Origin of the sequence: Microbacterium sp. NPDC057944, from assembly GCF_042887445.1 — a bacterium.
Lineage (GTDB): Bacteria > Actinomycetota > Actinomycetes > Actinomycetales > Microbacteriaceae > Microbacterium > Microbacterium natoriense.
Window position 1 is genome coordinate 1,592,257 of sequence record NZ_JBHVPJ010000001.1, and the last position, 55,928, is coordinate 1,648,184.

At 69.9% G+C, this 55,928-nt stretch carries 51 protein-coding genes and 1 tRNA gene (2 of these 52 only partly in view); 32 read left to right on the plus strand and 20 right to left on the minus strand.

The annotated features are described in order from the left end of the window. Both ACFVRO_RS07155 and ACFVRO_RS07160 read right to left on the minus strand, forming a co-directional pair. On the minus strand, positions 1-393 hold the beginning of the coding sequence (locus tag ACFVRO_RS07155) for an aldehyde dehydrogenase family protein (protein WP_386950813.1). 984 nt of this gene lie to the left of the window's left edge; 393 of the gene's 1,377 nt are visible here — the first part of the coding sequence; the start codon lies at positions 391-393; the stop codon falls past the left edge of the window. 48 nt (positions 394-441) lie between these two features. Further along, entirely contained in the window at positions 442-1,608 is a 1,167-nt protein-coding gene (locus tag ACFVRO_RS07160) for a PucR family transcriptional regulator (protein WP_386950816.1), read from the minus strand. A gap of 142 nt (positions 1,609-1,750) precedes the next feature. Between ACFVRO_RS07160 and ACFVRO_RS07165 the strand changes: the two genes are divergently transcribed. From ACFVRO_RS07165 to ACFVRO_RS07220, 12 genes are all read left to right on the plus strand, one after another. Then, positions 1,751-3,364 (plus strand): thiamine pyrophosphate-binding protein, encoded by a 1,614-nt coding sequence (locus ACFVRO_RS07165; protein ID WP_386950818.1) that lies wholly within the window; start codon positions 1,751-1,753, stop codon positions 3,362-3,364. Positions 3,365-3,542: 178 nt separating this feature from the next. Beyond that, the gene (locus tag ACFVRO_RS07170; RefSeq protein ID WP_386950821.1) at positions 3,543-4,223 is read left to right on the plus strand and encodes a FadR/GntR family transcriptional regulator; all 681 of its coding nucleotides are present in this window, start codon (positions 3,543-3,545) and stop codon (positions 4,221-4,223) included. A 115-nt stretch (positions 4,224-4,338) separates the two neighbouring features. Then, on the plus strand, positions 4,339-5,388 hold the full coding sequence (locus ACFVRO_RS07175) for a pyridoxal phosphate-dependent aminotransferase (RefSeq protein WP_386950824.1): 1,050 nt from the start codon (positions 4,339-4,341) through the stop codon (positions 5,386-5,388). 185 nt (positions 5,389-5,573) lie between these two features. Further along, the gene (locus ACFVRO_RS07180; RefSeq protein ID WP_105672903.1) at positions 5,574-7,343 is read left to right on the plus strand and encodes an iron ABC transporter permease; all 1,770 of its coding nucleotides are present in this window, start codon (positions 5,574-5,576) and stop codon (positions 7,341-7,343) included. Positions 7,344-7,363: 20 nt separating this feature from the next. Next, complete coding sequence (locus ACFVRO_RS07185) at positions 7,364-8,482, plus strand: ABC transporter substrate-binding protein (protein ID WP_223585873.1); 1,119 nt, start codon at positions 7,364-7,366, stop codon at positions 8,480-8,482. 40 nt (positions 8,483-8,522) lie between these two features. Next, entirely contained in the window at positions 8,523-9,677 is a 1,155-nt protein-coding gene (locus tag ACFVRO_RS07190; RefSeq protein ID WP_386950827.1) for an ABC transporter ATP-binding protein, read from the plus strand. 29 nt (positions 9,678-9,706) lie between these two features. Next, a complete protein-coding gene (locus ACFVRO_RS07195) occupies positions 9,707-10,972 on the plus strand; it encodes an amidohydrolase family protein (protein ID WP_105672900.1) in 1,266 nt (421 codons plus the stop codon). A gap of 1 nt (position 10,973) precedes the next feature. After that, positions 10,974-11,291, plus strand: coding sequence for a hypothetical protein (locus ACFVRO_RS07200; RefSeq protein WP_105672899.1), 318 nt, complete (start codon positions 10,974-10,976; stop codon positions 11,289-11,291). After that, a complete protein-coding gene (locus tag ACFVRO_RS07205) occupies positions 11,288-11,677 on the plus strand; it encodes a Rieske 2Fe-2S domain-containing protein (RefSeq protein WP_105672898.1) in 390 nt (129 codons plus the stop codon). The genes ACFVRO_RS07200 and ACFVRO_RS07205 overlap by 4 nt, the downstream gene beginning before the upstream one ends. A 495-nt stretch (positions 11,678-12,172) precedes the next feature. After that, positions 12,173-12,676, plus strand: coding sequence for an amino-acid N-acetyltransferase (locus ACFVRO_RS07210; protein WP_386950830.1), 504 nt, complete (start codon positions 12,173-12,175; stop codon positions 12,674-12,676). 9 nt (positions 12,677-12,685) lie between these two features. Next, positions 12,686-13,330 carry a hypothetical protein gene (locus tag ACFVRO_RS07215; protein ID WP_386950833.1) on the plus strand — a complete coding sequence of 215 codons (645 nt, stop codon included), beginning with the start codon at positions 12,686-12,688 and terminating at the stop codon, positions 13,328-13,330. 539 nt (positions 13,331-13,869) lie between these two features. After that, entirely contained in the window at positions 13,870-14,280 is a 411-nt protein-coding gene (locus ACFVRO_RS07220) for a dehydrogenase (RefSeq protein ID WP_105672895.1), read from the plus strand. A 216-nt stretch (positions 14,281-14,496) separates the two neighbouring features. Here ACFVRO_RS07220 and radA read toward each other — a convergent pair whose 3' ends face one another. Continuing rightward, positions 14,497-15,864, minus strand: a complete 1,368-nt coding sequence (gene radA / locus ACFVRO_RS07225; protein WP_386950835.1) for a DNA repair protein RadA — start codon at positions 15,862-15,864, stop codon at positions 14,497-14,499. A gap of 396 nt (positions 15,865-16,260) precedes the next feature. Between radA and ACFVRO_RS07230 the strand changes: the two genes are divergently transcribed. The 5 genes from ACFVRO_RS07230 to cydC are packed head-to-tail and all read left to right on the plus strand — an operon-like array spanning position 16,261 to position 22,743. Further along, positions 16,261-16,911, plus strand: coding sequence for a metalloregulator ArsR/SmtB family transcription factor (locus ACFVRO_RS07230; RefSeq protein WP_105672893.1), 651 nt, complete (start codon positions 16,261-16,263; stop codon positions 16,909-16,911). Continuing rightward, positions 16,898-18,313: a cytochrome ubiquinol oxidase subunit I gene (locus ACFVRO_RS07235; RefSeq protein WP_386950837.1), complete on the plus strand. Its 1,416-nt coding sequence runs from the start codon at positions 16,898-16,900 to the stop codon at positions 18,311-18,313. Before ACFVRO_RS07230 ends, ACFVRO_RS07235 begins: the two co-directional genes overlap by 14 nt. Positions 18,314-18,329: 16 nt before the next feature. Continuing rightward, complete coding sequence (cydB, locus tag ACFVRO_RS07240) at positions 18,330-19,352, plus strand: cytochrome d ubiquinol oxidase subunit II (RefSeq protein ID WP_386950839.1); 1,023 nt, start codon at positions 18,330-18,332, stop codon at positions 19,350-19,352. Beyond that, complete coding sequence (cydD, locus tag ACFVRO_RS07245) at positions 19,349-21,091, plus strand: thiol reductant ABC exporter subunit CydD (protein WP_386950842.1); 1,743 nt, start codon at positions 19,349-19,351, stop codon at positions 21,089-21,091. The genes cydB and cydD overlap by 4 nt, the downstream gene beginning before the upstream one ends. Continuing rightward, a complete protein-coding gene (cydC, locus tag ACFVRO_RS07250) occupies positions 21,088-22,743 on the plus strand; it encodes a thiol reductant ABC exporter subunit CydC (protein ID WP_386950845.1) in 1,656 nt (551 codons plus the stop codon). The genes cydD and cydC overlap by 4 nt, the downstream gene beginning before the upstream one ends. Positions 22,744-23,135: 392 nt before the next feature. On the opposite strand, the gene ACFVRO_RS07255 is transcribed toward cydC, so the two are convergent. Continuing rightward, positions 23,136-23,912 (minus strand): hypothetical protein, encoded by a 777-nt coding sequence (locus ACFVRO_RS07255; RefSeq protein WP_386950848.1) that lies wholly within the window; start codon positions 23,910-23,912, stop codon positions 23,136-23,138. Between the two features lie 79 nt (positions 23,913-23,991). On the opposite strand from ACFVRO_RS07255, the gene ACFVRO_RS07260 reads away from it, so the two are divergent. From ACFVRO_RS07260 to ACFVRO_RS07275, 4 genes are all read left to right on the plus strand, one after another. Then, the gene (locus tag ACFVRO_RS07260; RefSeq protein ID WP_386950850.1) at positions 23,992-25,038 is read left to right on the plus strand and encodes a hypothetical protein; all 1,047 of its coding nucleotides are present in this window, start codon (positions 23,992-23,994) and stop codon (positions 25,036-25,038) included. A gap of 176 nt (positions 25,039-25,214) precedes the next feature. Further along, positions 25,215-25,305, plus strand: a tRNA-Ser gene (locus tag ACFVRO_RS07265). Between the two features lie 263 nt (positions 25,306-25,568). Further along, positions 25,569-26,705, plus strand: coding sequence for an epoxide hydrolase family protein (locus tag ACFVRO_RS07270; RefSeq protein WP_386950853.1), 1,137 nt, complete (start codon positions 25,569-25,571; stop codon positions 26,703-26,705). A 107-nt stretch (positions 26,706-26,812) separates the two neighbouring features. Then, positions 26,813-26,995: a KOW motif-containing protein gene (locus ACFVRO_RS07275; RefSeq protein ID WP_386950857.1), complete on the plus strand. Its 183-nt coding sequence runs from the start codon at positions 26,813-26,815 to the stop codon at positions 26,993-26,995. 30 nt (positions 26,996-27,025) lie between these two features. Here the strand turns inward: ACFVRO_RS07275 and ACFVRO_RS07280 are convergent, their stop codons facing one another. Together ACFVRO_RS07280 and ACFVRO_RS07285 are read right to left on the minus strand one after the other, a co-directional pair. Further along, the gene (locus ACFVRO_RS07280; protein ID WP_386950860.1) at positions 27,026-27,901 is read right to left on the minus strand and encodes a Fic family protein; all 876 of its coding nucleotides are present in this window, start codon (positions 27,899-27,901) and stop codon (positions 27,026-27,028) included. 68 nt (positions 27,902-27,969) lie between these two features. After that, positions 27,970-29,178 carry an FAD-dependent oxidoreductase gene (locus ACFVRO_RS07285; RefSeq protein WP_386950863.1) on the minus strand — a complete coding sequence of 403 codons (1,209 nt, stop codon included), beginning with the start codon at positions 29,176-29,178 and terminating at the stop codon, positions 27,970-27,972. Positions 29,179-29,280: 102 nt separating this feature from the next. Here ACFVRO_RS07285 and ACFVRO_RS07290 point away from each other — a divergent pair, with 102 nt between their 5' ends. Next, positions 29,281-29,706: a MarR family winged helix-turn-helix transcriptional regulator gene (locus ACFVRO_RS07290; protein ID WP_386950866.1), complete on the plus strand. Its 426-nt coding sequence runs from the start codon at positions 29,281-29,283 to the stop codon at positions 29,704-29,706. Between the two features lie 184 nt (positions 29,707-29,890). Beyond that, a complete protein-coding gene (locus ACFVRO_RS07295; protein WP_386950867.1) occupies positions 29,891-30,889 on the plus strand; it encodes a magnesium and cobalt transport protein CorA in 999 nt (332 codons plus the stop codon). Positions 30,890-31,010: 121 nt separating this feature from the next. On the opposite strand, the gene ACFVRO_RS07300 is transcribed toward ACFVRO_RS07295, so the two are convergent. Then, entirely contained in the window at positions 31,011-31,586 is a 576-nt protein-coding gene (locus tag ACFVRO_RS07300; protein WP_386950870.1) for a hypothetical protein, read from the minus strand. 411 nt (positions 31,587-31,997) lie between these two features. On the opposite strand from ACFVRO_RS07300, the gene ACFVRO_RS07305 reads away from it, so the two are divergent. From ACFVRO_RS07305 to ACFVRO_RS07320, 4 genes are all read left to right on the plus strand, one after another. Further along, positions 31,998-32,894, plus strand: a complete 897-nt coding sequence (locus ACFVRO_RS07305) for a hypothetical protein (RefSeq protein ID WP_386950872.1) — start codon at positions 31,998-32,000, stop codon at positions 32,892-32,894. A gap of 53 nt (positions 32,895-32,947) precedes the next feature. Continuing rightward, entirely contained in the window at positions 32,948-36,871 is a 3,924-nt protein-coding gene (locus ACFVRO_RS07310; protein ID WP_386950875.1) for a Pls/PosA family non-ribosomal peptide synthetase, read from the plus strand. Further along, positions 36,868-38,226 (plus strand): M1 family metallopeptidase, encoded by a 1,359-nt coding sequence (locus ACFVRO_RS07315; protein ID WP_386950879.1) that lies wholly within the window; start codon positions 36,868-36,870, stop codon positions 38,224-38,226. Before ACFVRO_RS07310 ends, ACFVRO_RS07315 begins: the two co-directional genes overlap by 4 nt. Positions 38,227-38,422: 196 nt before the next feature. Then, positions 38,423-39,439: a PLP-dependent cysteine synthase family protein gene (locus ACFVRO_RS07320; RefSeq protein ID WP_386950882.1), complete on the plus strand. Its 1,017-nt coding sequence runs from the start codon at positions 38,423-38,425 to the stop codon at positions 39,437-39,439. On the opposite strand, the gene ACFVRO_RS07325 is transcribed toward ACFVRO_RS07320, so the two are convergent. From ACFVRO_RS07325 to ACFVRO_RS07350, 6 genes are all read right to left on the minus strand, one after another. After that, entirely contained in the window at positions 39,436-40,329 is an 894-nt protein-coding gene (locus tag ACFVRO_RS07325; protein ID WP_386950883.1) for an endo alpha-1,4 polygalactosaminidase, read from the minus strand. The genes ACFVRO_RS07320 and ACFVRO_RS07325 overlap by 4 nt on opposite strands. Beyond that, positions 40,233-40,925, minus strand: coding sequence for a DUF899 domain-containing protein (locus ACFVRO_RS07330; protein WP_386951614.1), 693 nt, complete (start codon positions 40,923-40,925; stop codon positions 40,233-40,235). Before ACFVRO_RS07330 ends, ACFVRO_RS07325 begins: the two co-directional genes overlap by 97 nt. A gap of 53 nt (positions 40,926-40,978) precedes the next feature. Then, positions 40,979-42,370, minus strand: coding sequence for an MFS transporter (locus tag ACFVRO_RS07335; RefSeq protein ID WP_386950886.1), 1,392 nt, complete (start codon positions 42,368-42,370; stop codon positions 40,979-40,981). 104 nt (positions 42,371-42,474) lie between these two features. Further along, a complete protein-coding gene (locus ACFVRO_RS07340) occupies positions 42,475-42,681 on the minus strand; it encodes a CsbD family protein (protein ID WP_386950888.1) in 207 nt (68 codons plus the stop codon). A gap of 144 nt (positions 42,682-42,825) precedes the next feature. Further along, entirely contained in the window at positions 42,826-43,170 is a 345-nt protein-coding gene (locus ACFVRO_RS07345) for a hypothetical protein (protein WP_386950891.1), read from the minus strand. A 128-nt stretch (positions 43,171-43,298) separates the two neighbouring features. After that, positions 43,299-43,646, minus strand: a complete 348-nt coding sequence (locus tag ACFVRO_RS07350) for a hypothetical protein (RefSeq protein ID WP_386950893.1) — start codon at positions 43,644-43,646, stop codon at positions 43,299-43,301. A gap of 263 nt (positions 43,647-43,909) precedes the next feature. Here ACFVRO_RS07350 and ACFVRO_RS07355 point away from each other — a divergent pair, with 263 nt between their 5' ends. Next, a complete protein-coding gene (locus tag ACFVRO_RS07355; RefSeq protein WP_386950896.1) occupies positions 43,910-44,401 on the plus strand; it encodes an FBP domain-containing protein in 492 nt (163 codons plus the stop codon). A 161-nt stretch (positions 44,402-44,562) separates the two neighbouring features. Here the strand turns inward: ACFVRO_RS07355 and ACFVRO_RS07360 are convergent, their stop codons facing one another. The 7 genes from ACFVRO_RS07360 to ACFVRO_RS07390 all read right to left on the minus strand — a co-directional run bounded on the left by ACFVRO_RS07360 (position 44,563) and on the right by ACFVRO_RS07390 (position 51,595). Further along, a complete protein-coding gene (locus tag ACFVRO_RS07360) occupies positions 44,563-45,381 on the minus strand; it encodes a PaaX family transcriptional regulator C-terminal domain-containing protein (protein ID WP_386950899.1) in 819 nt (272 codons plus the stop codon). Then, positions 45,371-46,594 (minus strand): kynureninase, encoded by a 1,224-nt coding sequence (locus ACFVRO_RS07365; protein WP_386950900.1) that lies wholly within the window; start codon positions 46,592-46,594, stop codon positions 45,371-45,373. Before ACFVRO_RS07365 ends, ACFVRO_RS07360 begins: the two co-directional genes overlap by 11 nt. 1 nt (position 46,595) lies before the next feature. Then, positions 46,596-47,621, minus strand: coding sequence for a hydrolase (locus ACFVRO_RS07370; protein WP_386950902.1), 1,026 nt, complete (start codon positions 47,619-47,621; stop codon positions 46,596-46,598). Then, the gene (locus ACFVRO_RS07375; protein WP_386950904.1) at positions 47,621-48,472 is read right to left on the minus strand and encodes a tryptophan 2,3-dioxygenase; all 852 of its coding nucleotides are present in this window, start codon (positions 48,470-48,472) and stop codon (positions 47,621-47,623) included. Before ACFVRO_RS07375 ends, ACFVRO_RS07370 begins: the two co-directional genes overlap by 1 nt. A gap of 31 nt (positions 48,473-48,503) precedes the next feature. After that, entirely contained in the window at positions 48,504-48,722 is a 219-nt protein-coding gene (locus tag ACFVRO_RS07380; RefSeq protein WP_386950906.1) for a hypothetical protein, read from the minus strand. Between the two features lie 90 nt (positions 48,723-48,812). Continuing rightward, on the minus strand, positions 48,813-50,522 hold the full coding sequence (locus ACFVRO_RS07385; RefSeq protein ID WP_386950908.1) for an amidase: 1,710 nt from the start codon (positions 50,520-50,522) through the stop codon (positions 48,813-48,815). A gap of 50 nt (positions 50,523-50,572) precedes the next feature. Beyond that, positions 50,573-51,595, minus strand: a complete 1,023-nt coding sequence (locus ACFVRO_RS07390; protein ID WP_386950910.1) for an agmatine/peptidylarginine deiminase — start codon at positions 51,593-51,595, stop codon at positions 50,573-50,575. A gap of 78 nt (positions 51,596-51,673) precedes the next feature. Between ACFVRO_RS07390 and ACFVRO_RS07395 the strand changes: the two genes are divergently transcribed. From ACFVRO_RS07395 to ACFVRO_RS07410, 4 genes are all read left to right on the plus strand, one after another. Next, entirely contained in the window at positions 51,674-52,270 is a 597-nt protein-coding gene (locus ACFVRO_RS07395; protein ID WP_341941316.1) for a TetR/AcrR family transcriptional regulator, read from the plus strand. 46 nt (positions 52,271-52,316) lie between these two features. After that, positions 52,317-53,570, plus strand: coding sequence for a diaminopimelate decarboxylase (gene lysA / locus ACFVRO_RS07400; protein ID WP_386950913.1), 1,254 nt, complete (start codon positions 52,317-52,319; stop codon positions 53,568-53,570). Between the two features lie 86 nt (positions 53,571-53,656). Then, positions 53,657-55,114 (plus strand): amino acid permease, encoded by a 1,458-nt coding sequence (locus ACFVRO_RS07405; RefSeq protein ID WP_386950915.1) that lies wholly within the window; start codon positions 53,657-53,659, stop codon positions 55,112-55,114. Further along, a protein-coding gene (locus ACFVRO_RS07410; RefSeq protein WP_386950917.1) for a universal stress protein crosses the window boundary here: on the plus strand, positions 55,111-55,928 show its 5' portion. It continues 106 nt past the right edge of the window; 818 of the gene's 924 nt are visible here — the first part of the coding sequence; the start codon lies at positions 55,111-55,113; its stop codon lies beyond the right edge, outside the window. The genes ACFVRO_RS07405 and ACFVRO_RS07410 overlap by 4 nt, the downstream gene beginning before the upstream one ends.

Consider the following 55,928-nt stretch of genomic DNA (forward strand, 5'->3'; position numbering starts at 1 on the left):
CGAGGCGACGACGCCGAGAGGCACGTAGTGCAGCTCGGCCCCCGCGCCCAGCTGCTGCGGTTCGAGCACGGTGTCCGCCGCGCCGCGGAGCCAGTGCGCCGCGCCGTGCGCCTCTCCGGCTCCGGCGACCTTGCCCTGCTCGTGGGTGATGATCTCGCCGAGCTCGTCGGCGTGCGCGTCGATGTCGTCGGCGGCGAGGCGCATCAGCCGCGCGCGCTCGGCGTGCCCGAGGGCGGCCCAGGCGGGCTGCGCTGCGGATGCCGCGGCGATCGCCGCGTCGAGATCGGCGACGGTCTGCACCGGGGCGTGGCCGACGACCTCGCGGGTGGCGGCGTCGAGGATCGGGCGGCCGAGGGCGGGGTCGGCGCTGACGGTGGTGAGGAGGGCGTTCATGTCTGGTTCCTTCCCCCGGCGGTCGCCGGGTGGGGCGTGCGGATGGGGTCAGCGGAGCCCGGCGAGCGTCGCCACTCGCAGGGCGGTGTGCAGTTCGCGGCGGACGAAGCCGTCGGCGAGATCGACGTCGGCGATGGCGCGGACGCGGTCGAGCCGGTAGTACAGCGTGCTGCGGTGCACGTGCAGCTCCTGGGCGGTGCGCTGCGCGTCGCAGCCGAAGTCGAGGTACGCCTCCAGGGTCTGGGCGAGGTCGGGACCGGACTGCGCGTCGAGGATGCGCTGCACCGGCTCGGGGAGGTCGCCGAGCGCGAGCTTCTCCAGCGGGAGCTGCAGCAGCACCCTGTCGAGTCCGAGGTCGCTCCAGTGCACGACGCGTCCCCTGGTCGGATCGATCGCGGCCCCCCGTGCGGCGATGCGCGCTTCGCGTCGGGAGCGGTGCGCCTCGGCGAGCGGTGCGTGCGCGCCGCCGACCCCGGCGCGAAGGCCGGTGAACGCCGGCTGCGCGAGGAGGGCGGTGAGGCGCTCGTGGTCGATCTCGTAGGGGACGACGAGCACGGCCTCGCCGTCGACCACCGTGCCGACGGCCTTCAGGGTGGGGAAGACGGGGATGCCGGAGAGCGCACGATCGAGCACGAGCCGCAGGGCGGCCGAGCCCGGATCGACGGTCGGCGGCGCCGAGATCGTGATGACGGTGTAGTGCGGCACGGGGGAGATGAGGCCGCCCGTGAGCAGCTCGTCGGCGGCCCTCGTCCGCTGTTCGGCATCGCCGTCGAGGAGGGCGGTGAGGAGTCGGAGCGCGCGGTCCTCGTCTTCCCTGTTGCCGAGAGCCATCGCGGCGAGGGTCACGCCGATGCGGTCGCGGGAGGAGCGGATGACGTCGTCTTCGGCGAGCTCCTCGTCTGGTGTCTCCTCGGGGATCGTCGAGGAGACGTAGCCGACGAGATGTCCGTCGTGCCGCACGGGGGCGACGTGCCTGGTCAGACCGCCGTCCATCGGGGGGATGCGGACGGGGCCGTCGGCGTGGCCGACGCGGTACTCGCGGATCGACTCGCGCGCACGGGAGGAGCCCTTGTGCGCGAGGATGATCGCGAGCCTGGCGTGGTCGACGTCGCGGTCGTGCACGCTGAAGGCGATGACGTTGAAGTCGACGTCGAACACGATGATGGGTCGTCCGAGTCGGTCGGCGTACGCCTGGACCTGTCCTTCGAGATTCATCGTCCACCTCTCCGTGCGCCGCGATGCGCATCTCTTCTGTTCCTCCGCGCCGTGGATCGGATGCCGGAGAACCGGCCGACTTGTCGCACAGCGGAGGTTAGATCTATATTCATTATAGTCAATTACACGAGAGGCGACCAGTATGGCGAAGATGACAGGCGGCGACGCGCTCACCCAGGCTCTGATCAGCGAGGGGACCGACACGGTGTTCGGCATCCCCGGAGTCCAGCTCGACGGCCTCACCGACGGCATGTACCGCCGCCAGGACGAGGTGCACCTGATGGTGCCGCGGCACGAGCAGAGCACCACCTACATGGCAGACGGCTATCACCGCGTCACCGGGCGCCCCGGCGTCGCGATGGTGGTCCCCGGACCCGGCGTCCTCAACGCGGGTGCGGGCATGGCCACCGCCTACGCGTGCTCCTCGCAGGTCATGCTGCTCGCCGGCACCATCCCGTCGACGCTCGTCGGCTCGGGTCTCGGGGCCCTGCATGAGATCCCGAAGCAGAGCGAGACCATCGAGGGGCTCACCAAGTGGACGGCACGGCCGACGCGCGCCGAGGAGATCCCCGAGCTCGTGCACGAGGGCTTCCGGCAGATGCGCACGGGGCGGCCCCGTCCCGTCGCGCTCGAGCTCGGCCCCGACCTCCTGCACGCCGAGATCGACGTCGAGGTGGGGGAGCCGTTCGCCGTCGAGGCGCCGGTCGCACCGGAAGGCGGGGTGGCCGAGATCGCCGCGCTGCTGCGTGCGAGCCGCCGACCGGTCATCCACGTGGGCGGCGGCGTCCGCGGACAGCGCGCCTTCGAGCTGCTGTCGCGCCTCGCCGAGCTGCTCGACGCGCCCGTCGTGATGAGCGAGAACGGCCGCGGAGCCATCGACGCGCGCGACCCGCACGCGCTCCCAGCGTTCTCCCTGTGGGAGCTGCGCGAGTCGGCGGATGCCGTCGTCTCCTTCGGCAGCCGCTTCCTCACCCCGTTCGGTCAGCAGCTGAACATCGGCGAAGCCCGCCTCGCGCTCGTGAACGTCGACCCCGACGATCTGCGCGCTCCGCGTCGCCCCGACATCTCCGTGAACGCCGACGCCACCGCCGTGCTCGCGGCCCTCGTCGAGCGGCTGCAGCCGCAGGAGGGCTGGGGTGCGGAGATCGCCCGCCTCCGTGCGGAGGGTGAGGCCCGCGTCCGCGAGCAGGTCGCTCCGCAGATGGCGTTCGTCGACGCGATCCGCGCCGCACTGCCGGCCGACGGCATCTTCGTGAACGAGCTCACCCAGATCGGCTACGTCTCCACCTACGGCTTCCCGGTGCAGGCGCCGCGCTCCTACGTGTGGCCCGGCTATCAGGGCACGCTCGGCTACGCCATGCCCACGGCGCTGGGCGCCGCGGTCGGCGCGGGCAACCGCCCCGTGGTCGTCGTCACCGGCGACGGCGGCATCGGCTGGTCGCTGCAGGAGTTCGCCACGGCCAAGAAGTACGGCATCCCGCTCATCACGGTGCTGTTCGAGGACAGCAGGTTCGGAAACGTGTGGCGCATCCAGCGCGACACCTACGGGGGGCGCTTCATCGGCTCCGACCTCACGAACCCCGACTTCGAGCTGCTCGCGATGGCGTTCGGCATCGACTTCTCGCTCGCACAGGATGCGGATGCCGTGCAGCGCGCGATCGGCGAGGCGATCCTGAACGGGCGACCCGCCGTGATCAAGGTGCCCGTCGACGTGTTCCCGTCGCCGTGGGGATTCATCCACGAGCGCAAGCACTGACCCATGACGGCGGGGTCCGGTCGCGCCGGTCCCCGCCGTCTCCGGGGTGTCATGGACGCTCCGGAACAGAGGGTGATCAATATAATCGATCGCCGGGTGCGCGCTCCGTCTGCGTGCGTCTACTGTGTAGACACGCGTGCGCTCGGTGCGTCGTCACGGGAAACGAAGGGGGTGCGCGGTGTCGCAGATCACGAATGCCGCCGTCGCGGTGCAGGTCGCCCGCGCGCTGGAGCAGGAGATCACGACGGAGGCCTGGAAGCCCGGTCACTTCATCGGGCGGCGGCAGGAGCTCTCCGCGCGGTTCGGCGTCGCCCCGGCCACCCTGGGCGAGGCCATCCAGCTGCTGCGCTCGCGGGGCATCGTCGACGCCAAGCCCGGCCCCGGCGGCGGCATCTTCGTCGCCGACCGCTCGCCGTTCACCCAGCTCAGCGATCAGCTGCTGCGGCTGCGGGAGAGCACGGCGACCGTGACGAACTGCCTGCGGGTCCTCGACGCGCTGGACAGCACGATCCTGCACGACGCCGTAGAGTTCGCCACGGATGCCGACATCGCCGAGGTGCAGCGCTGCGCCGACGCGCTGAAGGCCGCGTGGGGCACGGCGGAGGCGTCGAACGCAAACTGGGCGCTGCACGCGCGCATCGCGCGCATCACTCCGAACGAGCTGCTCCGGAGCCTCTACACGAACCTCGTCGACTACATCATCGTGGAGGAGCTGGAGGGCGCGACGGCGCCGACCACGCCCGAGCGGCTGCAGACCCATCTCGACTTCGCGACCGCCGTCGCTCGTCGCGATCATGCGCTCGCCTCGTCGGCGGTCGAGCGTCACCGCGGCTCGTCGATGGCGGCCGTCCTGTCCTGAAATTCCGGGCTTCCCGAGCCTGAGATCCGCCCCTGGAGGGTTGACAGGGGAGGTCCGTTTCAATAATGTTCATATTCAATATTGATAATTGCCCTCGCCCCGAGGAGGCGCCCCTATGACTCTCGAGTTCCGCAGCGTGATCGACAAGATGCTGGCCGCTCCCAACCGTCCTGCCCGCGTCTCCCTGCCCCCCATCCGGCTCTCCCAGAACGAGATGCCCTGGGAGCCGGCGCCGGTGATCGTCGACGCCATGGAGAAGGCGGCCCGCTCGACGCACCGCTACCCCGACTACCACCGCACCGCCGCCCGTGCGGCCGTCGCCGACGCCATGGGGCTCGACGTCGAGCGCATCGCGATCGACAACGGCTCCGGGTCGCTGCTGCACGGACTCGCCCGCCTCGTGTGCGAGCCCGGCGTGCACGGCGTCTACTGCTGGCCCTCCTTCGAGGCCTACCCCGCGGCCCTCGCGCTCGCCGGCGCCCAGAGCACCCCCGTGGCCCTCGCCGAGGACGGCGCGATGGACCTCGCGGCGATGGCCGCCGCGATCACGCCCGAGACGCGCATCGCGTACCTCTGCAACCCGAACAACCCCACCGGCGGGTTCGTCGACGCCGACGGCATCCGCTCCTTCCTCCGCGACGTGCCGTCGACCGTCCTCGTCGTGCTCGACGAGGCATACCGCGAGTTCGTCACCGCCGAGCCCCTCGAGGCGACGACCGCTCTGCTCGACGAGTTCCCCAACCTCGTCATCCTGCGCACGCTGTCGAAGTCACACGGACTCGCCGGCATCCGCGCCGGGTACGCGGCCGCCTCCCCTCGCATCGCCGAGGCGCTGCGCCGCACCTCCGTCGGCTTCGCGCTGAACAGCGTCGCCGAGGCTGCGGTCATCGCCGCGTTCAGCCCAGCGGGTGAGGCCGTCGCCGCCGAGCGCATCGCGGTGATCGTCGCGGAGCGGGAGCGGATGCAGGAGGCGCTGCGCGCCGGCGGGGTCTCGTTCCTGCCGAGCCAGTCGAACTTCCTCTTCGTGCACGGCGACGCCGACGAGCTGCTGGAGCGCTTCGAGGCGCATGGTGTGCTCGCCCGGCCCTTCCCGCACGCGGGGGGCGTGCGCGTCACCGTCGGCCTCCCGGCCGAGAACGACGCGGCACTCGCCGCCCTGCTCTGACCCTCGCGGCTCGATGCCGACCCCCGTCCGACACAGTGTCGGAGGCGGGGGAGAGGACTTCGGAGCCGCCGCCGAAGAACCGTCCACCCGACGGTTCGTACGCTGACAGACATCACGAACGCCGCGGTTCGGACCTGAACCGGACCGCGGCGCAGACCCGCACAGTGTGCGCGAAGGGAACGGCAGTGACTGCGACGATCGATTTCGAGCGCGACCGGCGTGCATCGCAGCGCCGGGCGGTCACCGGCGGCACGCTGTGGGCCGTCTTCATCGCCGCGCTCACCCTGATCTTCGTGTTCCCGGTGTCGATGATCGTGATCGGCGCCTTCCGCGACGGACTCCCGTCCGACAACATCCCGTTCACGATCGGCGGCCTCGTCGAGGCGTTCCAGGACCCGACGACCTGGTCGACGATGGGGAACTCCGTGATCCTCGTGCTCGTCTGCGGCACGATCTCGGTCGCCGGCGGCGGGCTGTTCGCCTGGGTCGCCGCGAACACCAACGTCCCCGGCCGCAAGCTCCTCACTCCGCTCATGGCGGTGAACCTCTTCGTGCCGCCGCTGTTCCACACGCTCGGCTGGATCATGCTCGGCAACGCGCAGAACGGTCTCATCAACCAGTTCGCCCGGATGCTCGGCGCCACGGAGCCGTTCATGAACATCCAGGGCTGGGGCGGCCTGATCCTGCTGATGTCGCTCGGCTACATGCCCTTCGCGTACCTGCTCATGCTCGGCGCGTTCAAGAACCGCGACCAGTCCCTCGACGAGGCGGCGGCGATCAGCGGCGCCGGCGCGGTGCGGACGTTCTTCACGATCACGCTCCCCTCGGTCGGGCCGGCGATCACAGGCGCGGCCATCCTCATCGCCGTCCTCGTGTTCCAGGCGTTCGACAGCCCCCAGCTGATCGGCCGTCAGGCGAACATCTTCGTGTTCTCCACGCAGATCTACCACTACGTGCGCGACCAGGCTCCGGCCGAGTACACCAAGGCGTTCGCGCTCTCCCTCGTTCTCATCGTGCTCGTCCTCGCCCTCTTCGTCGCCCAGCGGTGGCTGCTGCGCGGTCGCAGCTTCACGACCCTCACCGGCAAGACGTCTCGTCGCGAGCCGCAGGAGCTGGGCCCGGTGCGCTGGGTGTTCACCGCCCTGATCGTCGTGTTCATGCTGCTCAACCTCGTGCTGCCGCTGTTCGCGATGATCCTCGGCAGCCTGCAGCCGATCTTCGGGGTCATGAGCACCGGCCTGACCTTCGACAACTACGTCGAGATGCTCACCGACCCGGTGTTCAGCTCCAGTCTCGCGCTCACGGCATGGCTGGCCGTGATCGGCGGGTTCGGCTCCATCGCGATCGCCATGCTCACCGCGTACGTCACGGCACGCCGCACCGGCTTCATCCGCTCGTATACGTCGTTCGCGGTGTGGATCCCGTGGGCGCTCCCCGGTATCGTGCTGGCGCTCGCCTACATGTTCGCGGTGCTCTACGTGCCGGCGTTCCGCGGTCTCTACGGCTCGGCCTTCCTCATGACGCTCGTGCTCATCGTGGCGACCATCCCGGTGTCCAGCCGCATCGCGGAAGGCGCTCTCGCGCAGCTGTCGCCGGAGCTGGAGGAGGCGGGCCGCACCTCGGGCGCCGGATCCTGGCGGGTGCTGCTCTCGATCGTGCTGCGCCTGGTCATCCCCAGCTTCCTGTCGGGCTGGTTCCTCTCGGCGCTGTTCATCTCCGGCAACCTCGCCGTGCCGATGCTGCTCGCCCCGCCCGGACTCCAGCCCGTCTCGCTGACCGCGTTCCAGCAGTTCCTCCAGGGCAACATGTCGCAGGGCGCCGCCCTCTTCATGATCATCCTCGTCGCGGCCATGGCCGTGCTCGCGATCGCCGCGCTCTCCCTGAAGCTCGGCACGCGACTGCGCGGACGCACAGGCGCCGCGCCCGCAGTCCCCCTCACCCGCATCACACCCTGACACACCCGAGAGGCAGAATAATGACGTTCTCCCGCAAGACAGCACGGCTCACCACGGCTCTCATCGCCGTCGGTGCGCTCACCGCCCTGACCGCCTGCTCGTCGGGCGGAGCCGCAGCCAAGCCCGACAAGCCGATCGAGGTGCCCGGCGCGACCGCCGACGGCAACGCGTACATGAACGAGCTGTACGACAAGGCGGTCGCCGACGGCAAGACCGACATCGTCCTGTACGGCCCCAGCGTCTCGGCGCAGAAGGACCTGTTCAAGGTCTTCACCGACCGCTTCCCCGGCATCAAGATGGTCCAGCAGGACCAGCCCGATGCGCAGAGCATCACCAAGATCGAGGCCGAGGCCCAGAGCGGCAGCAAGATCGCCGACATCTACGACGGCGGAGAGTCGCCGCAGGTCGCCGCCGAAGACGGCATCTGCACCCAGGCCGACGTGCGCACGGCGCCAGACGGCTTCGAGATCCCCGGCGACTTCGACGGCCGGCTGACCTACTACGCGATGCGCTACTTCGTCTTCGTCTACAACACCGACATGGTCAAGGAGGACGAGGCGCCGAAGAACTGGGACGACCTGCTCGACCCGAAGTGGAAGGGCAAGATCACCGTCGGCGACCCGACGGTGCCCGGCGGCATCCGCTACATCCTCACCTCGCTGATGGTCCCCGAGAGCGAAGACACCTGGGGCAAGCCGTACATCGAGAAGCTCGCCGCGCAGGACGTGCAGTTCGCGCAGTCCGAGCCGAACGTGCCCGCGGACGTCGCGAGCGGCCGGTTCCCGATCGGCATCGCCGTGTACCAGGGCTTCTACGAGGACGTGAAGGAGAAGGGCGGCCCGATCGCCGCGGTCTTCCCGCTCGACGACGGCGGCAACTTCATGTCGCGCACCGGCATGTGCATCATCGACAAGAGCCCGCACCCTGACGCCGCGCAGCTCTACATCAACTGGCTCTACTCGCCCGAGGGCCAGCAGGCGCTCGCCGAGAAGAACCGCTCCTACGGCTGGACCCCCGAGGCCCCCGGCCCCGAGGGCACGCCGCCGCTGAACGAGCTCAAGCGCGTCCCGTTCGCGAACTCCGACCCCGAGTTCAACCAGCCCTACTTCGACTTCATCACCGAGCAGTTCACGAAGTAGCACCCCTTTCCCGAATCTCCTGCGAGAAGGCGAGACACCCATGACCGAGGTCCTGGTTTCCGGACTCACCAAGCGGTACGGCGGCAAGTCGGCACTGCACGGACTCGATCTCACGATCGGCTCCGGCGAATTCGTCACCCTGCTCGGCCCCTCGGGCTGCGGCAAGACGACGACGCTGCGCTGCCTGGCCGGGTTGGAGCGTCCGACCACGGGCCGCATCACCATGGGCGATCGCATCGTGGTCGACACCGACCGGAAGACGTTCGTCCCCGCGGACAAGCGTCAGGTCGGAATGGTGTTCCAGAGCTACGCGCTCTGGCCGCACATGAGCGTGGCGGAGAACGTCGCCTACCCGCTCAGGGTGGCCAGGCTCGGAGCGCAGGACCGCCAGAAGCGGATGCGCGAGATGCTCGCCGCCGTCGGCCTCGCGGAGTTCGAGAAGCGTCCGGTCACCGCCCTGTCGGGCGGTCAGCAGCAGCGCGTCGCACTGGCGCGTGCTCTGGCCGCCCGGCCGGGCATCATCTTCTACGACGAGCCCCTGTCGAACCTCGACTCCAAGCTCCGTTACCAGATGGGGCAGCAGGTGCGGGCGCTGCACAACCAGTTCGAGACCACCTCCGTCTACGTCACGCACGATCAGGAGGAGGCGATCACGCTCTCCGACCGCATCATCGTGATGAGCGAGGGCGTGATCGTGCAGGACGGCGCCCCGGCGGAGCTCTACGACCGCCCGCAGTCGGCCTACGTCGCCGACTTCATGGGCTTCCAGAACATCCTCCCCGGATCCGTCGTCGCCGTGAGCGGCGGCGTCGCCGATGTCCGCGTCGACGGCACCTCCCTCGTCGTCGCCGGCACCGCGACCTCCTCCGTCGCGGTCGGCGACCGCGCCGACATCGCCTTCCGTGCCGCCCACGTCAGGACGACGGATGACACGGCATCCGGTGCGGGGCGCTTCACCGGAACCGTGGAGCGCACCACCTACCTCGGCAGCGCGGTGAACCTCCTCGTCCGGGTCGACGGCCTGCCCCTGCGCGTCCGCGTCGAGACCTCGGACCTGAGCCCGGATGCCGTGCCGCAGGCCGGCGACGAGCTGCGGTTCGCGGTCAACCCCGCCCGCGCCGTCGTCATCAGCCGCCAGGCGTCGGAGGACGACTACCTGACCATCGAGACGAACGCGATCGTCTCCCCGCGCTGAGGCGCCCCCGACCTTCAGAGAGGAAGAACATGAGTGATCTGCCCACCCCCCGATCCGACGCGCCGCGCATCCGCGAGCTCGCCGAGATCGGCGGACGCTCCGACAGCCGCGACGTGCTCTCGCACGCCACCAAGCAGGCGAAGGAGGACTACGACGACTACTTCATCGTCGACATCGACGCGCACGTCTCGGAGGACCACTTCTGGGGCGAGGTGCTCGACCTCATCGACAACGACGTGTGGCGCGATCTGGGCCTCAGCCAGTTCCACGGCTTCGGCGGCAACAACGCGCTGCTGAACATCCAGCCCGGCATGTCGCACCAGAGCGTCGGCGGCCGCATCGGCCACCAGGGGCGCAAGGAGCCGGTGGACCCCGGCGAGGGGCATCCGTTCGTCACAGCGGCCCGCCGCGGCATGGACGCCATGGGTCTCGACTTCCAGGTCGTGTTCCCCAGCGCGATGCTCATGCTCGGCATGCACCCGCAGGACGAGGTCGAGGTGGTGCTCGGCCGCGCGTTCAACCGCTGGCTGACCGAGGTCATCCTGCCGCCGAACCCGCGCCTGAAGGGCATGCTCTACCTGCCGTACAACACGCCGGAGGTCTGCGAGGAGCTCGTCGAGAAGTACGCCGACGACCCGGGCATCATCGGCTATACGGTGTGCTCGACCCGCAACAACCCGGTGCACTCCGACGTGTACACGCGCCTCTACAAGCTCATCGAGGACAGCGGGAAGCCGCTCGCGTTCCATTCCGGCTACCACTGGGGCGACCCGTCGTTCTCGCAGCTGAACCGGTTCCTGTCGATGCACGCGCTGTCGTTCACGCACTACAACCAGATCCACGTCACCAACTGGATCATCAACGCGATGCCCGAGCGCTTCCCGAAGCTCAAGATGGTGTGGGTCGAGAGCGGTCTCGCGTGGATCCCCTTCCTCATGCAGCGCCTGGACCACGAGGTGCTCATGCGGCCGAGCGAGGCGCCGGGACTGAAGCGGCTGCCGAGCGAGTACATGAAGGAGATGTGGTACACCACGCAGCCCATGGAGCGCACCAACATGGAGCTGCTCGAGGCCACCATGAAGTCGTTCAACGCCGAGACGCAGCTGCTGTACTCCTCGGACTGGCCGCACTGGGACTGGGACGCCCCGTCGACCATCACGCGGCTGCCGTTCCTCTCGGAGCAGGCCAAGCGCAACATCCTCGGGCTGAACGCGGCGCGCGTGTTCAACCTCCCCACCGACCGACAGAAGCCATCCGCCGAGCAGGTGCTCGCGGAGCGACCAGGGATCTCGTGACATGACCACTGACACCACCACCGCCGTCTCCTCCGTCGCCGCCGAGCTCGACGGGCTCGTCGCCCGGCTCGGGGAGCTCACCGCTCGGATCGCGCAGGAGGAGCGCGGCGCCGAGGTCTCCGACGAGCACATCGCCGACGTCCTCTACGCCGCCGCCCGCCTGTTCTCCGCCAAGACCGACCGCGTGGGCAAGATCTCCTGGCCCATCCGCGAGGACGCGCTGAACGCCACCGAGACCGTCGTGCTCGTCACGGCCCTGCTCGACGCCGCCGATGTGAACCTCTTCGACATGGCGATCTGGTACCGGAGGGCCGAATGAGCGCCCGAGTGGTCCGCAGAGACGTCAGGGTCGCCAGCCTCGGCGACCTCAAGGAGCGCGAGCGCATCGTCGTCGACGTGGAGGGCACCGAGCTCGGCGTCTACTTCCATGCCGATCAGGTGCGCGCCTGGTACAACGTCTGTCCTCATCAGGGCGGCCCGGTGTGCCAGGGCAAGATCATGCCGCGCACCGTGCAGTTGGTCAGGGGAGAGGACGGCCTCAAGAGCGGCGGCCCCGGGTTCCACCCGACCGACCGCAACATCGTGTGCCCCTGGCACGGCTTCGAGTTCGACATCCTCACCGGCAAGCACCCCGCCGATCAGAGGGTGGGGTTGCGCCCGGTCCCCGTACGGGTCGACGGCGACGACGTGATCGTCACCGTCTAGCAGGATCCCGAGAGGGGCGGATGCCGCGGCATCCGCCCCTCCTTCGTGCCCGGGTGTCGGTGCGGACACGGTGTCGGTGCGGGCACGGTTTCGGTGTGGTGCTGGGCACGGTTTCGGAGTGGTGCCGGGCACAGTTTCGGTGTGGTGCCGGGCACCGTTTCCTTCGTGGTGCCGGGCACAGTTTCGGAGTGGGGGCCGGGCACGGTTTCGGAGCGGGGCTGCGGCGCGCCGGGCCTCGGAGCCGCCTGGTCGGCGTGTCGAGTCCCGGGTCCGAAGTTGTGCTCGGGTGCGGGGACGTCGGGTCCGAAGTTGTGCCCGGTGAGGGATGCTGGGTCCGAAGTTCGTGCTCGAGTGGGGGACGTCGGGTCCGAAGTTGTGCTCGGGTGGGGGATGCTGGGTCCGAAGTTGTGCCCGGTGAGGGGATGCCGGGGTCCGAAGCTGCGCTCGCGACCGCGGTTCAGCGTCCGTGCGGGCGCGTGGTTCTAGGCTTGTGGTGTGAGCGAGTACATCGTCCGGCCGGCGCGCAGCGCCGATGTGATCGGCATCCGCAATCTGCTGCAGCCGATGGTCGAGCAGCGGATCCTCCTGGGCAAGGACCTGGCGGTGCTCTACGGCGCCGTGCAGGAGTTCGTCGTCGCCGAGTCCGACGGCGTGCTGATCGGATGCGGTGCGCTGCACGTGTTCTGGGAGGACCTCGGCGAGGTCCGCACCCTGATGGTGGACGACGAGTGGCTGCACCACGGCGTCGGCCGTGCGATCGTCGATCGCCTCGAAGACAACGCCAGGACGCTCGGACTCTCGCGGCTGTTCTGCCTGACCTTCGAGGTGGAGTTCTTCGGGCGCCGCGGGTTCACCCCGATCGGCGAGCAGGTCGTCGACCCCGATGTGTACTCGCAGCTCCTCCGCAGCGGCGACGCCGGCGTCGAGGAGTTCCTGGATCTCGCCCACGTCAAGCCGAACACGCTCGGCAACACCAGGATGCTCAAGAGCCTCGGTTAGCCTGGAGGAATGCCCCGTCAGTCCGCAGCCGTCTACCGTCGTCGGCGGCTCGTCCTGCTCCTCGGGGTGATCCTGCTCATCGCCGTGATCGGCGTCGCCGCGTGGCTGCTGATCGCCCGGCCGTGGGCGGGCGCCGCCGAGAAGCCCGCACCGACGGCATCGTCGTCGGCGACTGCGACCGCGACCCCGACGGACGCCGCCGAGACCCCGAGTGGCGAACCCACGGCCTCCGAGACTCCGGGCGTCGTCGCATGCGAGGCGAAGGACATCGTCGTCGAGGCGGTGACGGATGCCGAGAGCTATCAGCCCGGCGTGCTGCCGCAGCTCTCGATCCGCCTCACCAACAACGGCGCGGCCGATTGCACGATGGACGTCGGCTCGACGACCCAGGTCTTCACGGTCTCCAGCGGCGACGACGTGTGGTGGCGGTCGACGGACTGCCAGGAGAATCCGAGCAGCATGATCGCGACGCTCGCCGCAGGCGCGACCGTCGAGAGCAAGACGCCCGTCGCGTGGGATCGCACCCGGTCGAGCGTGGAGACATGCGGATCGGAGAACCGTCCGCGCGCCCCCGGCGGAGGGGCCTCGTACCACGTCGACGTGCAGATCGGCGGCTTCCCGGCCGCGGGATCGAAGCAGATCCTGCTCTATTGAGCGCGAATACAGCAGTGAACTCAGAATTCGTGCAGACAGCACGGATTCTTTGGGATACCATTGACTTGACTCTCGGGAACATGCGGCATCACATGCCATCCCCAGTGGCGTCGACTTACAGCGTCCCCAGCGCTTCGACACTTGCCGCTCGAGAGTTCGAGGGCCCTCTCGAGTACCCCAGTCCCCAATGTGGGACTCGAGAGGGCCCCAATCGTATCCGCGGGGCTTCGCCCGCCGCGTGACGCAGGACCGTGAATATTCGCGCGGTGCCCGATGAGGCGCCGTGCTCGCCTCGGAGGCGGAGCGCCGCGGCATCCCGTGCGCCTCGCCGTGCCGTGCGCCTCCATGCGCCGTGCGTCTCGCTGTGCCGTGCACCTCCAGAACTCCGGAGATCCGCCGGGATCGTCGCCCGTAGCAGCGGATCCGGCCGTGCGCTCGCTCGGCTCTCCGGAGTTCTGGAGGTCGGCGTGCCGCGCCCGCCCGCCGGGGTGTGTTCAGGTCGAGCGCGTCTCGTCGGTGGAGCCGAATAGGCTGGAGTCATGGCAGCGAAGAAGGCGAAGCCCGCCAAGAAGAAGCCGGCGCCGGAGGACTTCCGGTCGGATGCTCTGGCGCAGGCCCTGGAGAAGCAGGACGTCGCGGCCGTCGCGCTGGCCCTTCGGCACGGCACCACGGTCGTGCCCCTCATCACGCCGGGTGCGCGGGACAACCCCCTCGACAGCGGCGAGGTGTGGACCTACCGCGACCCGAAGAGCGGCGACCTCGCGCTGCTGCTGTTCAGCGACGCCAAGAACAAGCCCGCGAACCTGCCCCCGGGCGTGGGGATCTACTCCGCCGACTGGCTGCGGAAGTTCCTCGTCACGCACCCGATCACGACGGTGTTCCTCGACATCGCCGGCCCGCATCCGATGCAGGCCTCGCCGGAGGAGCTGCTGAAGGCCCTCGACGCCTGAGCCACGAGACCGAGGGACGTGTCGCCTCGTCACTGTGCTCCTCGCACGACGACAGGGGCGCGGTGCGGGAGCGAGACCGAGGGACGTTTCGTCTCGTCGCTGCGCTCCTCGCTCAACGACCGAGGGTGTGGTTTCGAGGTCTGAGGGGTTCTGGTCGTTGAGCGGGCGGAGCGAGACGACATCCGCGCTCCGCGGGCGCCGACCGGCGGGCGCGGCTCAGAACGGCGGGATGTCGCGCTCGTCGCGTCGAGCGGCACTGCGCGCACGGATGTCGCCGAGCGCCGCGCGGAGCGTCTTCGAGCGATCGTCGATCACCTGCTCGTAGCCCAGTCGCGCGGCCTCCGACCGACGCTGCGCGGCCTGCGTCACCGGGCGCACCTCGCCGGCCAGGCTGAGTTCTCCCACCGCGGCCACCGTGCGCGGCACCGAGCTGTGCTGGATCGACCCCGCCACCGCGATCGCGATCGCGAGGTCTGCTGCCGGCTCGGTGAACCGCACCCCGCCGACCGTCGACACGTACACGTCGAGAGAGCTCGTCGGGATGCCGGCGCGCCTTTCGAGGATCGCCAGCACCATCGCCACGCGGGAGGCGTCGAGTCCGTGCACCACCCGGCGCGGGTTGGGCGCCGAGGAGCTGACGGTGAGCGCCTGCACCTCCACCGGCATCGCGCGCCGACCTTCGAGCGCGATCGCCACGCACGTGCCCGGCTCGGTCGCCCCCTGCGACAGGAACAGACCTGAGGGATCTGGCACCTCGGAGATCCCGTCTCCGGTCATCTCGAAGCAGCCCACCTCGTCGGTCGGACCGAAACGGTTCTTGAGCGCGCGGAGGAACCGCAGCGAGGTCTGCCGGTCGCCCTCGAAATGGCAGACGACGTCGACCAGATGCTCGAGCACGCGGGGACCGGCGACCTGTCCGTCTTTCGTGACGTGGCCCACGATGATGATGGGCAGGCTGCGCTCCTTGGCGACTCTGATGAGCGTCGCCGCGACCTCGCGCACCTGACTCGGCTGACCGGCCGCGCCGTCGCTCAGCGACGACGACACCGTCTGCACCGAGTCGACTATCACGAGCTGCGGGCGCACCTCGTCGATGTGCCCGAGTATCGTCGCGAGGTCGGTCTCGCTCGCCAGGTACAGCTCGTCGTGCAGGGCGCCGGTGCGCTCCGCGCGCAGCCGCACCTGCGCCGGCGACTCCTCGGCGCTCGCGTAGAGCACGCGGCGGTCTGCCCGTGCGGCCTGAGCCGCGACCTCGAGCAGGAGCGTGGACTTGCCGACGCCTGGCTCGCCGCTGAGCAGGATCGCTGCACCGGGCACGATGCCGCCGCCCAGCACACGGTCGAACTCGCCGACTCCGCTCGTGCGGCGAGGCGCATCCGTCGTCGTGATCTGGGTGATCGGGCGGGCCGCGCGATCGGCAGAAGGGGCCAGGGCCGTCACCCGATTGAGGATGCCGGTCTGGGCGCCCTGCTCCTGCACGGTGCCCCACTGCTGGCACTCGCCGCAGCGCCCGACCCACTTGGCGGTGGTCCACCCGCACTCCGTGCAGACGTACGCGGGAGGAGCGGTTTTTCGGGCGGCCATGGGTCAAGGCTAGCCGCGGCATCCGACACCGGGGCCACGGCGGATGCCGCGGGCGTCCGCGCGATCGCCCCGGCATGACGAGGTCGGACCGGATGCGCGGAGGAGCGACCGCCTCCGCACGACGAGGCGGGGCTGCTCCCGTCCCGGAACGACTGCCTCAATGCGTGGCGACGCGGGCCCGACACGTGCCGGGGCGACCGCCTCCGCGCGATCGGCTCCGGACGACGAGCCGGGGCCGGACGCACGCCGAGCGACCGTCTCCCGCGCCCTCTCGACGGGTCGTGCGCGTGCTCATACGGCCCCGCTATCGGCGGCATCCGACATCCCTATCGCGATCGGGCATTATTCACGGCCCTATTCTCACGGCGCCCCCGAGCGGCGGAACATAATGGAGACATGGCCAGCGCCGGGCCCGTCTGCGGGCCGATCTCCAGCTTCTCCCGGGTGCAGATCCTGCATCTGGTGCAGAGTCGAGCCGACCGCTCGATCGGCGAGCTGTGCGAGGCCACCGGGCTCCACGCCAACACCGTGCGCGAGCACCTGCAGCGTCTGATCGACGGCGGCTACGTGATCGCCGAGGTCGAGCGCCGCTCCACCCGCGGCCGTCCTCGCACCCTCTACAGCGCCGCGACGGGAGCCCCCGGGGCCTCCAGCGCCGTCGCCCGCGACAAGGCGAAGGCCGCGGCAGCGCGAGGAGACCTCATGCGCAGGATGCTGCCGGCCGCGGCATCCGATCTCGGACGCGAGGCCGACTACCAGCTCGACGCGCTGATCGAGCACCTGGAGGAGAGCGGATTCGAGCCCGTCGTCGACGACGAGCGCCTGACCGTCGATCTCTCGCCCTGCCCCCACGCGGCGGCGCGGCCGGAGGATCGTCCCGTGCTGTGCCAGGTCCATCTGAGCCTGATGCAGGGAGTGCTCGCCGAGGTCGGCGGGCCGCTCACCGCGGAGTGCGTGCGCGGCGAGCAGTCGGAGTGCACGGTGCAGCTGGGCGACGCGCGAGTGCCGTCGATCGAAGTGCGAGGAGCGACACATGGAATGGCTTGATCCGCTGGCGCTGAGCCGATGGCAGTTCGGCCTCACCACCGTCTACCACTACCTGTTCGTGCCGCTGACGATCGGCATGGCGCTGGTCGCGGCGATCTTCCAGACCGCGTGGGTGCGCACCGGTAAGGTCCAGTACCTGCACCTGACCCGCTTCTTCGGCAAGATCTTCCTGATCAACTTCGCCATGGGCGTGGTCACCGGCATCGTGCAGGAGTTCCAGTTCGGCATGAACTGGTCGGACTACTCCCGCTTCGTCGGCGACGTGTTCGGCGCCCCGCTCGCCTTCGAGGGGCTGCTCGCCTTCTTCTTCGAGGCGACCTTCATCGGACTGTGGATCTTCGGCTGGGACAAGCTCCCGCAGAAGCTGCACCTGGCCACCATCTGGTGCGTCTCGATCGGCAGCATCCTGTCGGCGTACTTCATCATCGCCGCCAACGCGTTCATGCAGAACCCGGTCGGCTACGTCTTCAACCCCGAGACGAACCGCGCAGAGCTCACCGACTTCTGGGCGCTGCTGACCAACCCGGTCGCGCTCGCCGCCTTCCCGCACACGATCTTCGGCGCCCTGATGTTCGCCGCCGGCGTCGTGATCTCGGTCTCGGCCTGGCACCTCGCACGCGGCCAGCACTTCGACACGATGCGCATCTCGCTCAAGTTCGGTCTGTGGGCGATGATCGTCTCGACCGCCGGCGTGGTGCTCACGGGCGACCAGCTGGGCCTCGCGATGTACGCCGCGCAGCCGATGAAGATGGCGGCGGCCGAGGCCACGTTCAACACGGTCTGCGGCCCTGACGCCTCGTTCAGCCTGTTCACGCTGGGCACCCCCGACGGCAGCTCCGAGCTGTTCTCCATCCGCGTGCCATATCTGCTGTCGCTGCTGTCGACGCACACGTTCGACGCCTGCGTGCACGGCATCAACGACCTCAACGCCGAGTACGCGACGACCTTCGCCGACACCGGGCTGACCGAGTTCGCCCCGATCCTGTGGGTCACGTACTGGGCGTTCCGCTGGATGATCGGCCTCGGCATGGCCGCAGCGCTCGTCGCCGTCGCCGGCCTCTGGCTGACCCGCAAGGGCGCCAAGAAGCCCCCGGCTCCCTGGATGTGGAAGCTCGCGATCTGGTCGTTCCCCCTTGCGCTCGTCGCCAACATCATGGGCTGGGTCTTCACCGAGATGGGCAGGCAACCCTGGATCGTGTTCGGGCTCATGACCACGCAGGACGGCGTCTCGCCGGGCGTCTCGGGCGTCGAGGTGCTCATCTCGCTGATCGCGTTCACGGCGATCTACGCGGCGCTCGCCGTCGTCGAGATCCGACTCATCGTCAAGGCCGCGCAGAAGGGCCCCGACACCACAGAGCAGCCCCACGAGGAGACGGCCCAGCTGTCGTCTGTCGTCTACTGAGAGAAAGGAGAAGACCGTGGAATACCTCTGGTTCTGGATCGTCGCCTTCTTCTTCGTCGGCTACTTCGTGCTCGACGGATTCGACTTCGGCGTGGGCATGTCGCTGCCGTTCCTCGGCAAGGACGACGTCTCCCGCCGTCAGGTGATCAACACCATCGGCCCCGTGTGGGATCTCAACGAGACCTGGGTCATCGTCGCCGGCGCCTGCCTGTTCGCCTCGTTCCCCGAGTGGTACGCGACGCTGTTCAGCGGGTTCTACCTCCCGCTCCTGCTGATCCTGCTCGCGCTCATCCTCCGCGGGGTCTCGTTCGAATACCGGCACCAGCGCGACTCGCTGAAGTGGAAGCGCGGCTTCGACCGGATGATCGTGATCGGCTCCGTCGTCCCCGCGCTCCTGTGGGGCGTGGCCTTCGGCAACATCGTGCAGGGTGTCGCCCTCGACGAGAACCACATCTTCGTCGGCGGCCTGCTGTCGCTGCTGAACCCGTACGCGCTGCTCGTCGGCGTGACCACGCTGCTGCTGTTCTTCCTGCACGGCGTGCTGTTCGTCGCCCTGAAGACCGACGCGCAGGTGCATGAGGACGCGCGTCGTCTGGTCCGCCTCGCGGCGGTGCCCACGATCCTCGCCGCGGCCGGCACGGTCGTCTGGACGGTCGTCATGGCGGCCGGGCGGGAGGCGCCGCTGCTGTGGATGGTGATCGGATGCGGCGCTCTCGCCGCGGTCGCTCTCATCGGAGCGGTCGTCTTCTCGCTGCGCGGACGCGACGGCTGGGCGTTCGCCGCCGCCGCCGTGACCGTGGCCGGTGCCGTCGTGATGCTGTTCGGCGCGCTGTTCCCGTACGTGATGCCGTCGACCATCGACCCGGCGTACAGCCTCACGATCGAGAACGCGTCGAGCACCCCGTACACGCTGCAGATCATGAGCTGGACGGCTCTGGTCGCGATGCCGCTCGTGCTGCTCTACCAGGGCTGGACGTACTGGGTGTTCCGCAAGCGCGTCCGGCGCAGTCACATCGAGGCGGCTCCGGCGCACGCGTGAAGCCCCTCGACCCCCGTCTGCTGCGGTACGCGAGTGCCGCACGGGTGTTCGTCGCGGCATCCGCGCTGATCGGCGTCGCGCAGACGGCGGTCACGGTCGCCTTCGCGTGGATGCTGACGGATGCCGTCACCGGCGCCGTCGCGGGGCGCGACGTGACGGCGTCGATCCTGTGGCTGCTCGGGCTCGCCGGCATCCGCGGACTGCTGATCGCCGCGTCGGACGCCGCGGGCACACGCGCGGCGGCGGCGACGGGTGCGCAGCTGCGGGCCGCGCTGATCTCCGCGGTGGGGCGGCTCGGACCGGGGTGGCTCGCACAGCGCAACCGCGCCTCGCTCGCGGTCACCGCGGGGCACGGGCTCGAGGCACTGGACGCGTACTTCGCACGGTACATCCCGCAGCTCGTGCTGACGGTGATCGCGACCCCGGTGCTCGTCGCCGTCATGTGGTGGCAGGACTGGCCCAGCGGCCTCACCGCGATCATCACGCTCCCGCTGATCCCGCTGTTCCTCGTGCTCATCGGCATGGCGACGCGCACCGTGCAGCGCCGCCAGTGGCAGACCCTCCAGACCCTCGCCGTGCGGTTCGCCGACACCGTGCAGGGGCTGTCGACGCTGCGGCTGTTCGGACGCGACCGGCGTGCGGCCGACCGCATCGAGGCGACGGCCGACGACTACCGCCGCGAGACCATGAAGGTGCTGCGGTTCTCCTTCCTCTCGGGTTTCGCGATGGAGCTCCTCGCGTCGCTGGCCGTGGCCCTGATCGCGGTGTCGATCGGGTTCCGGCTGCTCGCGGGCGACCTGTCGCTCGAGGTCGGACTGTTCGTGCTGCTCCTCGCGCCCGAGGCGTTCCTGCCGATCCGTCAGGTCGGCGTGCAGTTCCACGCCGCGGCCGAGGGCGTCGCCGCCACGGAGGACGTGTTCGAGGTGCTCGACGCGGCCGGTGCTGCGGGGGCCGGTGCTGCGGGAGCGGGTGCTGCGACAGTCGGTGCGTCGGTCGCCGGCGCGTCGGTCATCGGTGTTGCGGTGGGGGAGCGCCAGAACTCCGGAGAATTGCTCACGACGCGGCGTGACCCGGGCTTCTCCTCCGCAGATCGCGACGGATCTCCGGAGTTTCGGACGTCTTCGCCCGCGCCCCTCGTCGTCAAGAACCTGCGCGTGCGCGATCTCGCGCCCGTCTCCTTCACCGCAGAACCAGGAACCATCACGCTCATCGAGGGGCCGAGCGGGGCGGGCAAGTCGAGCCTCCTCGCGGCGCTCCGCGGAGCGGTGCCGTTCGACGGCTCCGCGGCGTTCGGGGGCGCGGACGTCCGTCACCTGAGCCCCGCCGACTGGCTCGCCTGGTCGGGGCAGCGTCCGCAGCTGAGCCGCGGGACCATCGCCGCGAACGTGGCCCTCGGCGATCGGGATCCGGATGCCGACGGCATCCGCTCCGCCCTCGCCGCGGCCTGCGCCGGAGCGCTCGACCTCGACCGGGAGCTCGGCGTGCAGGGCAGCGGGCTCTCCGGAGGGCAGGCGCAGCGGGTGGCCGTGGCCAGGGCGCTGTATCGGCACGCGCGCGGCGCCCACCGGGTGCTCGCGCTCGACGAGCCCTCCAGCGCCCTCGACCCCGACACGGAGGCGCGGCTGTGGACGAGCCTGCGCGAGCGCGCGGATGCCGGGGCGACGATCCTGCTCGTCTCGCACCGTCGATCGGCCCGCGACATCGCCGACCGCGTCGTCGACCTGGGGGTGGACGCATGACCGGTGCCTCTGTGTCCGCGATCCTTCGGCGGGCCCAGCCGCCGTTCCTCCGTTTCCTCCCCGGCCTCGTCTGGGGCGTGCTGTCGGCGGCAGCCGCGGTGAGCCTGCTCGCGGTGAGCGGCTGGCTGATCGTCAGCGCCTCGATCGTGGATTCGCTGGTGCCGCTGTCGATCGCGGTGGTCGGCGTGCGCTTCTTCGCGGTCTCCCGTGCGGTGACGCGCTACCTCGAACGTCTGACCGGGCACGATGCGGCCCTGCGCCAGCTCGCCCGCACCCGTTCGGATCTGGTACGGCGGCTCATCCCGCTGTCGCCCGCTGGCCTCGGAGGCACCGATCACGGCCGGGTGCTCTCCGCGCTGGTCGACGACGTCGAGAACCTGCAGAACCTGCCGCTGCGCGTGGTCCAGCCGTTGGCGATCGCCGGGGTGGTCGCGGTCGGCGCCGTCGGGGTCGTGGCGATCATCTCGCCGCCCGCTGCGCTCGCGCTCGCCGCGTGCCTGCTGATCGCGGCGGGTGCCGCCGTGGGTCTCGGATGGCTGTTCGGCTCACGTGCAGAGGCGTCGCTGTCGTCGCGTCGAGCAGATCTGTCGGCCGCTCTGGTCGACTACTTCGGCGGCCTCGACGTCCTGATCGCCTACGGCGCGGAGGGGCAGGCGCGCGGGCGCATCGCGGATGCCGATCGGGCCCTGCGCCGTGCGGTCGGTCGTGCGTCCCTCGCTCAGGCGGTCGCGGCGGGTGTGGTGTCGGTCGCGGCGGGAGCGGCATCCGCGTGGGCGCTGGCGGTCGCGGCGCCCGGCATCCTCTCCGGCGTGATCGACGGGCCGTGGCTGGCCGTCGTCGTGTTGGTGCCGATGGTGGTGTTCGAGATCTTCGGGGCGGTGCCGATCGCCGCGTCGTCGTGGCGGAGCGTCAGGGCAAGCGCCCAGCGCATCGCCGACGTCCTCTCGGAGGAGGCGCCGCGAGAGCTCCGCGCGGATGACGGAGCGGATGCCGACTTCGACGCGGTGCCGGCGCTGAGGCTCCGCGGTGCTCGCGCGCACTGGCCGGGCGGGGCTGTCGCGCTCGCGGGGGTCGACCTCGATCTCGCCCCGGGGGAGCGGGTGCTCGTCTCGGGACCGAGCGGTGCGGGCAAGAGCTCTCTGGCCGCCGTGCTCGTCGGCTTCCTCCGCGTCGAGGGCGAGTATGCCCTCGACGGCATGGACGTCTCGTCGCTCTCGGGTCCGGCGCTGCGCCGGACCATCGGCCTGTGCGAGCAGAGCCCGCAGCTGTTCGACGAAGACCTCAGGCAGAACCTGCTGTTCGCGAGGGAGACAGCGACGGATGCCGAGCTGCTCGACGTCCTCGACAGGGTCGGTCTCGGAGCGTGGGTGGCCGAGCGCGGAGGGCTCGACGCTCGGGTCGGGGACCGCGGTGCGCTGGTGTCCGGTGGTCAGGCCCAGCGGATCGCACTCGCGCGGGCGCTGCTCCGGGGCTTCCCGGTGCTCGTGCTGGACGAGCCGACCGCTGGTGTCGACCCTGCGGCATCCGATGCGCTGTTGCGAGATCTGCTGCGCGCCGCGGGGGAGCAGTCGGTGCTGCTCATCTCGCACGTCGCCCCGCCGGCGGGCACGGTGGACCGCGTCGTCCGGCTCGAGGGCGGCCGCACGGTCTGAGGTCGCGCGGAGCGTGACGCGTCTCGTGTCGTCGCTGCGCTCCTCGCTCGACGACCGGGTGGGCTCGGCGCACGGTTCGGTGTGCCGTTCGTCGGGCGGCGCACAGATTCGGATGCCGAGGGCGACACGCCGCGGCATCCGTGTCGCGTCCAGCGTGTCGGCTCTCGGGTCCGAAGCTGTGCCCGCGGGGAGTCCGAAGTTGTGTCCGGTGGAGGGTCGAAGTTGTGCCCGGTGGAGTCCGAAGCTGTGTCCGGTGGAGTCCGAGGCTGTGCCCGGTAGAGGGTCGAAGTTGTGCCTGCTGGAGTCCGAGGCTGTGCCCGGTGGAGGGTCAAAGCCGTGCCCGGTGGACGGCCGAAGATGTATCGGGGAGTAGGGACCGAAGCGGCCGCGGGTCAGGGGGCGAGGTCGGCGCGGGGTTCCATGACGACGCCCATCGCCTCGAAGGCGCGGCGACGCTCCTCGATGCGGCGGTGCAGCTCGACCTGCGCCTCCTCCACGACGGAAGCATCCAGGTCGACGGTCGGCGGATGCGGGTCGCCGTTGTTCGCCGCGATGTAGGCGTCGAGCTCTGGGCCCGAGGTCCACGACGTGATCAGGGCGAAGCGCGGGGCGGCGCCGCGGTGCCACACCGCATGCCAGAAGCGCTGGGTGTCGACGATGATCCGGGAGCCCTCGCGGAGCGGCAGGCGGATCTCGGTGGCGGGGTCGAAGCGGTCGGAGCGCAGGATGAGCAGGGAGTCCGCGTCGTCAGAGAGGTTGAAGAAGCCGCGGACCACCCAGCCGGTGCCCTCGTCGTTGAGACGGTTGTTGTCGTCCTGATGGAGGTTGTAGATCGCGTCGGCGTACTCGTTGGGCTGCAGCTCGATCACGCGGCATCGTCCGACGCCGGCGCCGGGCTCGTTGGCGCGGCGGTGCAGCACAGGAGCGAGGGCGACCTGCGAGGCGACCCACACCCCGTCCTTGTCGGGGCGCGGAGGGGTGTGGTTCCAGAACCCGTTGCACTCGACGTCACCGGCGAAGCTCGCGAGCGGGGCGAAGCGCGTGATCCCCGACGAGCGCCACGGCACGTACTCGAGATCGAGCCACTCGGCGGGGTCGGACGACTGGTCGTGGTCGTCGAGCACGACATAGCCGGTCTCGGCCAGTGCCTCAGACGTGATGTACCCCATGCCGCGTCCTCCTCGGTTCTCGCTTAGGCAATCCTAACTCGCGGCATCCGTCGCTCGCAGGCGCCGATAGCCTGGAAAAATGACTCAGCCGCAGGGCGCCCACCTCGTGGGCAGCGTGAACTACGACGATGCCGAGACCACGATGCGCACGGCATCCGCGATCCTCGGGCGGCGGCTGCGCCGTCTGCCCGACGGGGAGGTCGGCACGAGGTTCCACTGGATCATGTTCCAGCCCGACGTGCTCGGCCAGGCCGAGGGCATCGAGCGGGTCGGCGACGAGCCGATCCCGTTCCGTGCAGGGATCGACGCCAGGCCGCTGCGGATCGCTCAGGGAACGGATGCCGCCGGCATCCGCCTGCCCGCCCTCGGCTACGCGTCTGCGGCGATCGACTCCTACGCCGTGTTCTCTCGTCTCCGTGCGGCGGGGGAGATCGCCGAGGGGGTCCGGTTCCAGGTGTCGCTGCCGACCCCGCTCGCGGTGATCTCCTCGTTCTTCTCCGGCGACGACCGCGCGGCGATCGAGCCCGTGTACACGGCGGCGATCCTGCGCGAGGTCGACGAGATCCTCGCGGCGATCCCGCACGACGACCTGGCGATCCAGTGGGACGTCGCGAGCGAGATGGGCATCATCGAGCGCGCGGCCGGCTACGGCAAGGTCATGGAGGCGTGGTGGCCGGGCGACGCCTTCGACGGTCTCGTGTCGCGACTGGCTGCGCTGGTGGATGCCGTGCCCGCCGACGTCGAGGTCGGCGTGCACCTCTGCTACGGCGACGCGGGGGAGAAGCACTTCGTGGAGCCGACGGATGCCGCGAACCTCGTGCGCTACGCGAACGCCGTGACCTCGGCATCCTCTCGGGATCTGACCTGGCTGCACCTGCCCGTGCCGATCGAGCGTGATGACGAGGCGTACTTCGCACCGCTCGCCGACCTGTCGTACGACGGCGAGCTGTACCTCGGGCTCGTGCACCGCGAGGACGGTGTCGACGGAGCCTCCCTGCGCATCGCCGCCGCGCAGCGCTTCGCCCCCGAGTTCGGCGTGGCGACGGAGTGCGGCATCGGCCGCGCCCCCGCAGGAACGACCGAGGACATCCTGCGCACCCACGCGGAGCTCGCCGCCGCCTGGTGAGCCGGGTCGGGCCGGGCCGGGTCGCGTCGTGCCGGGCCGTGTCGACTTCACGTGAAGTCGCCGAGTCCACGGCTCGTTGGCGCGAACGTCCCGTGCACTCGGCGAGAGCACGAGAAGTCGACGGGCGCGGATCGTTCGATTCGCGCCGGGGCGGCGTCTCGCGTAAGCTAGTCCGCGGTGACGTGTCCGAGCGGCCGAAGGTGCAACTCTCGAAAAGTTGTGTAGGGTAACCCCCTACCGTGGGTTCAAATCCCACCGTCACCGCCAATGAAGAAAGACCTCCACGAAGTGGGGGTCTTTCTTCATTTTCCGAACGCTGCGGGATTTGGGAGGAGGGCCGCGAAGCGCCCCGACGGCTCCCACCGTCACCGCCAACGAAGAAAGACCTCCACGATGTGGGGGTCTTTCTTCATTTCCGGATGCTGCGGGATTGGGAGGGCGCCACCCGAGGGCGCCCCCGGTGTCGGTGCATCGAGGTAGCGTCGGGACTGCACCGCCGCCGTCTCGGAAGAGGTCTCCCCATGCCCGGAATGTCACCCCTAGAGGTCAGTGAGAACGATCTCGACGACCTGCGCCGGCGACTTCGCGCGACGCGCTGGCCGGAGCCGTGGCCCGTGCAGGGGTGGGATGCGGGCACTGATCAGGATGAGCTCCGCCGGCTCGTCGACGTATGGCTGAACGGCTTCGACTGGCGTGTTCAGCAACAGCGCATCGACGCGCTGCCGTGGCGACGTGCAGACATCGACGGCACGCCCGTCGCGTACCTTCACTTCGATCCCGAGCCAGGAGGTTCCGGCGTCCCCGTGCTGCTCACGAACGGCTGGCCGAGCACGGCGCTCGAACTCGTCGACGTCGCGCGACGCCTGGCGACGCCGTCTCTCTTCGGGGGAGACTCCGCAGACGCGGCCCCCGTGATCGTGCCGGCGCTTCCCGGTCTGCCGTTCTCTCCGCAGCGTCCCAGGCTCGGCGAGCAGACGCACGAACTCTGGCACGCGCTGATGACGCAGCATCTCGGCTTTCCCCGCTACCTCGCCCACGGCGGCGATCTCGGGGCGGGGATCACCTCTCGACTCGCGCAGGCGTATCCCGACGAGGTGATCGGCATCCATCTGCTGGCGGTGGCTCCTCCGGCGCGCATCGATGAGGAGACGATCACGCCCGAAGAGGAGGCCCATCTCGAACGGGTGCAGGAGTGGCTGAGGGCCGAAGGCGCGTATCAGCATCAGCAGCAGACCCGCCCGCTGACCCTGGCGCCCGCGGTGTCGGACTCTCCGGTCGGACTGCTGTCGTGGATCCTGGAGAAGCACCGCGCGTGGAGCGACTGCGATGGCGATGTCTCCACCCGGTTCAGCGACGACTACCTGCTGACGCTCGCGTCGGTGTACTGGTTCACCAACTCGATCGGAACGTCGTTCCGGGCCTACTACGAGCATGCGTCGGGGTTGACGTCGCGCGTCGAGCGGGTGCGGGTACCGACCGCCGTCGCTCTCTTCCCGCACGACATCGCCTCGCCGCCTCGACGGTGGATCGAGCGCACCTACGACCTCGTGCGATACACGCGGATGCCGCGGGGCGGCCACTTCGCACCGCACGAGGAGCCGGCCCTGCTCGCCGATGACATCGCCGCGTTCGCCCGCTCGCTGTCTCAGCCTCAGATCACGGAGTGACGCTGACACGGGCTCTCGGTGATGTGCTCCCCGCCCGAACTCTGCTCGTCAGTTGAGCGCGCTATGCCGGTACGACGCCGGTGGAAACCGCCTGGCACACTTGAGCCATGACAGACGAGGGACAGGTCGGGAGCGGCGACCGCTGCGAGGTCGTGTCCGGTACGCATCGAGGCAAGGCGGGTGTCGTGGAGGACGTCAACACCAGCAGGACGGGTGCCGTCACCATCACGGTGGTGCAGCCCGACGGCCTGCGATTCAAGACTCTCGCGAAGAACGTCCGAATCCTCTGACGTCAGGAAGGGCGTTCGGTCCGAGGCCTCTCACGTGAAGTCCTCGGCGATCATCCAGCGATCTCGCACACGGAAGGCGGGGATCGTCTGCCGCCGCGCCTTGTTCGTCGCCGAAGCTCCGGTGATCCCCGCTGCCCTCGCCCAGTCGGCGAGCGGGATGAACCGGGGGCTCGAGATCAGCGCGATGCGCTTGTGCAGTGATTCGAGGACGAGCAGGACGAGCAGTCGGGTCATGCCCTCGGAGGAGTCCTTCCTCGAGTACTCCTCGAGCTGGGGGTAGTAGTCGAGATGACGGTTGCGTGCACGAACGATGACCGGAGGCAGGCCGATGTCCTGGAGCTGCTTGTTGATCAGCACGCGTCCGATTCGTCCGTTGCCGTCAACGAAGGGATGGATGATCTCGAACTCGCAGTGGAACCAGGCGATCCTCTCGAGAGGAGACATCGATTCGTCGGTCTCGTACCGGGTCACGGCGTCGTCGACCAACTGGGGTACGAAGGCGGGGTTCGCTCCCAGGTGGCCACCGACCCGCACCCATTCATCGTCTCGTCGGAAGCGGCCGGCGACGTCGTCTCGGATGCCTGCGAGCAGCATGCCATGCCATCGAAGCATCAGCGCACGGGTGAACGGCTCACCACCACGGAGGAGATCCTCGGTCACTGCGGCGAGGTTCCTCGCCTCGTAGACCTCGCGAAGGTCTCGGCGTGCGACGGGCGTGAGCCCGGCGAGGATCCGCTCGGTGTCGTCGAGCGTGAGCGTGGAGTTCTCGATCGCGTTCGACTGCTGCACCGACTCGGCCAGCTCGGCGAGCGTGATCTCGACGAGAGCCTGGGGGTGCCGGGCGGCGAGGAGCCGGTACTCCTCGGCCGTGGCGTCGAGTCGTTCCCACGTCGCTCGATTGATCACACCGTCATCCCCTCGGTTGCGTCCCACTTACCGTGAATTATTGCAGGATACGCTCGCAATTCACGCATTCATAGCGCTGGCACCACCCGCTCGTCGAAGTCGATGTGGTGGCCCTGCAACCACATCATCGCCTCGCCGCCGTCCTTCGCCGCGGCGCGGAACTTGCCGGGGAGGATCAGGTCGCGGAGCACGCGCATGATCGGCCCCGCGGCCTTGTCGGACGATGAGCGGTGCCCGATCTCGACGATCTTCTCGACGCGGGTCTGACGCAACGACTGGAACGTCGCGAACGCCGATGCGGTGGTCGGGCAGTCGCGCAGGCACTGGGCGAGGATCACGGCATCCTCCAGGGACATGGATGCGCCCTGACCGGCTGCGGGAGAGGTGGCGTGAGCGGCGTCGCCGATGATGGCCATGCGGGATCCGTCGTGCCACCTCTTCACCACGGGCATGTCGTAGGTCGCCCAGCCCTGGATCGGCCCCGGCGCCGCGTCGATGATCGCGGAGGACGGGCCGGCATCCCCGTCCATCAGCTCGTGCAGCCAGGTCCGCCACTGCCCGTCGCTCATCCCGGACAGCTGTCCGCGGGCGGGCTCGTCCTTCATCGGCGGGTTCGCGAACCAGAGCGTTCCTCCGTCGGGGGTGTTCATCCAGGCGAAGAAGCACCTCGTGCCGAACTGCATCCGGAAGTCCTGCGGTGGTGCATCCACCGTGAAGTCCGGGATGTACCCGCCGGTGTTGAGCACCGGCACGTAGCGAGGCGCGGGAGCCGTGGGATCGATGAGGCGCCGCACGGTGGAGTGGATGCCGTCGGCTCCGATGAGGATGTCGCCGGTGGCCTCGGTGCCGTCCGCGAAGCGCGCGATGACGCCGTCGCCCGTGTCGCGCGCGTCGATCAGACGCTTGTCGTGGTGGACGGGGATGCCGTGGTGACGCGCAGCCTCGGCCAGCGCGACGAACAGCCGCGCCCGGGGCATCATGAGCGAGGTGAGTCCGTCGGGGCGACGGAAGGCCATCGGCATCTGCCCGAGCGGGCGCCCTCGTCCGTTCACGAAGCTGATCGTGTCGACGGGGTAGCCGATCTCGGCGACCCAGCTCTCGAGTCCGACAGCGCGCAGCGCATCGAGGCCGTTCGCCTGGAAGTTGATCCACGACCCGCGCTGGTCGGCGTCCGGCGGCAGCTGCTCGAACACCTCCGCCTCCATGCCGATCCTCCGCAGGGCGACGGCGAGTGTGGGGCCGGCGATGCCGCCTCCGATGATGAGCGCCTTGGTCATGACTCTTCCTCCTTGGTATCTTGATCGTCAAGCAATCATGAGCGAAGGAAGCCTTGAATGTCAAGTAATTTGAGTGTCAAGGAACAACAGGTCGGCGCCGCCATGCAGAAGTATCAGGCCGCCGTCGACGACTTCGACCGCCAGATGGCGCGGCTGCTCGGCGTCAACGGCACGGACCTGCGCTGCCTCGAAGTGCTCATCGGCGCGCAGGAGGAGATCACCCCGCGGATCATCGCCGACCGATTGGGGCTCACGACGGGTAGCGTCACGACGATGCTCGACCGCCTGGAGCGAGCAGGATACGTTCAGCGCACCCCGCACCCGGAGGACCGGCGCAAGGTCGTCGTCGAGGCCACGGATGCCGCGCGCCGGCGCACCTGGGAGATGATCGGTCCGCTGGTCGAGGAGAGCACGGATGCCGTCACCCGCGACTTCACCGATGCCGAACTCGATGCCGTGGAGAGGTTCCTCACCCGCGCGACGGCGCTGCAGGAGCGCCACACGTCGCGGCTTCGCGGACGCGACTGAGGTCGAACACCGACTGTTCCCGCGCGATTCACGCGACTGCGCTCGCGCAGACCCCCGCGGAGGCGCACAATGTCAGCATCGACCGAGACGAACGCGCTGCCGCGACCTCCGCGACCGCTGAAAGGGAGCGGCTCATGACGGACACGTGCGAGCGCGTGACGGATCCTGTCTTCGCGGGTGCCCGATGATCGTCGACTGCGCCCGCTACCTGCACGGGCGGCGTCAGGGCGAGGGGCCGTTGGGCGTGCGGGAAGCCGCCGCGCTGGGAGACCAGGACGGTTTCGTGTGGTTGGGTCTCTTCGAGCCGGAACCCGGCGAGCTCGCCGAGGTGAGGGAGGCGTTCGGCCTGCACGAGCTGGCGATCGAAGACACGCAGACCTTCCACATGCGACCGAAGATCGAGACGTACACGGAGAACGACACGCGGCTGGTGATCGTCCGCACGGCGCGCTACGACGATGCGGCCGAGGAGGTCGAGTTCGGCGAGATCAGCGTGTTCGTCGCGCCGACGTTCGTCATCACCGTCCGGCAGGGCGTGGCGAGCGAGCTGCACGGTGCGCGTCAGCGTCTCGAACTCCAGCCCGACCTGCTCGCCGCGGGCACGGATGCCGTGCTCTGGGCGATCTTCGACCAGGTCGTCGACGGATACGCCCCCGTCGTGGCGGGGCTCGAGCACGACATCGACCAGATCGAGGCGACCGTCTTCTCCGGCAGCGCGGCGCCGACGGAGCGGATCTACTCACTGCGCCGCGAGGCGACCGACTTCTACCGTGCGGTGCATCCGCTGCTCGGAGTGGTGGCCTCCGTCGAGCGCTCGTCCCGTCAGGCAGCGCTTCAGCCGTATCTGCGCGATGTCCACGATCATCTGACCCTCATCAACGAGGAGGTCGCGGCGCAGCGCGATCTGCTCGGTACCGTCCTCGAAGCCAACCTCTCCGTGATCACGGTCCAGCAGACCGCCGTCGGGGTGCGGCAGAACGCGACAATGGAGCGTCTCACGGTGCTCGCCACCGTGTTCCTGCCGTTGACGTTCATCACCGGCTTCTTCGGGCAGAACTTCAGCTGGCTCGGCGACCACACCGCCGGGTTCGTGCCGTTCCTCGTCTACGGGATCGGCGGGCTGCTCATCCCGCTGGGAGTGCTCTACTTCTGGCTGCGTCATCCTGGCGGGCGCAAGGACTGAGCGCGACCGATATGGGTTCCGCCTCCTGGTGCTCCCCGAGCGTTCGCGTCTCCTCTGCGGCATCCGGAGGGATCGCGCCGTACAATCCGGGAACCGTGGCTGTTCCAGAGCGCAGAGCGGACTACGCGGGCGTGGCGTCGTAGGCGGGCGGGTCCCCGGCGATCGCCGCCAGCCCCCGCAGGTAGTACGAGTCCGAGTACAACATCACGATCTTCCGGATGCGGTAGCCGCGCGGACGTCTGTGCCAGTGGGCATTCGGCTTCACCTCATGGAGGTAGAACCAGTCGTCGACGATCTGATCGGCGACGCCGATCCAGGTGGCGGACGATCTCTTCGTCGATTCGATACCCATGAGCGCCCCCGGTTGTGGGAAGTCGCGAAGGAGGGACCGGGTGCGATCGAGATCGACCCTCTCCGTGTGAGGGAGGCGAGTCGGGGGCCACTCCGGCCGTGTCTGCGCGAAGAGGCCTTCGAACGACTTGTCTCTGCCGACCTTGCGGATATCGCTCACACGCACTGCCGCGTATCCGTCGAAGAAGCCGCCATCGGCTGTCCGGGCGAGCAGCACCCACTTCTTTCCCACATCGATGACGAATGCGCTGATCGCCCATGGGTCGGAGTACCGATGGATCTTCAGGAACGTTCTCGATACCTGCGCCGACCCGAGCTGTGAGCGGATGCGTGCAAGTCGTCCCATACCCACATCCTGGTCGACGTCCGTGGGGCAGGTCAAAGGAGCCAATCGAACGGCGGATTCCGAAGGTTGGGCAACCGCTTTCTGAGTGACTTCGAATCGATTTCCTGAGGGAACAAGCGAATTCGAAGGCTTTTCCTCTTTCCCTGAGGCTTGCGGAGGAGTATCGTCACCCAGGTCACGAGTTCGCGAGGCCCCCCGCACGCGGCTCGTCAGGCTTCTCGACACTGGGGACGCTCGAGAAACGAAGCGGGGTGGCGGCTTTTCTGGGGAGGAGCCGCCTCCCGCCTCATCCTCCTGCGCAGACGCCGTCATCGGGCGCCGCAGTTCTCCGGCTGTTCACCGGCCACGAGTACCATGTGTCGCGCTGCGGCCCGGGCTCCCCGCGCCGCCCGATCGGATGGTGAGGACCCCATGGCCAAGAAGACCAAGGCGCAGAAGTCGGCAGAAGCGGCGCTCGATGCGGCCGCCGCCGCGGCGAAGGACGCGAAGAAGCTGAGCAAGGCCCTCCCGAAGAAGGACGGCAGGAAGCTGCGCGCGCTGGTCGATGAGGCGAAGGATGCCGCGCAGCCGTCCAAGAAGAAGCTCGTGAAGAAGCCTCGCAAGGTCGAGAAGACCGCGGTCGAGGCCACCGCGCGCCTGGAGAAGGCGACCGCGAAGATCGCGAAGAAGACGTCGTCGGCGACGGCAGCGGTCGAGAAGAAGACGGCGGCGACGAAGCCTGTCGAGAAGAAGTCGGCGGAGAAGAAGTCGGTCGAGAAGAAGTCGGCGGAGAAGAAGCCGGTCGAGAAGAAGCCGGTCGAGAAGAAGACGGCGTCCTCGAAGAAGGATGTTGTCGAGAAGAAGCTGATCTCAGCGAAGAAGGCTGCGGTCGAGGCGACGGTGAAGAAGCCCGCGGAGAAGACGGCCGTCACCAAGAAGCCCGCCGAGAAGAAGTCAGATGCAGTCACGCGCTCGGAGACCCCCGCGCCCGAGAACGCCGTGGAATCGGCGTCCGCAGGCCCGGCCGCGCCCGAGAAGGCGACGCCCGCGGCGAAGAGCCCGGTTGAGAAGAAGCTCGCCGCGAAGGCCACCACGGCCAAGACCCCGGCCAAGACCCCGGCCAAGACCCCGGCGAAGACCCCGGCTAAGGCCCCCGCGAACGCTCCGGCCACACCCGCGCCCGCTCGGCGGGCGACCCCGAAGGCCGCGGCATCCGTCGACCTCGATGCGCTCACCGTCACGGCTCTGCGCGCCCGCGCCCGAGCGGCCGGTCGCACGGGCTACTCGCGCCTGACCAAGGCGCAGCTGATCGCGCTGCTCTCCTCCTGACCGGGCGAGAGCGAGACCACCCGACAGCGCCAGCAGACAGCGACAGACCGACAGTGCCAGACGTGCAGCAGGGCTACGACCGCACCGCCCAGGCGCCGGATCCCCGGACGCTCATCGACATCCTTCGCGACACCGCCGCCCGGCATCCCGATGCCTCCGCCATCGAAGACGCGGCCGGCGCCATCAGCTACGCCGAGCTCATCGCACGCATCAACGTGACGGCCGCGCGTCTGCACGACCAGGGCGTGCGCCGCGGCGACCGCGTGGGCGTGCGGATGCCGTCGGGCGAGCGTGCGCTGTACATCTCGATCCTGTCGATCCTCGCGGCGGGCGCGGCCTACGTGCCCGTGGACGCGGATGATCCGCAGGAGCGCGCCGACCTCGTGTTCGGCGAGGCGCGGGTGCGCGGTGTGATCGGAGCCGGCGGCGTGTTCACGCCGGCGGATGCGGCGGAGGAGAGCGGCCTGTTCGAGGGAGCCGACCCGCACCCCAGCACCTCGGCCGTTCCGATCGTCGCCCCGCCCACCCCTGATGACGACGCGTGGATCATCTTCACCTCGGGCTCGACCGGCACTCCGAAGGGCGTGGCCGTCTCGCACCGCTCGGCCGCGGCCTTCGTCGACGCCGAAGCCCGGCTGTTCCTGCAGGACGCGCCCCTCGGCCCCGGCGATCGCGTGCTCGCGGGTCTCTCGGTCGCCTTCGACGCCTCGTGCGAGGAGATGTGGCTGGCGTGGCGGCACGGCGCCTGCCTGGTGCCCGCGCCGCGAGCCCTGGTGCGCTCCGGCGAGGACCTCGGACCCTGGCTGATCGGTCACGGCATCACCGTGGTCTCCACGGTTCCGACGCTGGCGGCGCTGTGGCCGCAGGACACGGTCGAGAACGTGCGGCTGCTCATCTTCGGCGGCGAATCGTGCCCGCCCGAACTCGTCGCCCGACTGGTCGGCGACGGCCGCGAGCTGTGGAACACCTACGGCCCCACGGAGGCGACCGTCGTCGCCTGTGCGACGATCATGCACGGCGACGGCCCCGTGCGCATCGGCCTGCCGCTCGACGGCTGGGCTCTCGCGGTCGTCGACGCCGACGGTCGGCTCGTCGCCGACGGCGAGGCCGGAGAGCTCATCATCGGGGGAGTGGGCCTCGCCCGCTATCTCGACCCGGCCAAGGATGCCGAGAAGTACGCTCCGATGGCGACCCTCGGCTGGGACCGTGCCTACCGCTCCGGCGACATGGTGCGCGCCGACCCGGAGGGCCTGATCTTCCAGGGGCGCGTCGACGATCAGGTCAAGATCGGCGGTCGCCGCATCGAGCTCGGCGAGGTCGAGGCGGCGCTCCAGGCCATCGACGACGTCACCGCGGCAGCGGTCGCCGTGCGCAGGACGGATGCCGGCATCGCCCTGCTCGTGGGCTACGTCGTCCCCGCCGACGGCTTCGACCGGCAGCGCGCCCGCGCCCAGCTCGCCGAAGCCCTCCCCGCCCCGCTCATCCCGCTCCTCGCGGTGGTCGACGATCTGCCCGTCCGCACCTCGGGCAAGGTGGACAAGGCCGCTCTGCCCTGGCCTCTCGTCGATCAGGACGCCGCGGACTCGACCCTGTCCGGCACGGCCGCGTGGCTCGCCGAGCAGTGGTTCTCGGTGCTCGGCATGCGCCCGACCGAGGAGAACGCCGACTTCTTCCAGCTCGGCGGCGGATCGCTCGCCGCGGCGCAGCTGGTCTCGCGCATCCGCACGCGCGCCCCCGAGTTCACGATGGCCGACGTGTACGACCTGCCGAGGCTGCGGCAGATGGCGGATGCCGTCGACGAGGTCGCCACCGACCAGGAGGTCCGCACGGCGACCGCTGCGGCCCCCACGCCGCGGCGCATGCAGTGGGTGCAGACGCTGCTCGGCATCCCGCTGTTCATGCTCTCCGGGGCTCGCTGGATCACCTGGCTGCTGACGGCGAGCTGGCTGCTGCAACTCGTGCCGGGGTTCGACTTCCTCCCGACCGCACCGGGCTGGGCGATCCTCCTCGGCCTCCTCGTGTTCGTGACCCCTTTCGGACGGATGGCCCTGTCGGCCCTCGTCGCCCGGCTCCTGCTGGCCGGCGTGCGCGGCGGTGACTACCCCCGCGGCGGCGGCGTGCATCTGCGGCTGTGGCTCGCCGAGCAGGTGTCGCATCAGGTCGATGCGGTCGGGCTCGCCGGTGCCCCCTGGGTGATCTTCTACGCCCGTGCTCTCGGCGCCCGCATCGGCAAGGGCGTCGACCTCCATTCGCTCCCCCCGGTGACGGGGATGCTGCACATCGGCGAGGGCGCGGCGATCGAGCCGGAGGTCGACCTCGCCGGCTACTGGATCGACGGCGACACCGTGCGCATCGGCGAGATCCGGATCGGCGCCGACGCCACCGTGGGCGCACGCAGCACGCTCGCACCCGGCACGAAGATCGGGCGTGGGGCCGAGATCGCCCCTGGCTCCGCGGTGTTCGGGCGGGTGCGCGCCAGGCAGCGCTGGGCCGGTTCCCCCGCAGCGCGAGTCGGCGGCAAGAGCATGCCGTTCGCTTCGGAGGCTCCCCCGAAGCGCCGCCGGTGGCTGTGGGCATACGGCGGCTCCTCCGCGCTGCTGGGGCTGCTGCCGTTCCTCGCCTTCGCGGTCGGCGGCCTCGTGCTGGCGGCCGGCATCCGCGGCTCGGAATCGCTGGCCGCGGCGATCGGACCGCTCGTGCTGTGGCTCGTGCCCGCCGTGCTCGTGACCGGTCTCGTGTTCGCGGCGGCGGTGCTGCTCATCGTTCGGGTGCTCTCGATCGGGCTGACCGAGGGCGTGCACCCCGTGCGCGGACGGGTGGCCTGGCAGGCCTGGACCACCGAGCGCCTGCTCGACTCCGCCCGCACACTCCTCTTCCCGATCTACTCCAGCCTGTTCACCCCGATCTGGCTGCGGATGCTCGGCGCGAAGGTCGGTCGGGAGGTCGAGGCGTCGACGGTGCTGCTGATCCCCAGCATGACCGTGATCGACGACGGCGCCTTCCTCGCCGACGACACCATGGTCGGCACTTACGAGCTCAACGGCGGATGGATGCGCATCGCGAAGGCGCGCATCGGCAAGCGCGCCTTCCTCGGCAACTCCGGGCTGGCCGCCGCCGGTCACCGCGTGCCGAAAGACGGTCTGATCGCCGTGCTCTCCGTCGCTCCGGAGCGGGCGAAGGCGGGCTCGTCCTGGCTCGGATCGCCGGCCGTGCGGCTGCGTCGCGTCGTGAACGACTCCGACCTCGAGCGCACCTACCGCCCGCGGCAGTCGCTGCGGTGGGCGCGCGGCCTGTGGGAGCTCGGCCGCATCCTCCCGGTGTTCGTCACGTGCGGCCTCGGACTCGCCGTGCTGCTCGGCCTCGCCTGGATCACCGAGACCTGGGGACTGCCGATCGCGATCCTGCTGTCCGGCGCCGTCCTGCTCGCGGCCGGAGCGTTCGCGGCCGCCATCACGACCGCGGCGAAGTGGATCTTCGTCGGACCGATCAGGGCGGGCGAGCATCCGCTCTGGTCCAGCTTCGTGTGGCGCACCGAGGTCGCCGACACCTTCACCGAGATGGTCGCGGCGCCCTGGTTCGCCACCGCAGCGGCAGGGACCCCAGCCCTCGTCGTCTGGCTGCGCAGCCTCGGCGCGAAGATCGGCCACGGCGTCTGGACCGACAGCTACTGGCTCCCTGAGCCCGACCTCGTGAGCCTCGGCGACGGGGCGACGGTGAACCGCGGTTGTGTGGTTCAGACCCATCTGTTCCATGATCGTGTGATGAGCATCGACACGGTCACCCTCGAATCGGGTGCCACCCTCGGCCCGCACTCGGTCGTGCTGCCCGCGGCGACCATCGCCGCCGACGCGACCGTGGGGCCGGCATCCCTCGTCATGCGGGGCGAGACGGTACCCGCCGGGAGTCGCTGGAGCGGCAACCCGATCGGCCCGTGGCGGGCCGTGACGGTGCGTGCCTACCAGGCGGCGGACGGATGAACGTCGACCCGTACACCCCGCACTCCGGCGACCCGCGCATCCGCGTCGAGCACTACGACCTCGATCTCGACTACAAGCTGTCGACGAATCGGCTCACCGCCACCGCGGTGATCGACGTGCGCATCGAGCAGGACACTGCGGCCTTCGCGCTCGACCTCGTCGGTCTGCGCGTCAGGAAGGTCCGCATCGACGGGCAGTCGCGGACGAACTTCACCCAGACCGATCGCAAGGTCAAGGTCACGCTGGGCGGCACGGTGCCCGCCGGCGATGTCGTGCGGGCGACGATCGAGTACGCCGGTGCGCCGAAGCCGCGACACACGCGATGGGGCGCCCTCGGGTGGGAGGAGCTCGAAGACGGGCTGCTGATCGCCTCGCAGCCGACCGGCGCCGCCACCTGGTTCCCCTGCAACGACGTGCCGTACGACAAGGCGACCTATGCGGTGCGGGTGACGACGGATCCCGGGTACACCGTGGTGGGTTCCGTGCCGCCGTCGCGCTCGGTCTCGCGGGGTCGGGGCGTGTGGGTGTTCGACATCCCCGTGCCCACCGCGACCTACCTGATGACCCTGCAGATCGGTCAGTACACCGAGGAGCGGATGCCGCTCGGCGACGTGCCGGGGCGGCTGTTCTACCCCCGGGCGCTGGCGGCTCGCGTGCACGCGGACTTCGACGGCCTCGCGGGGATGATGTCGACCTTCGAGCGCTCGTTCGGACCGTATCCCTTCGGCGAGTACACGGTGGTGGTCACCCCCGACGAGCTGGAGATCCCCCTCGAAGCCCAGGCGATGGCGATCTTCGGCGCGAACCACATCGACGGCGAGCACGGACTGGAGCGCCTCGTCGCGCACGAGCTCGCGCACCAGTGGTTCGGCAACAGCGTCGGTCTGCGCCGCTGGCGCGACATCTGGCTCAACGAGGGCTTCGCCTGCTACGCCGAATGGATCTGGTCGGAGACGTCGGGCGGTCCGAGCGCGCAGTCCAAGGCGCTCGCCCATCACGCTCGCCTCGCCGAGCTGGAGCAGGACGTCGTGCTCGCCGACCCCGGGGCCGACGCGATGTTCGACGACCGCGTGTACAAGCGGGGCGCCCTCGCCCTGCAGGCGCTGCGGCTGACGATCGGCGATGAGGCGTTCTTCGGCGTGCTACGCGCGTGGACCTCGGCGCGCGCCTACGCCACCGCCGTCACGGCCGACTTCGTCGCGCTCGCCGAGTCGGTGAGCGGGATGCCGCTGGCCGGCCTGTTCGAGTCGTGGCTGAGCGACACGGCGCTGCCGGCTCTGCCTCCAGGGCCCCCGGGGGAGACCGCGGCTCCGCTCACCGGTCCGATCCTCGGCCTTGATCGTTCGCGTCGCTGATCCGGTCGCACCCGCACGGCGCGTGCGGGTGCGCGGGGCGGCGCCGATGCGCGGGTTTGCGGCGGGCCTCGACTCGGGTTACAGTTCCGGTGTGTCCCTGACGTGTCGTTGTTGTCGCTGAGCGTTCCGCTCGCCTCCACCGACCCCACACAACCGCGCGCGTCAGCCGCGCGCCCCTGAACGTCAGGAAACTCCCGTGCGCTACGCCCAGCACATCGCCGAACTCGTCGGCCACACGCCCCTCGTCCGCCTGAACGCCGTCGCGGCCGGCATCCGTCCGACCGTGCTCGCGAAGGTCGAGTACTTCAACCCCGGCAGCTCCGCCAAGGACCGCATCGCCGCGTCGATCATCGACGCCGCCGAGCGCGAGGGCATGTTGAAGCCCGGAGGCACGATCGTCGAGGCCACGAGCGGCAACACCGGCGTCGGCCTCGCGCTCGTCGCCCTGCAGCGCGGATACCGGATGGTGTTCGTCGTCCCCGACAAGTTCGCCGGTGCCAAGGTCGCCACCCTGCGCGGCTACGGAGCCGAGGTCGTGGTGACGCCGACCAGCGTCGAGCCCGCCGATCCGCGCTCGTACTACAGCGTGGCCGCCCGTCTGGCCGCGGAGATCCCCGGGGCCTTCAACCCCAACCAGTTCGCGAACCAGAACGGTCCGCGCGGGCACTTCGAGACCACCGGTCCGGAGATCTGGAGCGACACCGACGGCCGTGTCACCCACTTCGTCGCCGGCATCGGCACCGGCGGCACCATCACCGGCACCGGCCGCTACCTCAAGCAGGCGAGCGACGGGCGAGTCAGGGTCATCGGCGCCGACCCTGAGGGCTCGATCTACTCGGGCGGGCCGATCCACGGCTACCACGTGGAGGGCGTGGGGGAGGACTTCATGCCCTCGACGTTCGACCCCTCCGTCGTCGACGGGTACGAGCGGATCTCGGACGCCGAGTCCTTCGCGATGACCCGTCGCCTCGCCGCCGAGGAGGGGCTGTTCGTCGGCGGCTCCAGTGGCATGGCGGTCGTCGCCGCGCTCCGCACGGCATCCGCCCTCACCGAAGACGACGTGGTCGTCGTGCTGCTCCCCGATCACGGGCGCGGCTACCTCGACAAGCTCTACGACGACGAGTGGCTCGCCGAGCGCGGCTACGCGGTGCCGCAGGCCACGGTCGACCCCGTCGTCGCCGAGGTGCGGGCCTTCCTCGACAGCGCCGGCTAGCAGGTCTCGAACGCGTAATCCTCGTCATCCGGCGTGACGAGGTCGCGGTCGCGCAGCACCATCGACGCTGGGGACTCCCCGTCGGCGCACATCTCGGCGAACGGTCGCGGCAGCTCGTCGACGTACTCGATGTCGATGACGTGCTCGCCGTACACCTCCGTGTACCGCGGGCACTCCCGGTACACGGCGCACTCCTCGGTCACCGCGAAGTCGAACCCCGCCTTCTCGTGCAGGACCGCCGCATCCTCAGCCGCGTTCTTCTGCCCGGCGGCGAGACCAGAGGCGTGCGCGCGGTCGACGAGCATCGCCGCGAGTGCGAGGTTGTCGTCGAGGGAGAGAGCGCCGTCGGAGCGCGTGTACGAGTCGAGGTTGTCGAACTCGACGGCGTCGAAGCCGGCATCCGCGCATCCGTCGATCCACGGCCCGACCGTCGCCGCGATGCGCTCGCGCCGGTCGGCCGTCGAAGTGTCGAGCAGCGCCTCGTCGGGCCAGTCCGGGTCGAACACGACGTCGCCGTCGTGCTGCAGCAGCAGATCCTGCGCCCAGGACTCGAGCTCTCCCGGTTGGGTCTGGAAGCCGTTCACGTAGCAGATGGAGTACACCCCGTCTGCGGGGTCGGCGGAGCGATCACGGCCCACGATGCCCACTCCGTCGGCGGGCGGATACGCGCCGCCGAGCTGGTAGTCGGGCACGGCGCCGGATGGCGGGAGGGCGATATCGCCGGAGGCGTCCGTCGAGCATCCGGTCAGGGCGAGGAGAAGAGCGAGGGCGGCCGTCGCGGCCAGGCGGCGGATCAGCTCCCCGCCCCGTACAGCGCGCCGATCTCCTTCGAGCCCATGCCCTGGCTGTAGGTCGGATGCTGCGGCCAGCCCTCGGGGGAGTCCTCCCACTCCTCCTGGCGGCCGTAGGGAAGAAGGTCGACCAGGCCCTGCAGATGACTGAGGCGCTCGGTGCCTCGACCCTCCGTGTGCCACGTCCGGTAGACGGTGTCTCCGTCGCGCAGGAAGACGTTCACGCCGAAGCCGGCGTTCGGCGGGGCGTCCATGTCGGCGCCGAACGAGCTGTCGGCGCTCGAGAACCACTGCATCCGGTTGCCCACACGCTCGCGGTAGGTGAGGAGCTCCTCGATCGGGCCGTTGCTGACGATCACGAAGCACGCGTCGTAGTACCGGTCCAGCACGTCGAGCCGCGTGAACTGCGAGGTGAATCCGGTGCAGCCCGGGCACTGCCACTCGTTGCCGTCGGACCACATGTGGTTGTAGACGATCAGCTGAGAGGCCCCGTCGAACACATCGGCGAGGCGCACGGGGCCGTCGGCGCCGACGAGCGTGTACTCGGGCAGCTCGACCATCGGCAGGCGACGACGCTGCGCCGCGATCGCATCGAGCTCGCGGGTCGCGGCCTTCTCCCGCACGCGCAGCGCATCGAGTTCACGACGCCAGGTGGCGGCGTCGACGACAGGGGGCAGAGGGGTGGTGCTCACGATGATCCTCCGGTTTCGTGGCGGTGCCCCCAGTCTGCGCCGGGCCACCGACACGGTCAACGGGGTGCGTCGGCGGCGTCCGCCGCCTGCGCCTCCTCGGCGGGATTGCGGCGGATCCCGATCCACGACACGACGCCGCCGAGCACGAGCAGGCTCGCCGTCACCCAGGCCGCGCTGTGGAATCCGGCGAGGTCCAGCGTGCCGCCCACGATCGTCGAGAGCATCGCGACGACGAGCAGACCGGCGACCCTGGCGACGGCGTTGTTGACGGCCGACGCGATGCCGGAGTGCGCCTCGTCGATCGCGCCGAGGATCGCCGCGGTCAGCGGAGCCACCGTCAGCGAGAGACCGAGGCCCATCACGATCATGGCCGGAAGCACCTGCCACCAGTAGTCGAAGTGCTCCGAGACGAGCAGCAGCATCACTGCGCCGGCGGCCATCACCAGGGGGCCGACCGTCATGAAGATGCGGGGGCCGAGGCGTCCGGCCCAGGCGCCGGCGCGCGAGCTGACCAGGATCATCAGGATCGTCATCGGCAGGCTCGCGAGCCCGGCGGCGGTGGCCGTGAGACCTGCTCCCTGCTGCAGGTACACGCCGACGACGAAGCCGTTGAGCGACAGGGCGGCGTAGACGAACAGCGTCGCCAGGTTGCCCCAGGCGAAGTCCCGCACGCGGAACAGCGACATCGGCAGCAGCGGCGACGCCGAGTGATCCTGCCGCCAGAGGAACAGCGCGAACAGCAGGATGCCGACGATGCCCGGGCCCCAGATCACCGGAGAGGCCCAGCCCCTGGTCGGCTGCTCGATGAGCGCGAACACCACGGATCCCAGTCCCAGCGCGCACAGCGCCCCGCTCCACCAGTCCACTCGGACGCCGCTCCGACGCTCGTCGAGCTTCAGTCGCGAGAGCAGGAAGAGCGTCACGGCGATCGGGAGCACGTTGATGAGGAAGACGAGACGCCAGGACAGGAAGTCGACGAAGAGGCCGCCGAGCAGCGGGCCGACCAGCTGCGCCGCCGTGGTGAAGGCCGTCCACACGCCGATCGCGCGCGACTGCACGTCGGCGCGCATCGTCGCGGTGATGAGCGCCAGGGAGCTCGGCACGAGCAGCGCTCCTGCGGCGCCCTGTCCCGCGCGGGCGATGATCAGCACGAGCGGGTCGGGGGCGAAGGCGACGGCGACGGATGCCACGCCGAAGGCGATGAGGCCGATCCGCATCACGAGCACGCGGCCGTAGGCGTCGGAGAGCGACCCGGCCAGCAGGATCAGCGCGCTGAGTGTGATGAGGTACGCGTCGACGACCCACTGCTGGGTGGTGATGCCTCCGCCCAGCTCCCGGCTGATCGCGGGGAGCGCGACGTTGACGACGGTGCCGTCGAGGAAGGTCACGAAGGAGGCGAGGATCGCGATCGTGATGACGAGCCGCTGCAGAGGGGCGAAGGATGACACAGCCCGACCCTACTGCCGAAGAGGGAGGGGTGGATCGGAAACGCCTCCCCGCATGCGTGAGGGGAGGCGTTTCCGACACGTGGTGGGCCCGTGGGCCCGCGCGACTACTCCTTGAAGCTGTCCCGCAGGTTCTCGCCGGCCTTCTTGGCGGCGTCCTTGACGTCGTCCGCGGCCTGCTTCGCCGACGCCTTGACCTGGTCGGCGCGGCCCTCGGCCTCGAGCTTCTCGTTGTCCGTGACCTTGCCCACGCCCTCCTTGACCTTTCCGGCCAGCTTCTCGGCGGCGTTCTTGATGTCGTCTGCTGCGCTCATGCGCTCTTCCTCTCGTCGACGGATCACTCGAAGAGGCCACGTTCGCATCCGAGTGCGAGGAGGGCTACGGGGTTGACATCCGGCTTCTCGCATGACAGCGGAAACCGCCCATCGACGTGCGATGCGGCGGGGACTACTCTGGCGTCAGGCGGGCTGTCCTGCCCGCTGACCCCCCAGAGGAGAGCGGTGTGCGATGGACTCGATGATGATGGGCGCCATGTCGAAGAACATGATGTCGATGCCCGACATGGCGATGATGGACATGTCCGTCATGCAGGCGTGCATGGACGCGTGTTCGGCCTGCGAGCAGGCCTGCACCGTGTGCTCCACGCAGATGATGGACTGCGCGCCGTCGTGCATGAACTGCGCCGACATGTGCAACACGATGATGCGCTCGATGATGCGGATGCAGGGCATGACCCCCGCGTCGATGATGTCGATGCTCGACGCCTGCATGGCGATGTGCCAGACCTGCATGGACATGTGCATGATGCACGCCGACGACAGCGAGGTCTGCAAGATGTGCGCTCAGGCGTGCAAGGCCTGCATGGACGCCTGCATGGCCATGAAGGACATGATGATGGCGGCCGCCTGATCCGGAACGGATCCGCGCCGCCTCAGATCGAGGCGACGTTGAACTGCGTCCGCCCGACGGCCAGCACGCCGTAGCGCACGTGCAGGGCGACCGGCGTTCCCGCTGCGGCTTCGAGCGCGGCGCCGGTGGCGTTCCACAGCGAGTGCGCCTCGCCGTCGAGCGTGCGCACCACGAGCTCGCCGGAGTCGGCATCCGACTGCTCGACGATCGCGTCGATCCACTCCGCAGGCGTCGCCGAGGCGAGTCGGGCCTGGATCAGATGCAGACCGTGCCCCGACGCGAACGAGGAGCAGACGTCTCCGTGCTGGCACATGCACGCCGCACGCTCACGCACCGGGAGGGGCGAAAGGCGGTTCAGCGGCGTGGACACGGGGTTCTCCTGTCGATCGGATGGCGTTCCCGCAAGAGTAGGCGCGGGATCACGGCGAGGGAACCGGCGCCGACACGAGACGAAACAAACGGGTGTAAGCTCGCCGGGTGCTGTTGTCGATGAGCGCCGGTCAGGCGCGGAACGGAGCCGCAGGCGCATTCAGCGCCGCGGGCAGAGGCTGACGATCAGCCGGAGGCGGAACCCCCGTCCCCGGTGCTGAGACGTACCCACCTCACCCCCTTCCACGAAAGCACTGTTCTGTCATGCGTCCCATCGACGAGCGCGCCATCCGCGCATCCTTCATCAACGCCTCCCGCAAGGAGGTCTCCGACCTCACGCTGCCTCCGGGCTTCGCCGACATCGACTTCGATCGGCCCGACTACCTCGGCTGGGTCGATCCGAAGCAGCCCCGCCGCGCCTATGTGATCGCCTGGCGCGACGAGCAGGCGGTCGGCGTGTTCCTGCAGCGCGCCGAGCAGCGGGTCGCCTCACGCGCCCAGTGCTCCTGGTGCGACGACGTCACCCTCCGCAACGACGTGCAGCTGTTCGTCGCGCGCAAGGCAGGACCTGCCGGGCGCAAGGGCGACTCGATCGGCACGCTCATCTGCGCCGAGTTCGGGTGCTCGCGCAACGTGCGCGTGCTCCCGCCCCTCGCGTACCAGGGCTACGATCGCGAGCTCGCCAGAGACCTGCGGATCCTGCGGCTGGAGGAGCACGTGCTCGCGTTCCTCCGGGGGGTCGAGGACTCCGCCTGAGGTCCTACGCGGGCGGGGCCCATGCCCTGCCAGCCAGAGCTCCGGAGATCCGGGATCGGCGACGGCGAGTCATCGCTCTGCGCGCTGATCCCGCCCGGATCTCCGGAGTTCTGGCGCGCTGCGTGGGCCGACAGTGTCCGGAGACCTCGGCGGTGTCAGCCCTAGCCGCCGGTGACGCCGCGCACGTGCCCCCACGCGGGTTCGGCGAGGGCGGACGAGAGGCGGGCGTACTCGTCGAAGCTGCGCGCCCCCGGCCAGTCCTCAGGGAGCATCGAGGGCGGCAGCCCCGGATCGACGTACGGCAGCACGCGCCAGGTGTCGACGAGCTGCACGTAGGCGGCGAAGGGCGCGGTGGGGAGGACCGAGAGCGACTCCTGGAACGTGAGGTGCTCGCGGCGCAGCGCGTCGAGATCCCACCACTTCGCCGCGGCCTCCACGACGGGCACGGCCGTGGTGGGCGCACCCGCGGGAAACAGGGTCACCCACTGCCGGGCGCCCAGGTCGTCGAGGATGCGCTCGACCTCGTCCTGCAGGTGACCGGGGCAGATCCACAGCGCAGGGGAGACCACACCGGCCCCGATCCACTGCAGCCGCTTGCGCAGCTGGTGGCGCACGCTGCGCTCGCTCTCCGGGATCGAGAATGACACGAGACACCAGGTGTCGCCATCCGTCATCGTGCGCATCCGGAAGATGCGTCGATCACCCGCCTCCAGCATCGGCAGCGCCGCGGGGCTCAGTCGATACCCCGCCGTGCCGTCGCGCTCGGCGAGCAGCAGGCCCTTCTGCTTGAGCCGGGTGATGCCGGTGCGGGCCAGGGCGGACGGGATGCCGAGGTCCCCGGCGAGCGAGACGAGATCGGCCGCGGAGATCCAGCCGTCCAGGCGGCGCAGGTACAGGCCGACGATCGTCCGCAGCAGCGAGGCCGTGCTGCCGGGGCGGGCGTCGATGTCATCGAGCACCGGGAGCTGATCAGCGGCCATGCGACTCCAGAGCGTCGCGCACAGCGAGGACCCCCGTGATCGTCTCGACGTGCGAGGTGCTCAGCGGCGAGAGCCCGAGGCGGATGCCGTCGGGGAACCGGAAGTCGGGGATGATGCCGTCGGCCCACAGCCGCTGCGTGACCTCGCGGAAGTCCGGGTGGCCGATCGTGACGTGCCCGCCGCGGAGGTCCGCATCGCGCGGGCTCAGCAGGCGCACCCCGAGCGGGGCCAGCACCTCGTCGTAGGCCGTCACCGCGAGATCGGTCAACGACTGCGACTTGGCGCGCACGCCCTCGATCGTCGCCTGCTCGATGAGGTCGAGCATGCCCTGCATGGCCAGCATCGAGGTCACCGGAGGGGTGCCGCTCAGCAGCTGGCGGATGTCGCCAGCCGGCACGTACTCCGGCCCCATCGCGAAGATGTCGGCAGCGCTCCACCATCCCTGGATCGGCTGCCGCAGCACGCCCTGCAGCGATCGGCGCAGATAGGCGAAGGCCGGCGAACCGGGCCCGCCGTTGAGGTACTTGTAGGTGCAGCCGACCGCGAGGTCGACGCCCCACTCGTCGAGCTGCATCGGGATCACGCCGACCGAGTGGCAGAGGTCCCACATCATCAGGGCGCCCGCCTCGTGCACGGCCGCGGTGATCGCCGGCATGCCGGCCAGAGCTCCGGAGCGGTAGTCCACGTGGCTCAGCGACACGAGCGCCGTGCGGGCCGAGACGACGGCCTCGACGTCGGCGACGGTCACCCCGTGCACGGGGTCTGGTTCGAGCCAGACGACGGTCATGCCGGTCTCCGAGGCCACGCCCTCCGCCATGAAGCGGTCGGTGGGGAAGTTGCCGGCCTCGATCACGAGCTCCGTGCGCGTCGGGTCCGCCCCTGCGGCTGCGCGCATGAGCTTGTAGATGAGCACGCTGGTGGAGTCGGCGACCACGGTCTGCCCGGCCGCCGCGCCGAGGGCGAGAGCGCCGATGCGGTCGCCGAGCTGCATCGGCAGGGCCATCCACTGCTCATCCCACGAGCGGATGAGCCGGGTGCCCCAGTCCTCGCGCACGAAGGCGGCGAGTTTTTCCGGGATGTCGCGCAGCGGGCGGCCGAGGGAGTTGCCGTCGAGATACGCCCCGACGCCGGGCATGTCGGCGAACGCCGCGAGGTGCGAGCGCAGCGGATCGGCGGCGTCGAGAGAGCGGGCGGTGGCGAGCAGGTCGGTCATGTCACACCTTCAGGGGTCGGGCGTCGATCGGGTCGGAGGTCGGGTGGGGGAGCACGAGCAGCACGGATGCCGGATCGAGCGGATCGACCGGGGCGAGCGCCCGCAGCAGCGCGGGGCCGTCGACGCCCGCCTCGCAGAGCGCGTCGAGTTCGCGCGGGTTCAGGTCGACCGGCGTGGGGCCGTTGCCCATGTCGGTGCCGTACTGCACGGCGCCCCCCGCGGCGTGGAACCGGCGGACGTTGTCGACGGCGATCGCCCGGCCGGCGTCGTCGTGGACGGCGAGGGTGGAGATCCAGGAGACGGATGCCGCCTGCGCGGCGATCTCCGCGTCGGAGAGCCGCTCGGTGAACGGGGCGTGCGCGAGGGAGCGGGCTCCGAGCCGTGCGACGCGCTGCGCCTGGCCTGGTCCTTCCGCATGGGCGACGACGGGGAGTCCGCGCTGCGAGGCTTGTCCGACGATCGTGCGGAAGAGGTCGTCGTCAAGGACCGGCCCCGCGCTGCTGTTGCAGGCAACCTTGATGCGCGTGGCTCCGGCATCCGCCATCTCGGCGACGGCCGCGACGGCATCCTCGGCGGTCGCGATCTCGCGGAAGGATCCCGTCGGAGCCCAGCTCCGGTCGGACGGATACCCTCCGACCGCGGTGAGGAAGGCCCCGGCGTACTCGACGTCGGTCGCGCGTCCGGCGGTCGGTGTTCGCAACTCCTCAAGATCTGCGGACTCCGAGGCCAAACGGCGCGATTCCCCGGGGGCGACGACGATTCTTGAGGAGTTGTGAACGGCGAGCCGGGCGACCACGTCCGGGTTCGCCCCCAGGTCGACCACGCGGCCGAGTCGCGAGCCGTCGAGTCGGGTGTGCTCGACGAGCTGAAGATGCACGTGGTGGTCGGTGAAGCCGCCGACGATCACGCCGTCGAGGCGCGGCAGGTCGGATGCCGGGGAGTCGGAGGCGAGCAGCATCCGGTCGCCGTGGACGGACAGCGTTCCCTCGCGCCATCCCTCTCCGTCGAAGAACGTCGCGGCCCTCATCAGCCGCCGATCTCGGTGCGCACGGTGTACAGCTCGGGGAAGAACGTGAGGTCGAGGGCCCGCTGCAGGAAGCCGACGCCGCTGGAACCGCCGGTGCCGATCTTCATGCCGATCGTGCGGGCCACGGTCTTCAGGTGGCGGAAGCGCCAGAACTGGAAGTTGTCCTCCAGGTCCACGAGGTCTTCGCAGGCCTCGTAGAGATCCCAGTTCTCCTGGTGGTTCTGGTAGATCTCGCGGATCGCCGGGACGAGCGCGGGGGTCTCGCGGTAGGGCAGGCGCACGTCGCGCTCGAGGATCTCGGCCGGCACCGGCAGGCCGCGGCGCGAGGCGTAGCGCAGGAACTCGTCGTACAGGGTGGGCTTCTCCCACTCGGCCGTCAGGAGGGCGAGGTTCGCGGGGTGATCGCGGAAGACGCCGAGCATCTTCCCGTTCTTGTTGCCCAGGGCGAACTCGACCGCGCGGTACTGCACCGACTGGAAGCCGGAGGAGCTGCCGAGCGCGCCGCGGAACTGCGCGTACTCGGTCGGCGTGAGCGTCGCGAGGACCGACCACTGCTGAGTCATCACGTCTTGGATCTTCTTCACCCGCGCGACCCGCTTCAGCGCCTCGCGGAGGTCGTCGCTCGCGAGCAGCTCGCGAGCGGAGGAGAGCTCATGCAGCAGCTGCTTGAGCCAGAGCTCGGTGGTCTGATGCTGGATGATGAACAGCATCTCGTCGTGGTGCTCGGGCACGCTGACCGGATGCTGCGCCGTGAGCAGCTGGTCGAGCGACAGGTACGAGCCGTAGGTCATCCGCCCGGTCAGGTCGGTGACGATGCCCTCTTCGAGTGCGCGCTCATTCTCGGTGCCCATGCCGTTGAAGATATCACTTCTGTGTCGGGCGTCACAATGATGAAATGTCGGGAGGATCCTCGGCTTCGGACTCGGGCGGGGTCTCCCGTTCGCGTCGCGCGCGACGGGTCTCGAAGACGCCGAGCACCACGGCGATGACAAGCCAGACGAGCACGGAGGCCGCGACGAGGAGCAGCACGAGGAAGACTGCCCAGGAGACCGCGCTGCCGAGGAGCCAGAGGATGAACGTTCCGATCCCTCCGTCGTCCATGCGATCAGCGTAGCGCTGTGGGGACGTGCAGGTCCCGGCGCGGAGACCGGGATGCGAGGAGTGCGGGGAGCGCGGGGATGTCGCGCGCGACTAGAGGCGCGGGGTGCGGGGCGGGGGAGTGCGGCGAGAGCCGGGAGCCCCCGTCGCCTCGAACGCGGCGGCCAGCGCCAGCAGGCGGTTGTCGTCGTGGGAGCGCCCGGCGAAGGTGAGCCCGATCGGCATTCCGATGTCGTCCATCAGTCCCATCGGCACAGTCACGGTCGGCACGCCGAGGTGGCGCACCATGAGGTTGCCGTTCGCGATCCAGGTGCCGTTGCGCCAGCCCAGGTCGGCGGATGCCGCGTTCACGTCCATGTCGGCAGGGCCCACGTCGGCGACCGCGGGGAACACGACGGCGTCGAGGTCGAGCCCGTCCATCCACTCCTCGAGGTCGAGTCGCCTGGTCTCCTCCAGTCCGCGCAGGCCGTCGGGGAGCTCGGGCATGTCGAGGAACCCGACACCGGGATTGTCGCGCACCCAGCCGGGGTACTCGGCGATGTCGTCGTCGAACCCCGTGTAGCGGTCGGGCAGGGCGCCCTCGGGGTGCGGGAAGATCGAGGCTCCGTCGACGTCGGCGAGGGTCGACAGTGCCGGGTCGCCGTTGGCCTGCAGGAAGTCCTCCCAGCCCCACGCCGACAGGTCGACGATCTCGCGCTCGAGGTACTCCGGGGTCACCAGGCCGCGGGTCGCGATGGTCGGAGCGCCGGGTCGGTCGCCTTCGTAGTTCGACACCACGGGGAAGTCGACCTCGACCACGGTCGCGCCGGCGGCTTCGAGGTCGCGCCGGGCCGCCTCCCAGCGGGCGATCACGGAGTCTCTGGTTTCGATGCGCTGTCCGGTCGGGCCGCCGATGCCGGGGTTCTCGGCCGTCCCGGCATCCGGGTCGGCGTTGATGTACATGCGCGGGATGCCGATCCGCACGCCGTCGAGAGCGACCGAGCCCGCGAGCGCCGGGTACGACTCCGGCCGGACGGCGGATGCCGCGGGCAGCGGCACCCACGGCTGCGAACGCCAGAAGTCGCCCCGGGTCTCCGCGTCGTCGGCGACGATCACATCGAGCACCTCCAGCAGGTCGGCCATGGTGCGCGCATGCGGCACGACGACGTCCATCGTGGGCACCAGGGGCCAGTTGCCGCGCGTCGAGATCACTCCGCGCGAGGGCGTGTAGGCGCACAGGGCGTTGTTGGTCGCGGGTCCGCGCCCGCTCGACCACGTCTCCTCCCCGAGCCCGAACGCGCCGAAGCTCGCGGCGGTGGCCGTGCCGGAGCCGTTCGAGGAGCCCGAGGCGAACGGGGCGGTGAGGAAGTCGCCGTTGTACGGGCTCTCCGCGCGTCCGTAGACGCCCCGCTGCATGCCGCCGTTCGCCATCGGGGGCATGTTCGTGAGTCCGAGGCAGATCGCCCCACCCCCGCGCAGCCGCTCGATCGTGAACGCGTCGCGCTGCGCCACGAGATCCGCGAACGCCGGGCTGCCCGAGGCCGCGGTGAGCCCCTTCACGAGGTAGCTGTCCTTCGCCGTGTACGGGATGCCGTCGAGCGGCCCGAGCAGGGCCCCCGCCGCCCGCCGAGCGTCGGATGCGGCGGCCTCGGCCGATGCGTCCGGGTTCACGACGACGACGGCGTTCAGCGCGGTCGCCGTGCCGGGGGCGTCGTAGGCGGCGATGCGCGCCCGGTACGCCTCGACGAGTTCCACCGAGGTGGCGGCTCCGGTCTCGAGCGCGCGGCGCAGGTCGGCGATGGAGGCTTCGACGACATCGAACATGAATGCTCCTTGGGGGTGAGGCGTTTCGTCTCGTTCGCTGCTGAGTGCCGTCAGAGGGTCGGCTGCTGCTGAGTGATGCAGTGGATGCCGCCGCCGCGGGCGAACAACGGCCGAGCGTCGACCGTCACCACGGAGCGGCCAGGGTACGCGTCGGCGAGGATCGCGCGGGCGGCGGCGTCAGCCTGCTCGTCGCCGAAGCCGCACGCGATCACGCCGTCGTTCGTGACGAGGTGGTTGACGTAGCTCCAGTCGACGACGCCCTCGTCGTCACTCAGGGTGGAGGGGGCGGGCAGGCCGATGATCTCGAAGCTGCGGCCAGCGGCATCCGTCTGCTGCTCCAGGTGTGCGCGGAGCGCCTGCGAGACGAGGAAGTCGGGATGCTCGGGGTTCTGCTGCTCGTGCAGGAGCAGACGGCCGGGGGAGGCGAGCGTGGCGACGATGTCGACGTGGCCGTTGGTTCCGAAGTCGTCGTAGTCGCGGGTGAGGCCGCGGGGCAGCCACACCGCCTTCGTGGCGCCGATCGTGCGGAGCATCTCTGCTTCAACGCGCTCACGGTCGGCGAAGGGGTTGCGACGGGGGTCGAGCTGCACCGTCTCGGTGAGGAGCACGGTGCCCTCGCCGTCGACGTGGATGCCGCCGCCCTCGTTCACGAGGACGGAGCTGACCAGCTCGGCGCCGACCGCGCCAGCGATGATGCGGGCGTGCTGCGACGCCTTCTGCCACTGCGCCCACTCGGGGGCGCCCCAGCCGTTGAAGATCCAGTCGACGGCGCCGAGGCGGCCGTCGTCCGACACCACGAACGTCGGTCCGGAGTCGCGCATCCAGAACTCGTCGACCGGAGCCTCGACGATCTCGATCGCGCCGCTCAGCATGCGCCGGGCGCGGTCGAGCTCACTCGGGTCGACGAGCATCGACACGGGGGTGAACTCCGACGTGGCGTGCGCGACGGCCGTCCACGTGGCGTACCCCTCCTCGCGCTCCGCTGCGCTCTCGCCGAGCGTGGGGCCCTCGGCGGGGAAGGCCATCCAGATGCGGTCGTGGCGGGCTGTCTCGGCGGGCATTCGCCAGTTCATGGGGTTCTCCTCGCTGGTGGCGGGTGAGCGCGTCATCGCTATTGAACACCCGATCAACGAGTGCTACGGTATCTCCCGATGAGCACCACGTCAAGAGCCGCGGCACCGCGGAGGATGCCGCCGGAGGAGCGCGAGCGGTCGATCCTGCACGGTGCGACCGCGCTCGCATACGAGAGCGGCCTGGAGGCCCTCACGGTGCGCGCGGTGGCGAGCCGCGTCGGCGTGACGCCCGCGCTCATCGCGCACTACCGCCCCGTCATGGACGAGTTCGTCGCCGAGGTCTTCGGAGACATCGTCTCCGCCGAGCGCGACGAGGTGCTCGGCGGCTTCGCCCCCAGCGGCGACCTGAGGGAGAACCTGCAGGCGCTGGTCGAGACGCTGCTCGACCGCACCAGAGACGACGTTGCACTGGTGTGGGTGCAGTCGTGGTCGCTCGGCGCCCGCAACGAGGCCCTCGGCCAGCGGGTGCGCGAGGAGATGGACCTGTGGCAGAGCGGGCTGGAGGACGTGATCCGCGCCTCGGGCCCCGGCGGAGTCGACCCCGCGTCGGCCGCCTGGCTGCTGCTCGCGATGGTCGACGGCATGAGCGCGCACTCGCTCGTCAAGTGGGCCCCGCACGACAGGGCGGAGCTGGCCCGCCGCACCCTGTCGGCCGTGCTCGACCACGCAGACTGATCCGCCGACGCGACGACGCGACGGCCCAGATGACCAGGAGACACCCATGAACGATCCGCTCACCCTCCTCCCCGCGGGGTCCGACGTCGCCGATGGCGTGCTGCGGATCTCCGGATGCCGGGTCGACGACCTCGCGCGCGAGTTCGGCACACCGGCGATCGTCGTGGCCGAGCCCGCCCTGCGCGCACGGGCGAGGGAGTACCGCGAGGAGCTCGTGCGCCGCTGGCCGCGGGCGCGTGTCGTGTTCGCGTCGAAGTCCTTCCCCGCGACGGCCGTGCAGCGCGTCATGGTCGAGGAGGGCCTCGGGCTTGACGTCGCAGGCGGAGGAGAGCTGCGCAGCGCGATGAAGGCCGGAGTCGACCCCGCGCTCGTCGTGCTGCACGGCAACGCGAAGACGACCGAGGAGATCGAGTACGCCGTGGCGCACGGCGTCGGCCTCATCGTGGTCGACAACGAAGACGACGTCGATCGCATCGAGGCGGCCGTTCCGGCGGGCTCTCGCCAGGGAGTCCTGGTGCGCATCGTTCCCGGCGTCGAATCGTCGACGCATCCGCACGTCGCGACGGGACAGGTCGGCTCCAAGTTCGGCCTCACCCCCGAGGCCGCGCAGCCCCTGATCGAGCGACTGCGGCGCAGCGACCGCATCGACCTGCGGGGCGTGCACGCGCACGTCGGCTCGCAGATCCTCGACCCCGCCGAGCTCGCGGCCGCCGTCGAGCCACTTGCCGCGATGGGCGAGTTCGAGGTGTACGACCTCGGCGGAGGGCTCGGCGCCCGCTACACGTACTCCGAGCATCCGGCATCCGTCTCCGAGTACCTCGACGCGCTGATCGGCGCCGCCCGCGCGCACCTCCCCGCCTCCGCCGAGCTCATCATCGAACCGGGCCGGAGCATGGTCAACGCCGCCGCGACGACGCTGTACACGGTCACGACCGTCAAGCGCGATGCGCGCAACTTCGTCGCGATCGACGGCGGCATGGGAGATAACCTCGAGGTCGCGCTGTTCGGGCAGCGCTACGAGGCGGTCCTCGCCGAGCGGATGGGTGAGGAAGCCACCGAAGACGCCGTCGTCGTCGGCCGTCACTGCGAGAGCGGCGACGTGCTGATCGACGGCATCGCCCTGCCGCCGGCCCGAGTGGGAGACCTGCTCGCCGTGCCGGCGACCGGCGCCTATACGCACACCATGGCGAACAACTACAACGGGTACCGACGCCCGCCTGTGGTGTTCGCCGACCACGGCAGCGCACGCGCCGTGGTGCGCCGCGAGACCTGGGACGACCTCTTTGTGAGGGATCTCTGATCGCAGTACTGGTGGAAATCCTCTGACAGGAGGATTCTGTGGAGACGGTCGATGACGACCGTCCCGAGACAGTGGGGAGAACATCCATGTCGTCGTTGAGTCAGCAATTGCTGCGCCGTAAGCCCACCACGCAGGAGATCGCGAGCGAGGAGGGCCTGAAACGCAGTATCGGGCTCTTCGCGCTGACGATGATCGGGGTCGGCGGCACGATCGGCACCGGCATCTTCTACGTGCTCTCCAGCGCCGTCCCGATCGCGGGGCCGGCGGTCATCTGGTCGTTCGTCATCGGCGGCGCCGTCGCCGGTGTCACCGCGCTCTGCTACGCGGAGCTGGCGGGGTCGGTGCCCGTCTCCGGATCGACATACTCCTACGCCTACGCGACGCTCGGCGAGGCTCCGGCGATGGGGGTGGCGGCCTGTCTGCTGCTCGAGTACGGCGTCTCCACGGCCGGCGTCGCGGTCGGCTGGTCGCAGTACGTCAACCAGCTGCTCGACAACCTGTTCGGCTTCCAGATCCCGCCGGAGCTGTCCAACGCCCCGGAGCAGGGCGGCATCATGAACCTGCCCGCGGTGATCGTCATCGCCCTGTGCGCCCTGCTGCTGCTGCGCGGCACCGGGGAGTCCGCCACCATCAACGCGATCATGGTCATGGTCAAGATCGGCGTGCTGGTGTTCTTCGTCGCCGTCGCACTGACCGGCTGGAACGCCGACCACTTCGCGAACTTCGCTCCGGCCGGGCTGCAGGGCGTCATCGCCGGGTCAGGGCTCATCTTCTTCTCGTTCATCGGGTTGGATGCCGTGTCCACGGCCGGCGGCGAGGCCAAGAACCCCAAGCGCAACCTGCCGCTCGCGATCATCATGGCGCTGATCATCGTCGTCGTCGCGTACGTCGTCGTGGCCGTCGCCGCGATCGGAGCCCAGGCGCCCGACAAGTTCGAGGGGCAGACGGCCGGGCTCTCCGTGATCCTGGAGTCGATCATCGGCTCGTCGTGGCCGGGCACCGTGGTCGCGGCGGGAGCCGTGGTCTCGATCTTCAGCGTCACGTTCGTCGTGCTCTACGGTCAGACCCGCATCCTCTTCGCCATGTCGCGGGACGGCATGGTGCCGCCGGTGTTCTCGAAGCTGAACCCGCGCACGCTGGCCCCCGCGCGAAACACCATGATCGTCGCCGCGGTGGTGGGCGTCCTCGCGGCGTTCGTCCCCATCAACTTCCTGCTCGAGATGACCAGCATCGGCACCCTCGTCGCGTTCCTCGTGGTCTCGGTCGCCGTCATCATCCTGCGCCGCCGCGAGCCGAACATCGAGCGGGGCTTCACCCTGCCGCTGCATCCGCTGATCCCTGTGCTGTCGATCCTCGGCTGCATCTGGATCATCACGCAGCTGCGTCCGATCACGATCATCGTGTTCGTGATCTGGACGGCCGCGTTCCTCGTCTACTACTGGTTCTACGGGCGCACGCATTCGACGCTCGGGCGACAGGCCGCGGCCGGCGCCGACATCCCGTTCACCTCGACCGTGCGTCAGGTGGAGGAGGACGAGCGATGAGCATCCTGGTCGCGGTGAGCCCGGGGCACCGCTCGGTCGCGGTGCCGCAGCTGGCGGCGATGCTGGCGCGCTCGGCCGACACCGAGCTCATCGTCGCGGCGGTCCTCCCGCTCACGTGGCCGCCGCTCGCGAGGAACGCCGACGTGGAATGGCGCGACTATCTGCGCGGCTCCGCGGAGATCGTGCTCGATCACGCGGCCTCCGAGCTCGGCGGCGTGAAGGCCACGTTCCTCCAGCACTCGGCGCGCTCCGCCCACCGCGGCATCCTGGAGCTGATCGAGGAGCACGACCCGAGCCTCGTCGTGGTCGGGTCGTCGTCGGGCGGGGCCTTCGGGCACATCACCCTCGGGTCGGTGAACGACGCGCTGCTGCACGCCTCGCCGGTGCCGGTGGCGATCGCGCCGCGCGGATTCAGGGCGAAGCCCACAACCACCGTGCGCCGGGTCACGGCGGCCTACGGGGGCACGGAGGCCGCGAAGGATCTGGTGCTCGGGGCCGCCGGCGTGGCGCAGAGCATCGGGGCCTCGCTGCGGATCGCCTCGTTCGCCGTCGTCCCCGAGGGGAGCGTGACGGCGGGCGTCGGACTCTCCGCCGAACAGGGCATCGCCGATGAGTGGGTGCGGATGATCGATGAGCACACCGCGGAGATCCTGCGCGACGTCTCCGCACTGCCGCGCACGCCCGCCCTCGACGGTGCGGTCGTCGGAGTCGGCGATTCCTGGGCGCGCGCGATGGAAGACGTCGAGTGGGCGGCCGACGACGTGCTCGTGGTGGGGTCCAGCTCGCTCGGACCGATCGCGAGGGTGTTCCTCGG

What these genes read in the sequence shown, in the direction of transcription:
- radA (WP_386950835.1), bottom strand. Translation starts at nt 15,864, where the DNA reads ATGGCCGCCCGAAAAACCGCTCCTCCCGCGTACGTCTGCACGGAGTGC.
- cydC (WP_386950845.1), top strand. Translation starts at nt 21,088, where the DNA reads ATGACCGGTGCCTCTGTGTCCGCGATCCTTCGGCGGGCCCAGCCGCCG.
- ACFVRO_RS07390 (WP_386950910.1), bottom strand. Translation starts at nt 51,595, where the DNA reads ATGAACTGGCGAATGCCCGCCGAGACAGCCCGCCACGACCGCATCTGG.
- ACFVRO_RS07205 (WP_105672898.1), top strand. Translation starts at nt 11,288, where the DNA reads ATGAGCGCCCGAGTGGTCCGCAGAGACGTCAGGGTCGCCAGCCTCGGC.
- ACFVRO_RS07405 (WP_386950915.1), top strand. Translation starts at nt 53,657, where the DNA reads ATGTCGTCGTTGAGTCAGCAATTGCTGCGCCGTAAGCCCACCACGCAG.
- ACFVRO_RS07275 (WP_386950857.1), top strand. Translation starts at nt 26,813, where the DNA reads ATGACAGACGAGGGACAGGTCGGGAGCGGCGACCGCTGCGAGGTCGTG.
- ACFVRO_RS07360 (WP_386950899.1), bottom strand. Translation starts at nt 45,381, where the DNA reads ATGGCCGCTGATCAGCTCCCGGTGCTCGATGACATCGACGCCCGCCCC.
- ACFVRO_RS07395 (WP_341941316.1), top strand. Translation starts at nt 51,674, where the DNA reads ATGAGCACCACGTCAAGAGCCGCGGCACCGCGGAGGATGCCGCCGGAG.
- ACFVRO_RS07230 (WP_105672893.1), top strand. Translation starts at nt 16,261, where the DNA reads ATGGCCAGCGCCGGGCCCGTCTGCGGGCCGATCTCCAGCTTCTCCCGG.
- ACFVRO_RS07260 (WP_386950850.1), top strand. Translation starts at nt 23,992, where the DNA reads ATGACTCAGCCGCAGGGCGCCCACCTCGTGGGCAGCGTGAACTACGAC.
- ACFVRO_RS07295 (WP_386950867.1), top strand. Translation starts at nt 29,891, where the DNA reads ATGATCGTCGACTGCGCCCGCTACCTGCACGGGCGGCGTCAGGGCGAG.
- ACFVRO_RS07290 (WP_386950866.1), top strand. Translation starts at nt 29,281, where the DNA reads ATGCAGAAGTATCAGGCCGCCGTCGACGACTTCGACCGCCAGATGGCG.
- ACFVRO_RS07255 (WP_386950848.1), bottom strand. Translation starts at nt 23,912, where the DNA reads ATGGGGTACATCACGTCTGAGGCACTGGCCGAGACCGGCTATGTCGTG.
- ACFVRO_RS07285 (WP_386950863.1), bottom strand. Translation starts at nt 29,178, where the DNA reads ATGACCAAGGCGCTCATCATCGGAGGCGGCATCGCCGGCCCCACACTC.
- ACFVRO_RS07190 (WP_386950827.1), top strand. Translation starts at nt 8,523, where the DNA reads ATGACCGAGGTCCTGGTTTCCGGACTCACCAAGCGGTACGGCGGCAAG.
- ACFVRO_RS07270 (WP_386950853.1), top strand. Translation starts at nt 25,569, where the DNA reads ATGTCACCCCTAGAGGTCAGTGAGAACGATCTCGACGACCTGCGCCGG.
- ACFVRO_RS07370 (WP_386950902.1), bottom strand. Translation starts at nt 47,621, where the DNA reads ATGAGGGCCGCGACGTTCTTCGACGGAGAGGGATGGCGCGAGGGAACG.
- ACFVRO_RS07355 (WP_386950896.1), top strand. Translation starts at nt 43,910, where the DNA reads ATGCGTCCCATCGACGAGCGCGCCATCCGCGCATCCTTCATCAACGCC.
- ACFVRO_RS07315 (WP_386950879.1), top strand. Translation starts at nt 36,868, where the DNA reads ATGAACGTCGACCCGTACACCCCGCACTCCGGCGACCCGCGCATCCGC.
- ACFVRO_RS07195 (WP_105672900.1), top strand. Translation starts at nt 9,707, where the DNA reads ATGAGTGATCTGCCCACCCCCCGATCCGACGCGCCGCGCATCCGCGAG.
- ACFVRO_RS07165 (WP_386950818.1), top strand. Translation starts at nt 1,751, where the DNA reads ATGGCGAAGATGACAGGCGGCGACGCGCTCACCCAGGCTCTGATCAGC.
- ACFVRO_RS07160 (WP_386950816.1), bottom strand. Translation starts at nt 1,608, where the DNA reads ATGAATCTCGAAGGACAGGTCCAGGCGTACGCCGACCGACTCGGACGA.
- ACFVRO_RS07235 (WP_386950837.1), top strand. Translation starts at nt 16,898, where the DNA reads ATGGAATGGCTTGATCCGCTGGCGCTGAGCCGATGGCAGTTCGGCCTC.
- lysA (WP_386950913.1), top strand. Translation starts at nt 52,317, where the DNA reads ATGAACGATCCGCTCACCCTCCTCCCCGCGGGGTCCGACGTCGCCGAT.
- ACFVRO_RS07215 (WP_386950833.1), top strand. Translation starts at nt 12,686, where the DNA reads ATGCCCCGTCAGTCCGCAGCCGTCTACCGTCGTCGGCGGCTCGTCCTG.
- ACFVRO_RS07340 (WP_386950888.1), bottom strand. Translation starts at nt 42,681, where the DNA reads ATGAGCGCAGCAGACGACATCAAGAACGCCGCCGAGAAGCTGGCCGGA.
- ACFVRO_RS07200 (WP_105672899.1), top strand. Translation starts at nt 10,974, where the DNA reads ATGACCACTGACACCACCACCGCCGTCTCCTCCGTCGCCGCCGAGCTC.
- ACFVRO_RS07305 (WP_386950872.1), top strand. Translation starts at nt 31,998, where the DNA reads ATGGCCAAGAAGACCAAGGCGCAGAAGTCGGCAGAAGCGGCGCTCGAT.
- ACFVRO_RS07375 (WP_386950904.1), bottom strand. Translation starts at nt 48,472, where the DNA reads ATGGGCACCGAGAATGAGCGCGCACTCGAAGAGGGCATCGTCACCGAC.
- ACFVRO_RS07300 (WP_386950870.1), bottom strand. Translation starts at nt 31,586, where the DNA reads ATGGGACGACTTGCACGCATCCGCTCACAGCTCGGGTCGGCGCAGGTA.
- ACFVRO_RS07185 (WP_223585873.1), top strand. Translation starts at nt 7,364, where the DNA reads ATGACGTTCTCCCGCAAGACAGCACGGCTCACCACGGCTCTCATCGCC.
- ACFVRO_RS07380 (WP_386950906.1), bottom strand. Translation starts at nt 48,722, where the DNA reads ATGGACGACGGAGGGATCGGAACGTTCATCCTCTGGCTCCTCGGCAGC.
- ACFVRO_RS07220 (WP_105672895.1), top strand. Translation starts at nt 13,870, where the DNA reads ATGGCAGCGAAGAAGGCGAAGCCCGCCAAGAAGAAGCCGGCGCCGGAG.
- ACFVRO_RS07385 (WP_386950908.1), bottom strand. Translation starts at nt 50,522, where the DNA reads ATGTTCGATGTCGTCGAAGCCTCCATCGCCGACCTGCGCCGCGCGCTC.
- ACFVRO_RS07175 (WP_386950824.1), top strand. Translation starts at nt 4,339, where the DNA reads ATGACTCTCGAGTTCCGCAGCGTGATCGACAAGATGCTGGCCGCTCCC.
- ACFVRO_RS07345 (WP_386950891.1), bottom strand. Translation starts at nt 43,170, where the DNA reads ATGCACATGTCCATGCAGGTCTGGCACATCGCCATGCAGGCGTCGAGC.
- ACFVRO_RS07365 (WP_386950900.1), bottom strand. Translation starts at nt 46,594, where the DNA reads ATGACCGACCTGCTCGCCACCGCCCGCTCTCTCGACGCCGCCGATCCG.